The sequence below is a fragment of the Paenibacillus arenilitoris genome, assembly GCF_014705655.1.
GTDB classification, from domain to species: Bacteria; Bacillota; Bacilli; order Paenibacillales; family Paenibacillaceae; genus Pristimantibacillus; species Pristimantibacillus arenilitoris.
Genome location: NZ_JACXIY010000051.1, coordinates 1 through 40,833 on the forward strand (window position 1 = coordinate 1; position 40,833 = coordinate 40,833).

The window sequence follows — 40,833 nt, forward strand, 5'->3', positions numbered from 1 at the left end:
TATGTGTCAGCTATGCACTTCCGCCACCTCGCGGTGTACTGGAGACTTTCACTCCTTAGTCGATGCGCTGCCAAGCGCACCAAAAAGCGACTCATCCTTCGATGAGTCGCTGCATAGGCACGCCGATTCAGTTGTTGCGGAACCCTATAATTAATATTGCCGTGCCGAAACATTAATGAAGATGTAAAAATATCTCTCTCCGGTATGTTGACTGAGACAGAGGCAATTGATTGGGAAAAATCAGTCAAATAAATGAGAGGCGGCTTGGAAGAGCCGCCTATAGTAGAACTGAAACAACTGCTGTAAAGGTCGACAATATTCTTTTCATGTTATCTTTCCCTTCCTCGCTTATGGATTCGAGCATATAGACGACAAAAGTCATTAATAAACGACGAATTTCAGCAAAAAATAGGGCGGATTACTCGGCCCTTTCAAATCCGCAAATATTTGATGAATGCTTATTCCGCTATTGGTGCTCTATGCCTAACGAGTACGAATATATGTACCGATCTGCTTCATGATTTTCTCGATTCTTTGTGTCTACTTTATCGACAGAGGTACAAGTTGTCTATGTTTATTATTGTATTGAACGAAGCAGTGCTCTTGCCTTCTCTCGTGCTGCCTGATTAACTCGGGGAGAGTTTACGATCACCTTCAACGCTTCAACTTGGAGTCCATTCTCCGCTATCCTTCTGGCTGCCTGAATGCACATTTTGATTCCGTTCCATCTTTTCCAACTTGCCTCATTTGTTCCCGTACTGTTTGTTCAACGAACCCAGGTTTGTTCCAAAGCTCAAAATATGTTACATATACTCTCTTTCCGCACATTTTCAAGTCAAATTCCAGATCTGTTGCCATTTGTCCGACTCCTCTCATCCTTCTATTGTTGACAGCTTGCACTTACCACATTTCTTAAACTCATATTGTGGATAGTTATTTTGCGACCAAAACGATGCCTCCTCACGAGCGAGAAATCAAACCACCCGCCATCGCCTTTGATTTCTCTGATTCCTTTAAGACCTGTTTCTCCTTGAAGAACATGACCGCAAGTGGGTTTATGGGCTGTACCTTGTCAGAGATATGGACGTTTACCCAAATCAATGTTCTCCCCCCAGTGCAGATCATATTTTTAATCTATAAATCGCTTTGTTCTCCAAACCCCGAATAACCGGTGTCCATTGTTCACTTTCCGCGGTTGTTTGAAGCATGTCCTCTACCATCTGCAATTTAGCATCCATTGCATCGATATAATGAAGAGCTACAGCTTCTGGAAGTTGTGGCTGAACAGGACTTCCCCATTCACCCAGATTATGATGGGACAGAATCAAATGCTGTATTGCCATGATGACGTCCGACTCCAGATCGATACCCAGTTTGATTGCAGCTTCTGTAATCCAATTGGCAGCCATGCTGATATGTCCGATCAATTTTCCCTGATTACTGTAATCAAGCACCATACCGTACTCCGATATCATTTCCACCGGTTTGGCAATGTCGTGCATGATGATACCTGCCTTTATCAAATCTGAATTGAGAAAAGGGCGTTGATGACAAATAAATTCACCCAATTCAAGCATTCGAACAATGTGATAAGCCAAACCTCCGTAATAAGCATGGTGGTGAAATTTAGCCGCGGGAGAAGAATACATTTTATCTTTTACTTTCTCAAAACAAAATGTAACAATAGAACGAATTTCGTCATGAATTATGCTAATGATAGCTTTTTGAATGTCCTGGAGAAGGCCCTCTACTTCTACAGGAGCAGAACGGATAAAATCTGTAATGGACACTCCGTCCTGCTCTACTGTTTTTCGAATTCGGATCACTTTAGCTTGTAATTTTTCACGGTATACTTGAACCACACCCTGTACTTTGACAAGGCACATCGGAAAGAATGTTTCAATGTCAGTCTTGCTCGCGTCCCAATACTTTGCAGATATAGCTCCGCTCGAATCGGCAAGTACGAGGTCCAAATAATCTTTGGGTATTGAACTACTGGTCTGCTTTGCTTCTATTTCTTTGATTAAATAAAATCCGACGAATTCATCACCATCTCTTAAGTTTTTGATTAATGATGTCACGATTTCACCTCTACGTAATCTTCCTCCGAGTCCATCTCCACTTCCTCATCAAACTCAGCATCGTAATCATAATCGTCTTCGTTACCGGTTATGTATTTCGATAATGAGCTCAGTACACGCATCGTGTACGGAAAAATAGTGTGCTTATCATAAGTCAACCCTAAACGTCTTAGATGATCCGCCAGAAGAGCCAGTTCATCCGACTCGTTTTCATTCTCTGCTCCTAACGGAATGTATTCCACAGCTCGTTGTTGGAGCAATAATTTGGATGGCGATGAAAACTTGGTTGCATCGTTAGCGATTCCTTTCCATGCATTTGGTCTTCCGCCCACACCGTAATAAATACCTTCAAGGTCCTTAAAAACTCCTAATGCTTTAGTAAACCTGTTCATTTCATCATCGATAATGATCCGATATTGAGGAACGTCATCCGTTGCATTAATGCGAATGAACCTTAATCGTGGCTCATTGACCAAACGCTCATTAAGATAAGGAACGCGATCGCATTGTATTTTGGTATTACCAATAGCACCCAACCAGCCGTTTCTTAAGGTAGCGTTGATAAGCACAATGACTTGCCCCGAACTTCGTTCTAGTTCACTGTGAATCTCAGCTGTGATAAATGCTTTAAACACTTCGCTGCTTTTATTTTTTCTTCGAGGATTATCAAGAAATTTTGATTCATCCATTTTCAGTGCCGCTTCTGACAAAGTCATCCACCTATCATTACCTAACAGCTTAACACTGAGATCCGTGCCCTCTAATCTTGAAATGGCAGGCAAATATTTATTTCCCGCTTTTATGACAGATATAGATAACAACGTTCCAGACGCATTGACCTTATTGACGTTATCGCTAAATAGACCATAATCGTTGAAAAGGTCTAATACTGCATTCAGAATGCGGGATAAATCTCCTTTCTCATCACCTGTTAGTGGGTGAATAAATTGCGACAGGCGCCCTGTCCTCTTCAATCCTTCTCGGATAGCTTTTTTTGGATCGGCTCCATCTCTCCATTTACCCTTTTCTTCGATTTCTACAAGAGCTAATACCGAGTGGTTAGGTTGTTCAACTTTGGAAAGTTGCTTCACAATTTGATTAATGCGTTTTTCTTGGGCTATCGAGCCATCCTTATATCTATGAATCTCTAGCTCTGATGTTATGCTCTCTGGGTTACAATGGACAAGTTCAACAGTAACCTCTTTATCTGAATTTAGTCTGAAGTTGGAGTCAGATATCTCATTAAGAATAATTACGTTTTCAATTGACTTTTGCGCAGTAGATAGTTCCATCTTCACTGTATCAAACATTTCAGGAGAACTATAAATTTCGATAGTTAATCGCTCTTCCTTAGGAACAACGATTGGAAAGCGATTGTCATTCATACCTCTAAGAGAAATATCAGGAATAAGTTGAAGTTCTCTTGCACCATAATCCGTTAAGAACCCTTTGGCCAAGTTATACAAACCGCTTTTCTCAGGAAGACCGATTCCTGCTTTCACACTATTTCCAGCAAATAGATTGTTATTCACGACATAAGCCGTAATTTCTCCATCACCATCGGAATAGAACTTGGGATTCGCAAGCAACGAATCTGACTCAAAAGACTCCCCATTCAGCACATCCCAATACAATTCGTCTAATGCGCTCTCCCATGCCGTAAATGAAGAGTTGCGGGGACGTCTTTCAAATTTCAATTGTGAAAATGAACGATCTGGGTTCATTACATATGGATTTTGAACGGATACCAAAACCGAACAGGAATGCCCTGATCTCATATAACACTTGCCATCTTTGATTTGTACATCGCTCAAATACCTTCTTGTTCCCAAAGAAACCGTTAGAATGGCTCGATCCGCATTTCCCCCACGAGTCTTCAATGCAAAACGAATGACATAAGAAAATGGATCATGACGATGAGATTTTCGAATCGGATTAGAAATGCATTCGTGTTTATCATTAAAGATAACATGATAGAATTTCAGCTCTTCACGTAGCTCATTACCTAAATCAAGAAACTTTGATTCCTGGCAGAACTTGACTGCTGCCATGCCGGGAACCCACTGGTAGTTATCTATGAATTTGTGAACTTCACCAAACGTAGAAGAAACCCAAACAAGCTCCGAATCTTTTACGTCTTGTGGTAAATCAGGAATCGAATAATCCTTTAAATGCGCTAGCCATCCAAGCGTCAAATGTTTTATATACGATGAATGAATAGGTTTTGTGGAAACTAGCCAAGGCTGATCATCGAGCAACACCTTGTTGTTTGAACATACGCTTACGATTTCAGGAAAAATACTTTTAAGTTTCTTTCCTAGAGGTTCTACTTTAAATGCAAGCTTAAAGCGATCTGTACGCTCTCTATTAAAGAAGTTTCTCCAGCTCTCCGGCATTTTCATATAATAGATAGTTTCGTTATAAAACAGCGTTTCATCAATCTCCAATGCAAACAGTTCCATCTTCTTCATCGCTATATCCCTCCCGAATGATATTATTTATTCCGTCGATAAATGGTCCGTACAAACTCAAGAACAAAGGATCCCTTTTGTGCTTCTGCATAATCGCTGCCCAACTATCCAACATGGACATCCCTTCTGGTTTACCAGCAGGCTTTGCATTAAACTTTGAATCGCAGAAAAATACTCTGGCATTTTTACCGCCGCGCAGCAATCGTCCAATCATTTGCCAAATCGGGATAAACGTATACCACGCCATAACTTCTCTTTCAGAATCGTTAAGAATCGACCAGTAGTCAGGCTTTTTATACATCGCTTCGAACTTACCGCTGCTAATTTGGCGTAATTTAGAAACAGCTTTTTCATAATGAATCCCTTGTCCTGTTATTCGTTGTAAATATTGAGGCAAGTAGGAGTGGAGCGCTTGAACCAAGTAATTCATGTCATTCGGAATAGGATAAGGACGAACGAGGAAAAAGACCGATCCAAATAACGACTCTCCATTTTGATCCAAGATATTGTAACCTCTACCTACAGAGAGAAGCGGTACAATCAATACTTCAGCCCTTTCTTTGCGAAACGACTCAATCATTGTTCTAGGGAATTGATCTGGTTCATGACTCCTTTCCCTTGAAAGAACTTTATAACGTCCTTGCCAACTCTGATCACTACGAAACGCTCTGGCGACTGTGGCAACATCATCATACGAATTTACCACTAAGAGTGCCCTTCGCGGATTTCCTCTACTACTCCAAAATTTCAATTCATAAAGAATATCAGATTTAAGTTGTTGAACCATCTCATATAAATTGCTGCTTCTAACCTCTTCATCGCCTATCCCCGAAACTTCAAGAAATTTATCATGACGAGCGTCAAGAATGGGTTTGAATGTTATTTGAACTTCCGGAGATGTTCGATCTGCTTTGAGCAACCATTTGGATCCCGTGTTCAAATGATAATGCGCGGATTCGGGTGCATGGCTTGTGCCTGAAAGAAAGATAACTGCCGGCCCTTGTTTCTGATCAGAATCTTCATATACACAATGCCAGTCATGCAACAATAATCTGCCAACCCCTGTATATTCGACTAATTTAAATGTCCCTGTTGTTTCCCCATCCTTCAAATCGTATTTATATCCGATCATCGTGCCCGTCATGGCCTCTTTCATGAATGCTTGATAATCTTTCTGCATAGTGAATAACGGAGAAAAATCTGCTGTCATTCCTAGCTTGGCTTGAATCATAGTAAAGGAAGTCAGAATGAACTTGATACATTCTTCCGCTCGGCATAAATAAACAAAAAACTCCAATTGCGCATAAAATAAATCTCTGTTTATACGCGGACGAATTGTTCCTTTAAGCAGTTTTTCTGTAATCTGAGTCAGCATCTTCTGCTTTTCATCGTGAGTTTCCTTTTCTACTAACTCATCAACAATGCTAGATAACACGGAATCTTGATAAGGCTCATTTGCATAATCCAATAAGTGTTTACGAATTTTTTTTTGCGATTCCTCGTCGAAGGAGATCTTCTCGCTTAATGCATCGGCTAGCGCTGCCACCCTAATCAGATTGCGGCTGATATTCTTACGCAAGGTCAGAGAACGATCTAACTTGTTATAGATCCTCCAGATCATAAGATCCAATTGACGAAGCTTATCTTTCCACTCCGTCACTACGGGATCGCCTGCTAACTGATATTGTCCATTCGTTAATTGATTGGATTCGTTAAACAGCCGTTCAAAAATATCCTCTACGCTACCGAAAACATTATATTCCGATAAGAACGTCTCATCGAATTGCTTTTGGACTTCATCCGCTTCGTCCACGAATACGACATCCATAAGGTCGTACATCGCTTCATAAATAGTCCTCTCTAACGGATCAATCATCGCTGGAATTCTTGTTTTGAGTACACTTGCAGACGTAGCCACCCAAACATCGGCCTCTGAAAGTTGTGAGAAATCATGAAAAACCCCACATTGATCCGCCAATGGACATTTCACCGACTTATTGTCTTGCTTTAGCTGAGTACACGGATAACTACTATTACGTTCGTAATCGTCAGATAAAGCTTTAATGACACATACGTCCGACAAATGCTTTAGATCTTGAAATTCGTTGTTCCTCCAATCGCTAAGCTCGATGGTCTCACTTGCATTTGCAAATAAATAATTTTCCTGGTGGATCTTTCTTGATGACTTACCAATGATCGGAACAGCACGAATGCCTAACTCGCGAAGAATTTTGATACGCTCTATCACTTGGGAAACGCTGCCTTCAATAAAGCCGACTCTGGCACCTTTCTGCTTCACAAGACGATACGTCTCCATAAGCATGAAAGTAGATTTCCCTGCTCCCAATGCACCGCCTATATGCTGGTTTCCTTTGTAAACAAACTCTATATCCCAATCTATTGACTCGAGTACAACTGCAGTTGCTCTGTTCGCCCAAGATGAAGATTTGCCGGTTATTTCATCCATTTCTTTGCCCAACGAAAGCCCATCGAAGGGCAACTCTAGACTAAGTTTCTTCTTCTCACGATAAGAGGGTAATAAACGCTTTTCTTCTACAGCTAAAGCTTCCGGGATGTTGCCATGAAAGCTTTGAATAAATCCTCCTCTTACGATTCTGGAGTATTCGAATTTCCCCTGAGTCGCAAAAGGAGTTGTATTGATTTGTTTGGGAATTGGTTTTTTAAGTATCTGTTCGTAATCATTCATTCTATTTGTCAGAAATCTCGGAACATGCTGCTTAGGCTGCCCCTGATCATCGATATCAAACAAACGAAATTTCATATCAATAGCTCGATAGGCTTCAATCCGTCTAGCCAGTATTTTCTTACTCCTTAACTCAGGGAATAAAATTCTAAGTCGGACTACGATATCCTTATGTACGATGTACTTTAAAACCGGCTCATCATAACCGACCAATAACGACCAACCTTGATCAATATGAAGCATCGGGTCAATCAAATAACAGCCCGTCATAAATAGCTCCAGGCTTATTATTGTTGATATGTCGGCTTTGGGCAGTTCTAGCGAGAAAAAATCTTTGTTTATTTCTTCAGTTAAATCCCAATAGGTTTTCCTCACCAGAGCACCTTCTTCAACGTTTTTTCCAATTCATTCTCCATAATGATTTTTATGAGTTTCCGTCTGTCTTCTTTTAAAAGTGTTGATGCTCTCATACCGTAAGATGGATATAGATCATTTCGATATTTGGGAATAACAACGTACACCTGTTGACCATACTTCTCCAAATACGATAATGATTTTTGATTAAAGAAATTCGCCAGCGTTCTTGGATCCTTGAAATCTTTTACATCCAATAACATCTTACTTTCAATGTCATTATGTGAAATTGCAAGATCATACTCATCAATATGAGGATATAATTCTACTCCGTACCCTTTCCGTCTTAACCATTCGGCAATTTTTATTTCAGAAATCCCAGGTAACAGCACATACCTCTGTATACCGGGAAGCAACCGAAATACTCGTTCATCTTTATAGTTGAACAAATCAAAATTCTCGAAATCTGCTAACGAGTGACAGATATTTTCTTTGTTGCACCGCCATCGATCATGCTTGTATGTTAATGTCCATCCACAATGCGGGCATTTACGATAGTTATCCATCTGTAGAGTTACCTCTTCATAACACTGACGAACTAACGCGCTTAATTCGCGGTCACGAATGGACTCAGCAAATTGCGCGAGTTGAAGCGCAGACAATACTGCATTCTGAGGCATGGACAAAAATGTTCGTATCTGAGTATATTCTGCTTGCAAATTTCGGTTTTCATCTCTGCAGAATTGCAAAATAGCCAACATATTCTTCTGTTGCGCTTCTTCGGGGGATATATAAGTATTAATGAAATCCTCTGCATCAGGAGTTATCCCAATAAACTCTTCAATTAATGAGGATTCGTCAGGATAATATTTAACAAGCCCTTGAATCCCCCATTCAAAAGATGGTTTATGCAAAATATGAAGAAGCCGGTACAAATCCATTGGAATCTCAGCCCCTGACCTTGCTGCTTCTTGTATAAACATAAGCATTCCCTTGTGAAGCTCCTCCGGGATATGATCATAGTTTTTTGTCCATTGTTGTAATCCGGTGATAAGGTAATAAAGCATATCTTGTAATCTATTCAACGGAACACGCTCCTTGAAGGTACTTAACCATAATTATGACACAGCAAATTGACCACTACTTGTCACCGAATATTTGTTCCTATAAAAAACGAACCTCAAAATAATTGAAGTCCGCCATGGTGTACATTCTATTATAATATCCCGCGCTTCATACCACGCTTGAAATGATGAAATACCTCGTGAGGATACATGTTTAATGCACGCATGAGAACGGTGCAGAAGCCTACAAGAATAGCGGGGCCTTCACTGTTAAATTCAAACTCAATGCCCCTTTCTTGTAAATAAGTTATCAGCCTATCGAAATCGTCTTGATATTCCGGATATAGCGGATAAGCTCGTTCGTGGATATGCTGTATAAGATCCCATGCTCCTAGCTTGACAAACTTCGGCTGCCGCTCTTCAATATCAGACAGGTTGCCATACGCAGTTTCAAAAGCCAGATCAATAAACTTTTGGCTGTATCGAACTTTACTCCACTCCGGTTTCGCCAATGGGGCTCCAAAAACTTGCTCTATCTCATCTTGCAACTCATCTAAGAGCGGAAATCGCGATGCGTATCCAAGACTTTCAATTAGCCCAGTATAATACCATTCCTGGCTCTCACGTCCCCGTTTGAATCGCCTCCACGTCTCTTCGCCATATTGCTCCAAATCCCGTCTGATTGAGCGGATATTGTGCAGCTTATCTGCGCAAGACACCTGACGAATGGCCAGATTCGACGTTTTGAGAGCCTCCAGCATGTGCTGTTTTCTCTCCTCCCAAGTGGCTCCTTTGTCGGGTTCAGAGCACCCCAGGACAATTTCAAGAACAACGGAGCCAAACAGTTCAAGCAATTGTTCATCGGTCGTCTCGGTATCCTCAAGCGTATCATGCAGGATCCCGGCAGCTACGACTTCTTCCTTACAACCCGCTTTCAGCAAAATCATTCCTACCGCATATGGATGACTGATATATGGAATTTCTGTTCCTTTGCGCTTCTGATTTCGATGTGCATAGGCGGCAAATTCGATCGCTTTTTCAATGAGTGAATTACAACTCAATCCATGTTTATCTTCGACATCGGCCATCCTAACTGACTCCTCTCCGCTTCAAATCAGTGCCTCTACGGATTCGCTCATGATATTCGTTAACTTATTCGCTAATTCCTTATTCCATATGCCCGGCTTTAGTGTATATACCCCCATGCGATGCTTCTTCATATAGTCGTCTCCGAACAGAATCGAATTTTCCTTACCGTCTGCAGGCGTAATAATATAAACCTCTTCTACCGCCCTGCTGCCATCCGTTGATCGCACGATTCCGTCCCGATACTTATGCATTTCTCCTAGAGCCATTGGTAGATTACGATCGATGCGATACTTTGGATCAAAAATATACAATTTCCCTTCGGCTTCAAGAACGATATCCGGGATCATATCATGCGTATACGTGACGTAATCGCGCGTTGAGGGTTTGAACCTTCGTTGGTAAGCAAGCGTAGCTCCGCCAGCCAGTTTAATCCGGCTCTCCTTTTTCTCGGACAACTTCAAGACAAGACCATCCTGCTCAAGGGTAAAGAGATCGGAAGAATCGAGCAATGAGCCGTTTTCCCGCAGTATCATGACCAGTTGCATGAAGACCCATATTTCATAAAGATGATACGTGTCTTTCAAAGGAATCGAGTTTTGAAATCCGATCGAGTACTCATTAAATTGATAGAGCTGCTGAAACCAAGAAAACCAACTCCGATAGATCGGATGTTTGCGAAACACTTGTGATACGACGACCGGGCCAGCGTGAGGCTGTAGCTGCTGCAGAAAAGAAGAGCGAAGCCACCCGTTCACACGATCAAGATAGTAACCGGCTTTGGATCGTATCGCATCCATGGATACGCGCTGGTACTCACGCAGAAGATGCTGTAACTCGAGCAGTTGCCGAAGCAACACTCGGTTCTCATATACGCTGTACGTGTCCTCGCGCACACCAGACCATACGAGCTCAGGAACAGGAATTTCTCGACTCATTCCGTTGCCTGGATGTCGTTCCGACCAAGCAAGTAGCGCCGGCGTCACATGCTTCACGTTTTCTCTGCGAATCCATTGATCAGTCGTGGTCAGCCTGCGAAGCGGTCTGGCTTGAATGTCTCGAAACCATTGCTGCAGCCGATAAAAGGAACGATCGACATAATCCCACTGCGCCAATGAGGTTTTTCGAGCGAAACCTTTGTTATCAAACTTCAGATAAGCTCCGCAATGTTGAAAACAAGCCGCCGCTTCCGCTAGAATATCCGCTATCATTTGCGTGTAGTCTGCTTCGGTTATTTTCCGCTTGTCTGGAAACAAGTACGTCTCATGGGTTTTTCGTTCACCTTGATCGATTGTGAAAGTCAGCAAGCCGGATTGGAAAGGCGCCGTCCATTCGCCTTCCCAGCCTGAGTTCGTTCGTACCATCGGGATCGGCATGCCAAGCGCAGAAAATTGGAAAGGCTCGCGGTGCGAGGTTCTCCAGCGATATATTCGCGCTTCCTCAAATCGCATTTGATCAATCGGATTCCATACCCCGTGTCCGAGCAGTAGAATTCGGGATTATCTCCAGAACTGGGTAGCGCCATACCGATCCAGTTCTCCTTTCATGCGCAGCAAGTGATAGAGAGATTCCGATCCGTCGCCGAATAACGTGGCTGTCCAATCGATCAAGTCGGTGAGCAAAGCTTCAATTTGCTCATCCCCGCGAATCTTGGGCAGCACTTTCTCGGCAATCACGCGATCGACCGCTTCATTCTTCTCCATGCGAATATCCAAGTCAAGTTCCGCATTGGCGTACAGCTTGCGGAGCATCTCATTCATCGTCCGGTAGCCGAAATGAAGCTCATAGCGGCTTAACTTTTCATGAAGTTCCTGCAGCATTTTCCATTCTTCCTGCAAGGCAACCTTATACTTAGAATCCGCCGCGTTCCAGAACTTCTCCAGATCGACATCAGACAACGTCATCACGAAGGCTCTGTCGAGCACCTTATCCGAGATGCTGTGCGTCGTCTCGTCCACGTTGATCGTGCCAATCACATAGAGATTATGAGGGATTTGCAGTTCTTGCGGTACATCCGTAACTTGGCTCTCCGTATGCAGACGTATTGGCTGCCTCGATTCGATTGCGCTTAAGTAGTCGCTTAAGTAGTATTCGACACGTGCAAGGTTCATTTCATCGAGTACGACGAACATAGGCTTGCCTTCCTGGATCGCTTGCAGCACGGCGTTCAGGAATGGTGTCCGTACATACCTTTTCTCCAGAGCGCTGTAATAACCGAACAAGGAGGTCGAATCCGTCCAATCCGGTCGGACTGGAATTACTCTCAAATACGGATTGAGCGCATCATGCGCTTTGCCATATACGGCATTGGCATAGAGCAAACATAGACGCGTCTTGCCTGTTCCGGAAATGCCGTTCAAGATGACAAAGTGCTTGTCCTCTAAGCTTGTCAAATTAAGATGGAAATCACGAATGATAGCTGCGGAATAAGTGAAAGGACTCTCGTCCAAATTGGACAAGATCGTACTTAAATTAAAATCATGCTGGAATCCCTCATCATTAGGTGTATCGTTATCCTCTTCGAGATCATCTGGAGGCCCATTCTCGTTACCCACTTCTTGCTTCGGAAAGTTTACTTTCCCACTACAATCTGCCAACAACGCACCGGCAATGAATAGCCTCTTCTTCACTTCTTCAATAGGCTCGACAAAGCTGAGCTTTCCATTATCCCATGTTGCAACATAGAACGTAGAGCCATCAACCTGAAATCCATGCTCTTCTAAAGCGGCCATTGCCTGGGCCTGTAAGACCTTATTCACCTCTGAGGAATCATCTCTTCCACGTGAATAATAACTTTTCGTGATGCGCCACTCTACTTGGTCTAGGCCATGTAAGGCCCGAAGATTTGAATAGATTTGACCTGATCCATCTACTTTAATACCGATTACTTCATTCGGCTCTCTTAGGAAACTATAAAGTGCCAGTTTGGCAATCAACTGCCCTTTATCTAAAACACTATAGACCTGCCGACATTTATTTGATTTAACATCCTGTTGCTCATCAAATTTAACATCGTAGTTTTTTCCGTACAGAGTGATTGAAATGTCCTTTTGGTGCTGATTAAACAACTCCAATAATTGTAGCGATCGAGCATGGCTGGACGTTTCGCGTTCTAAATATTCCCGTATAGGGTGAAGCTCCAACCATGTATTCCAAATATGATTCACAAGTTCACCTGTGCTGGGAAGTTGATCAAAATCTATTACAGCGCCAAAGTAAAGCCACGGTTTTTTGTTATCCTTTACACTTTGTTTAACGTATGATAGCACCTCCTCTTTTGTAAGAGGCAAGCTGTCTTTATCACTGTTAAAGATCTGGACATGATCAGACAGGAGCCCTATCGCATCCGTCAATTCTTTCGCGTTGCCTTTCGTCCGCACCCCCTCCCAAAAAGGGTAAAAGTTACTAGCTAATATGGTTTTGAACTTTCTCTCCAATCCATTTAATTCTAAGGTAAGCACACCGAATTCGGATTGGAAGTATTTATTATCAATGAGTTCAACAAATGCTTTCTTCCCCATATCGGTTGTTCTCTTCTTTTCGGCATGCTTAGGATTTCTAGCATCGTGCATCGTTGTTCGGAGAGTAGATTCATACGTATGTACCTGATAGTCCAGTAATTCAGGTGCCTGCCCACCATATTTATTCTTGAAGTCATCCATTAGTCGACGTAGAACAGGCTGCACCTCATCAAGAACTCTTTGGCATCTAAGTGCAGTTTCGGGTATGGTTAACGCTTCTTCAATTAGTTGAATGTTCATGTTGGCCTCCGATTATTTATTCGTATGGATTTGATCTGAGGCTCATACCTGGATTGGTAAGAGAAAGCATATACTGATGCTCCTCAAAAGCATCTGATAACCTGGACATCAGCTCGCCATCCAATTCGATCGGTAACGCTTGCCCCTCTTCGAAAATACAAGCAGGAACCGCACCTTCTAAAATTGGAATAGCAGATTCCATTCGAATATATCCTTTATGTTGCCACATTGTCTCAACAACAGGATCCACATCTCGGCCAACCACGTCTTGAAAAAGTGGCGTTATAATCAAGGCAAAACCATTAACGATTTGGCGGTTATCTTCTAACAGCTTCTTCTGACAAATCCAAAGATAGAACGGCCCTTTTAAGAGTTTTTTGGAGTTCTGCTTAGAAAGCACTTGAATAGCTGATAAATACACACTTCGAATGTGCTCATTAATTGAATCTTCTGATTGATTAGTTAAAACAGACAGGTCAAACTGGTATGCCCACCCCCTAGATTTTAATACTTCCTCAGCCAATTCAATAGTTCTCAGTAAACTCATCCCCTCTCATGTGTTACTCCTCTCACATAGTATAAATCAATCGTTAGACACATCCATGTCACGAAACATATGTTCTTGTTAAATTAATTTATCGATTACTTTTCTTGGTTACATGAATTATTAGTACCACAAAGTGCATCATTTGAAATAGTTCTCACTTCCTACTCTCTTCGTCATTATCCAACAAAATCCTGCTTAGATATAAATAATAAAAAACCCACCAAAATTCGGTAGGTTTGAGGGCTTGAGTTCAATTTCTATACTCACTCTCATTAAATATGTCAGTGAAGATCTTATCACCAAGGCTCACTGAGTTTGTTTACAATATCACGACGAGATAAGACAGAAGCACATCGTTCCCATAAATGTGCCTCAGGATCTAAGGTTCCACGATACTTTACTGAAAAAGCATCCTGAGCCTTTTTTCTTTCATGCATGTATTCGTTCATTCGTTCCTTAAGCTCTTCTTCGTTCTCAATCCAATCATCATCGATTGTATCAGGGAGACTGCCAAATATGTCGTAGGTGTCGCGTAGACGTTCTGATAAGACGTTGTAGACCTTCTCATCCTGTGTTTCACTATAAACAAGATTGAGCATGTCAACAAACTTACGAGCCTGTCCGAACCTCTTGATTCTACCCAGTCGCTGTTCGAGTCGAGATGGATTCCACGGAAGATCGATGTTAATCAAGGTACCTAATGTTTGAAGGTTCAAACCCTCACATGCCGCATCGGTTGCTACTACCAGCCGGATCTCACGCGTTCTAACAGCAGCCTTAATGACTTCACGTTCTACATTGTTAAACTGCTCGCCTCGAAAAAGTCCGCTCTTTCCTACACCCGCATATACGGCTACAACTTCACCTTTGAAAGACTTGGCTAGCTCTTTGGCAATCCATTCCGCCGTATCGTAGTACTGGCTAAAAATAATACATCCATGTTCAAGCCATGTCTTTCCGTCTGTCCTAAATTCAGTTAAGAACCACTTCACGGTATTGAGTTTAGAATCTACTGCTTCCGCACGTGATAGCTGTGTTTCTATTGCTTTGAGACAGGCAACTTCTGCAGGTGTCATTTCAGTAAGAATGTGTTCTACCTCTTCAGTATGGTCCTCGTCCTCATTTGATATCGAATGCTTAAGCATTTTCTGTGCAGTTTTCAACCCAGACGCAAAGCTCGAACAAATACGCTGTAGCATCAAGGATTTCATAAAGCCGCCAGCTTTGGTCCTAGATTGAAGAAGCTTGCAAAACTCTTCGGCTTTTTCATATGCTACCTGAAAGGGTGTGTTTGTTGGAATTCCCAAGCCGACAAAGCGAGACTGATATTGTGCTAGGTTTCGAGTTACCGGATGCGTATTGACACCAACCTTTTCCAAAAGCCCATCGTCTTCAAGCTGTTTTCGCTTTCTTAGTACGGTATGACGCAATACAGGGTTATTTTCTTTAAAAAAACTGGGATCCAAACATTCAGAAAGCCAAATATTTTGGATCATGTAATCCAGGTCTTCGTAACGGTGGGCGCTAAAGAAAGACTGGGGATTGACCGCCAAATGATCGCGAATCTGCTGTACTATATGATGTTCATTAGATGGGGGCAGTGGATTGCTTAACCATTGCCAAGCCTCTCTCTCGGAAGCAACATGACTTTTCCCAGTTACTAATGGGATCGCTTGTTCATGGTCTAGCCAAGGGGATAATGAATCACCGAGAACAAACTCTGCTCCACTATTCAGTATCCCCAAGAGATCCCATAACTCCCGCACGTCTGTCTGGATGGGGGTTGCAGTACCGAGTATCAAATGCCGAGTACGCTTTCCAATTTGATGCATGAAAGCAAGAAGATTATTCGGTTCAGCTGCTTTATCGCCCAGCCCACCTCTTGCTCGTGCTTTGTGTGCTTCATCCAGAATGACTGTCCCGAATCGATTCTTAAGGAGCATTCCTGCTTCTTTGACAAACTCAGACCTCTCCCGCTGGTGCATGATTAATCCAGTTGATATGATAGCAATTTTATAAGGACATTTTTTTATAGAAGATGCATCTCCGCGGGGAGATAAAATCTGCCCTTCAGCACCAAGCCACACCTTTTTTTGGGAAGACCAGACAGCCGCGGGAACGCCCAGCTTATCCATCATCTCAATTTGCCATTGAATTGTTAACGTGGACGGAGCAAGAATGAGAACCGGACCATCTTCAAGAAGAGCACTCACCAGAGCACTGGTTGCCATGGAGAGTGTTTTACCAACCCCGACCTCGTCAGCTAGAAGAAAGCGGGCTTTACCGTACGTTTCCCGATGCTCCAAAAACATGGTTACAAAGGAGCGCTGCCAGGGCTGCAATTGTTCCCCGCCCCGATATATCGGAGCTTCAGCCATTGCGGCAGCCGGGACCTCAGACGGCTTCAATACTTCTACAGTGACCTCCCGACGATTAGCAACCCGATTGATTTCTGCCAGAATGGCTTCCGGCAGAGGAACACCGTCGTTCCACAAGGCCCAGAATTCCCTCTCTACCCAATCAGCGCTTTCCTCATCGTCATCCTGCCATACCAGTTCATAGTTATGCGCAAAGGCACTTTTCGACTCATTAACAGAACCAATGAACGACCTGCGACTACCATCAGGATAATGTATAGATCCTGCCTTTCCATGAAGGAATAGGCGCTCCCGCGGCACAACCCTTATTTCCACATTACCAGACTGCAATAGCTGATCGAGGATTTGATAGCGCTCCTTTTTCAGGATTGCCTCCGCTTCAACATCAACTTCGTTCCAATGCTCTTTAAGAGCCGTATTCCGCCTTGTTGCCATCTGAAAATCAGCCAGATCCAGTTCAGAATTACAAATAATCTTTACTTCAGGAATTTTAGAGATTTCCTCGCCAACCAACTCAAAAATTGAACTCCTAAAATAGCCCGCAATTCGGAAGTACTTAGATGCGCCTCTAAGAGGCTCGACCAAAAAATCTGTATCCAACCGTTCCGTTCGTGATGAAAACCGCTTTAACGTCATATCTTATAACCTCTGGTTTCTTATTGCTTCCGAAAGTATTCGTGCACAGCTCGCCTCAACATCGGGTTTGAAGGTTTTTGTGCCTTTCATACCTTCACGTTTTTCCGCCAAATAATCTGCCATTTTGGAGAGTAAGGTCTTGTTGGGTAAATAATTAGGACAATTGTCCATCAGGTGCAACAGAACGTCTTCTACTTCCACCTCTTTGGAGATTTCATAGAGAGCGTAAAGTAAGGCCCGTAACGGTGTTTGCGCAATTTCAGCGTCCCCGGACATCATCGCACTTTTGAACTCCGTCGACAGTTTTAAACGTGCAGAATTGGCTTTGGAGCTATCGCTCATCAACTGGTCAAAGTGATGGACTTTGAAGGCTTTGGAAAAGTTCTGGTAGTTATCCAGTGTATTTCCTCCCTGATGCTCCATCTCCACCATTTTAAGGTAGAAACGCTCTACAGCGTGCAACTTTTGCCATTCTCCTTTTTCAAAACCCACTGGGACAAGGAACTGGACGGCAGTCTGGACAGCAAAATCGATCAGTTCATCCACAAAGGTTTTCTTTCCTTTTTGGCGAGGCGCTTCAGCCTCGATCACCATGTCCTTGCCATCAATGCGGGAGTAAGCTGTCAAGACTTTCAAAGCAGCGGCATACCCCGCCATCTGTAAGTCAGCATCGGTATATAACCCTTCGGAACCTTGGGTCCGCACCTTTTTATCCAGTCCAATCAACGATTCTACCTGGTCTTTTACCGCTTCTTCAATCTCCCATCCCAGGTCATCACGGAAGGTTTCCAGTTCCTCATGACGCTTACGGAGAATAAGTATAATTGTACCTTTAACATTAGCACCTTGACGCAAGGCAGAATCTGTTTCCGTCACCACGTACCAGGCCGCTGTCACCTGTAAACCACTGGCCCATATTATATTCGCCATGTCTGCCCAGATAGCCCCACTTTGATGGGTAAACATTAATACCTGAATTCCATTATCAGGCATTTTCTGGGTCATATTACGGTAGGCCGACACCATGCCTTGGCGAAAGGCCTCATCCTCTCCTTTAATTGCTAGTGAACGGCGGCTGTCCCAGGTCCAGTGTGCAAATTCCTTAGGAGGATTCTTTCGCAGCCAGGCAATGAAAAATTCAGTGATCTCTTCATATTTGACAGCATCACCGTATGGAGGGTCTGTGATATATAGGTCGTTTTCCGTATTTATGTCTTGGGCAGGGTGGGAATTCACCAACGCTGGTTGTTCTATGGCATAGGCTTTATAATTTTGAAGTACGAATGAAAAGCAATATTCACTACCTCTACACCCATAATTATATAGAGTATTTAAAGCTTGATTGTCAAAAATGCCAGCTGTTAATCCGCCACCACCACCACCGTTATGCCATCTACTTCCACGACAATTATTATTTAAAACTTGAAATAAACCTAGTTTTGCATGAGTGTTCGCATATTTATTGAGAAGAAAACCTACCATTAACTGCCTAGGATTAAACAAATGATGCCAATGAGTCCAGCCACGAGTTCTGATCGGTTCGTCAGTTTTATCCCCAGCTTCAATTACCTTATCGGGGATGTAGCCCTTTTCTTGCCACTCTTTGAGATGAGTACCAACATATTCGATTACTTTTCTATCTCGATCCAGATCTTCATCAGTAACCGAGCGGAATTCATAGTCGTAACTAGATCTTGTTGCCTTCTTTTTTTTCATCCACTGGATGCAATAAAGTCGCTCTTGAAAAATATCGTCGGGACGAGGAACAAAATCTGTTTTTTCCCATAACCGCAGCCGATTCCTATTTTCTTTACCTTCTTTGTAATCTCCTCGGATCGTTTTGATGCTGACCCGGTAGCGGTTCATGCCATCCGGTGAATGAACAACATCGCCATCCTGTATGGTACCATCTTTTGAGGCCTCCACCTCTGCGTCACTTTCTACATAACGAACCGTAATATCATAGCGTTTTTCATCAGGAATTGGGTTCAGTTCAGCGATCACCCTATAGCCCTTGCTAATGATACGTGTCGGCAACAAAGGCACTTTCCAGCCCGACTCCGGGCAGGTTACTTCCACGCAATAAAGAAAAACTTTAGTTCGCCAGCCCTTACCATCTGTTTCGACACCTAGCATATCAATTTCCTGCTGCACCTTTTCAGCCAAAATCTTCTGATTCTTATCCATTTCAGCTCGGTTTTCTTTGTTGGCACCCACGATATGGAAGGCTCCCCAGGTGAGCATACAGGCAATGGGATTGAGATCAGAGGCATAAACATCACAGCCAAGGCGAGCTGCTTCAAAGGGAATCTGACCTGAGCCCGAAAATACATCAGCCACCTTTGGTCGTCGTCCGAACCGAGCAATTCCCATCTGTTCCACCAGTTCCGGGAAGGATTTGGCGGAGGTACCTAGATGCTGATTCACGTGGTACCAGATATGTGTATAAATGCGGTCATCCAGTTCTTCAGGGCGTTTCGCCGTATTTACTTGTTGGGAGTAAGGTAATACTAGAAAGTCTCCCACAGAATCACGTTTCGAAGTGGGGAGAGAAGCCTCAAGGCGCTTTTGCATCGTCTCCACATCCATACCCATTAACAATTCAAAAATCTCCAGATCTTTGAGGGGATCCTCCGTAGCTGGAAGTAATGACCCAAGAATACATGCCTTATTCAAAATAAGTGGCTTTCGTCCTTTCCAGTAACTACCTAGAGCCGTAAGCGTTTTACCATGTACCGCCATTTGTTCCTTATAGCTCTCAGCGGATATTTTCTGAACCGGGAACAGACGTTCAATTAGTGCCGGTTTGTCTTTCCATTCATATGGTGCTAGTGCCATTAGATATCTCCCTTTTCTATGAAATCAAAAAGAGTCAGGTTCTCCTCTTGTTCTGGTTTCTGTTTAATCTTTGGTTTCTTCTTGGGATCTAGCTTAATATTTGAACCGTCAGATAAGGCGCAGTAGAGTGCTTTACGCCAGCCTCGATCGGATTGATTGTCACGCCCTGCCTCCGAGGCAGTTTTGCTGTAGAGCCACCAACGTTCCTCAGGACGCAATGCCAGCCACTTTTGGCATATAACAAGGCACTCATCAGGTGAGGCATGCTCAGCTGCCCAGCCAAGGATGCATAGCTCTCTACCCAGAAAGCGGTCCAGCTTGACTTTCCCGATTGTCCAACTGCCGGTACTTTGCTTTTTGCTTTTTAAGCGCGCATTAAAGTCTCGTCTGGAATCGTCCCGAATTTTATTCCAGAGTTCTCGAGCAAGAACCAGTCTGCATTCGACCGTTTCGCGGCGAGCTTCATCGCCATCGAAGCCAAAGTCCTCATAAATACAGATAGCATCTCGAGGAGCCGCGGGAATGTCAACATAGAAATGGTGCATCCCAAATTCTGTTGGGGCTCCAAAATCAGTAGTGCCACTCATTTTTGTTCTACCTCTCCGTTGCCTATCTCAATACCTAGCTGCTTGGCAAATTGCTCTAAATCGTAACCAGTTGGCGTATAGGCCTTTTTAAATGTCATAATTACAGGGACATCAGGGTTAAGGAGGGTTTGAAGATGAGCCAGCTCCTTTTCAATAAACCCTGCACTAATCTTCATTTCACCAAGGGAAAGATGGATGACCTTAGGTGCAGAACCCACCATTAGCGTCACCTGTTCGAATTCAATGCTTTTCTCCTTGGCCATCTTCAGTCCCTCATAAGTTTTCGAGGAACTATCCAAGCGTTTTGGTGATGGACTCGACCAAATTGCAGGGGCCTCTTTCATAATGGGAACTTCCTTAGAGCCGGATTTGTAAAAGGTGAAGTTACGCTTTTCCTCAAGGCCTTCACACTCTGTAAAGACATAAACTGTCGTTTCTTCATCTCCCAATTGTATAGGCCCTGTATATTCCGTTCCATTTCGTGCCTCTGATCCATCTAGGGTGTACTTAATTAAGCCTCTCGGTGCAACAAACAGCTCTACTGTTCGAGAAGCTTCATTAAACCGATTGCGCAATGTCAAGCGATTCTTCCATGTTGTGGGAGCACCAGTTAGATTCTTCCCGGTGAGATCGACGGCTAGAAACTGTACGCGCAATGCTTTGGTTGCGAGTGAGTTGTCACTTAGTACGGGACTACTTTCGGAAACTTCGCTATCCTCTGCAAAATGGATTCGAGGACTATTGCCTGCATTCACCACATCGACCTTCAAACGCACCATACCGGAGTCATCCGGTGAAGTATCTTCACTAATAATGACCTCTGTCATTTTGGGTTTCGGCTTTTTCGTAATATAGCCATTTCCCAAGTCTTCCCATACACCACGCTGGCTAGCTTCAATGGTCAACTGGTCAAATCCACGACTTGGAAGCCACGGCATTTGAGTTTTCTGCTTCATTCTGTCGAGCAAATCAGTCTTCCGTGCTTCATCCTGAGAACCAAAAAGCAAAGACTCGGATCTAGCACGAAGAGCATCAAAGTTTTCGCTGATTTGGGTATATAATTTGATGGGGTCGGAGGTCAGTGTTTTTACAACCTGCCGTTCACCATTGTAGGATTCATTGGATGGATACGTACTATCTAGTACTTTGGGTCGAAGAACATCCTCCCCCCGATTATTTCCTGGAAAGAGAAGTTTATCGAAAACTGAAAGAACAGTAGTTTGGAAATCCTGCTCATACTGAGCCTGCTTCTCATCAAGCTCTTTTCGCTGCGGGTGCGAATCGGGAATTACTTTCTCCGCTTTTGTTACTGCATAGACATGGCGGGCCGCTTTATCAATACTTGCAATAGATGACTTATCCCCAGTCAAAACCAGCACATTGTTTTTATTAACCAAATCCTTAAAAAAGTTTGCAACAACACCTGGAGGGGTCTTTCCATCAGGACTAATAATTAAGAGTGCCCGTCCTGTCTTTAGTACAGCTGCTGCTTCGTCCATTTCAGGCAAAGGCAATACTTTTTCATAAGCTTCTTTGGTTTCCGGCTTATACATTTCTTCAAGACGATGGCGAATCAGTTCATCCACCTTGTTTTGCGGAGCTTTATCCGCATAGCCCTGCAGCTTTTTTGTTAAGTTTTCCTGATGACTGAAATAATTACGGCCTTCTTGGGTCTGGTGTAAATACCACGCTGATTTTTGAAGCTCACTAAAGGCAGTTAAGAACCCGCTACCTTGGTGGTTAGGGTCGATTAAGCATTCAAGCATTTCACTTTGAGTAAGACCCTTTACAGAATTGACTGCTGTTGAAAGACTCGCCGTCAGTAACAAAGTTCCAACTTGTTTTGCATAATGATTACCACTGTTAATGTCGATGATTTGCGCATGAGCGCTGTCTGTGGAATCCCAGAGGTCTCTTGCAATCACATCACGCATTTCCGAGATATCCGCAAGCTTCTCACGGACATCATGAATGGAAAGATCAAAATGCTGAGCCCCTATCAGATATACGTCTTCGTTGCTTTCCCAAACGGATTTCAAAAGACGTGAAACCAGTTCCATCAAACCACGCGTTTGTTTAAATTTCTCGTTTTCCTTAAACAGAGCAACAATACTCTTAAAGCTTGGATGGAAGGGATATGTCGACTCTATATCGTTGGCTAATGCTTCAGCACTTCTTTCAACGGTTTTTGCCCTTGCTGCTTCTGCCAACCTTGACGCATAAACCGAGGCAATTTCAGCTATTTCGCTTCTATCTGGCAACGTGAGAAAAAGACGTTTACGAAGAATTTGGTATATTTCATTGGATTCCAAGTTAACCGGAGTAATGGAAACCTCTGCGCGCCCCAGCTCTTGCGTAGCATCATCAAGGGCACGTTGGATTAACTTTCCACCAGTGTCGTAGGCGGCATCCAGGTCAGAGACGACAATACAGATATTTTTCTTTTTTTGAGCAGCCGTCAGCATATTGGAAAATGCTCTGGTAATCACATCGGCTATCGTTCCTTGCCCTAAGACCTGTGTGCTGTAATAATGAAAATAGGGAGGCATCTCATCCAATAGAATAAGAATGGGCTCTTCACCATCGAACAGTTTTATCCACGACTGCTCATCCGGAGCCTTTGCACCAGATTCCCAGTATTCCCTAAAGAGTCCCTCTTTACCTAGCTGACGAGCAATTTCTCCCCAGAAATAAGTATGAGGATTGTTACGTCCATTAAAGGCGGCTATCTTTGCCGAACCAAAATCGGACTGATATGGCATAGAGCCTATTTGTGCCCCCCGAAGCGTCGCATCTTTTGCTAAAAGTCCAAATCCAACCATTAGGTGTGTTTTACCACCACCCATGGCTTGTTTAAGATGAAACACAGTATCGTTCGACTTTCCGGCAAGACGTGCCATACCTTTGGATAGGAGAGTTTTCATTCCGTCTGTTATGAACGTTTTCTTAAAGTAATCCTGTCCATTGGTGTCATGAATGATCTGATCTAATTGCTCGATCTGATCACCAACATTTATTTCGAGGGCCTTGGGTTGTAATTGACATGCTGATTTGACTGTTTTCATTTATAAGCTCCTTTATTGGGGGGGATTATCATATCTTCCGCTTCTTATTTATACCATCATTTTACCTTTATGACGTGGTATTGCATAGCTCTTGTAGTTGCGGGATTTTTCTCGCAACCGCTTTTTTTTGATACTGTTGCTTTTCTCCCAGTACAAATATGTAATTACCCTCATATTCATGGATGTCTGTTAGTAGGTGGCGTACGGCGATTAACTCAACATCACAATTTTCTGTCACATACTGATAATTATGGGACCCATCTTCACCGCTGATAAAACGCAATACCAAGAATTCCCCTCTTATGGCAGTTCTTAAGACTCTTGCACATCTCGTGATTAGCTGGATTCAAGAAGTGTACTCAGCTTAACCTATTAATTTCTGAACAGTGAAAAGCTCTCAATCTTAAGAAGTCTCTGAATCTGCGTAAGCAGAAGGCAAATCTTGATTGGATCTTATAATTTGCGTTAAGAAAAATGACTTGTTTTAGGCATACTTCATCTACCTGATTAAGTTCCTTCATTAAGGCTTCGTATTCATATATTGAAAAGCAGGATACAGCTTTTGATAACTTCGATCCTTTTTGTAACCCGCGTTTAGATCATTTCCAAATATTATTTATGACTTCCAAACTTCACCTCATAGCTCTAAGGATGCTATTATAATTAGAAATACATGAATTTATCGAATTTAATATTCGTCGTCTAAACTAACTCCCCCTCATCCCTATAATTAGTATTTTAATTCTTACCGCGGCGAAAAACCCCCGCCAAAAACCTCACGCTTATGATAATGCTTAAACCTCCTGCATACTTCATTACTTAAAGTCGGCAGGCTGAAAGTCTGACAACGGCCTTTTATATAAAAATCACAGTTCCCGCACTTGCGATAATCATGATTCGTTCTATAGATCCCTTTAGATTTCTTCACATCTGTCGAATCATTACTTACCTTCTGCTGCCGTTTTGCCTTATGTTTTATTGGTTGTTGACCTGCTGACTTTTCCTTCGTTTTGGAAGCAACAATTGCTTTTACAGGCGAGCTTTTACCAGAATAACGATGTTTGCTATTGCTTTTTAATGCAAATGAATTTTCGAGCGGCAATACGAGACGTTCCCAACCTGAATCGTCAATATGATCGCCTTTCATAACATGATCCAATCTGCAACCGCTGCAGTAAAACAGGTTTGTTGGACGTTCAACTGGTGTCTGTTTGATCTGATAATACCAAGTCGCTTGTTTTCGTACGAGCTGAAGAGAAGAACCGCATACCAGACAACGTTTGTTTATGTCGCATAGTGCATACTTCTTCATTAATTCGCCTCCAGGCTCTGCATCCCATTTGTCAATTATTTTATATTAACGTTCAGACATCTCATTGTCAGGAAACGCCTGTTCTTGTCCGCTATTATTCATTCGAACAAACGTTCCATGACACCTACCTGTCTTTTCTCCCTGTTATCCTTAAGTCATCAACTGATAACCCTAAGGAGGGCATCACATGCAATACATCGTCTACGACCTGGAATTTACGGTGTTAAGGAATCGTCAATACATGGCTGATATCCTGGAAATCGGCGCCATTAAGCTCAGCGACGACAGCGGACAGCTTAACATGATTGATCTGTTCCATACTCATGTACGGCCGACAGCCTTTAGAGCAATCACACCTTTAACAACCGCGTTCACCGGCATTACGCAGGAGCAAGTTGATGCAGCCCCTTCCTTCAGCGAGGCTGTTGAGGCTTTTCGTCAATGGATAGACGATGAGCCGCATTACATGTGCTCCTGGGGGCCGGATGACAAGCAGCAGCTGATAAGACACTGTACGATGCATGAGATTGGCCTCGAATGGATTCAAAATCACAATGACATTCAATTATCCTTCACACGACTGCAAGGCAGCGAGTATCATCAGCGCTGGGGGCTTAAACGGGCGCTTGCTGCGAAGGAAATCCACTTTATCGGCAGTCACCACAACGCTTTGGATGATGCGTTCAACACCGCGAAGCTCTTTAAGCACATCTTCCCGCATATCACGCTTGAGCAAAACAACGCCGCTGCAGAACAACGCTTCACGACTTCACTCGTCTATACGACTGGTCACGAGAAGAACAATCCATTCGGACAATTAGCTGAATTATTCCGAGTTGCTACATAGCTGCATGATAGCTCCGGACTGCCCCACTAGGGACAGTCCGTTTGGCATTGTATAGCTCTACTTCAGTTGCTTGTAGGTTTACACCTCTAACCAGGCTTTATTTCAACGGCCAAAACTTTAAATGTCTGATTCTTTCCAGACCCAAGATTCAAGAATGGCTGCCAGTGTAACCGATAGTGACCTTGAATTTGAATGGCTCCTTCCCGTGAATGAGTGGTGCCTCCTGACGCCCCTTTCCAGGCAAGTCGTCCGTGGACTTCACGGTCGTTGTGAATACGGAAATCCTCGTCAACGGTACCGGTTCTGGCAGACTTTTCCCAGTAAGAATGATCATTTGTAATTAACAGGGCATAACCTTTAACGTCATGTCTGCTCTGAAGTGTATTCTCCAGCTTCTCGACATCTTTCCAATAATCATAACGAGAAATATCCTGAGCAGCTTGATTTTTCAAATGAACGGATTTTCCGTTATACAACGACTGAAGCAGCCCAGTTTTATAACGAACCTCTACGGCTAGCTGCTCCAGCCCCTTCTCTGCCCAAATATCGATTTTGCAGGAACCCAGAGAACGGTTGGTCTGTACGTTGTACCCCTGTTCGCTCAGCACTTGAGATAACTTGTGTTGCAGATCGAATTGCGACAAAGGAATGTCTTTGATCATTTGAATGTGATTCATGATACCATCTGAAGGTAAACCGCTATATTCCACTAGTTGGACCATACTATCCTTGACTTCCACAACGTCATCTTCTGTCCCCTGGGATCCTGCGTCTATATTTTCCACATCAAGCCCTTCAGCGTGAACACGAACGATTAAAGCTCTAATTCTTCCATGAGCCGAATCGTCAATCCTACTGTAATCCAACCAGCTCAGCTCATAATGCCCTTGGATTGCAATAGCGGCCTCACGGCCTTTCGTTGTTCCCGCGCCAGCAGTTTGCCCCCAAGATAACAATCCATGAACGAGCTTCCCTTCATGTATGCGAAACGCCTGATCGACCGTAGTTCTCGCCGCGTGCGGCACCGTATAATACGACGGATCGTTTGTCAGAAAAACCAGGAATCCTTCGTCGGCGAGGCCGTTCCCGACAATCCCTTCCAGCCTCTGCAAATCCTTCAAAATGTCGTACCTGCCAATATCGTGGGCTCCCTGGTTCAAGAGCGAGAACGTCTCATCCTTCACGGTACATTTGAATCCACGCATCTTGTACTTCAACTCAATGGCGATCTTCCGTCCCTCTTTCTCTGCCAGAATATCCAGATAGGTCCGCTGACCGTTGTTCAGATCGATTCTGCGTTCCAATCGAATGTCATACCGGCCAAGCTCCCGCAGTTCCCATGCCAGCGCATGCTGAAAATCCGCTTCATTGTGAAAAATCGGCCGTGTCTCAGCCAGAGAACTCAAAACCGTTTGAATGTCCATGCCAGCCTCCATTGATCCAGCTTGTTATCATAGCTTCACATACCGATCCGAATCCAAGAAATACAACCCCGCTTCCTTCACTTTGCAGCCGACCGTTCTCTCCCACTCGTCCACGTAAGCAAACACCTGCGGCTTATAAAGCTCTATCAGCTGCGCCTCCTGCTCAAGAGCATGATGATCGGTCTTGAAATCGACAATAACCCAACCTTCTTCTTCTTCGAATACGAGATCAATGACGCCGCGGAGCAATGAAGTCACTGCTGCAGTTGATCCTTCGTCCGAAAGGACGCGAGCAGTCATGAAGGAAAACTCATGATAACAGCGCTTTGCCTGTATACTCCGCTTCCACAGCCCTGACTCCGCAACCTGTAGAACCGTGTCCTGCGCCTGCTCCAGCCACTTTTCTTCGACGCCTTCTTCTTCTGCCGCCATGCGGCAGAACACGGCCAGATCGCTCAGCTCCATTCCTTCTCCAAGCGCCTGCAGAAGACGGTGAACCAGAGTGCCGTAAGCCATCCCTTTCCCTTCTGAAGATCGCTCTACAACAACTTCACTTTCCGACTTCGCCATTCTTGTTACGCTATCCGTTCGGTAAGTAGACTGAACGGATACTGCTAATGCACGCTCCCAATCGCCTAGCGCGCCGATCACATCCGGAGCTTGCTCCAGCACCTGGGGCGCCGCAGGCGTTAGCGGGATGAAGTCCAGCTCCAGCTGATGCTTCAGCGAATCTCCAAGCATGCTCCACGGATCAATCGCCGAACGACCAGCGTACTGACTCACGATCAGCAGCTGTTTGGCGCGAGTAGCTGCCACATACAGCAGACGTTCCGTCTCCGCATTCATGAACAGCCGTTCCGTTTCAGCCCTTTCCAGCCATCCAGGCGGCAGTGCGATCACCTCTGACGAGTAGCTGTCTTTAGGCTTCGTAATTGTAAAATAACCAAGCGGCGGATCTGCCAGACGATCCACATGCTCGCTCGCATCATGTTCGATATGGCCGCACGGACAAGCCATCAACACCACAGGCGCCTCTAACCCCTTGGCCTTGTGCAGATTCATAATGCGTACTGCAGCTCCGCTTCCTGTGAACAAGCTTGCGGCTTCCAAACCGTCCTTATCCATCAACTTAGACAGCCGATCCGTTAATGCCGTCCAATCGAAGGCAACAGCTGTGTCGCTCTGCAGTACATCCAGCAGCTTAAGCAAGGTGCCGCTGCGAATAGCGCCGGTTGCAGAGGAAGCGGCAGCAGGCACGAGTCCAATGTCATCAATGATGCGAATAAAGGCCGACAATGCAGGAAGCGACCGCACCCACTCGGCATATTGACGCAGCTTACGTATCGCCTGCGCGGCCGTGTTTCCCTTGGATGACGATACGACACAATCAACAGTCGAATACAGTTGAATATGACCGCCCTCCTGCCGGTAATGATACAGCTCGTCGTCGCTGACACCTAACAGCATACTGCGAAGCACCGCGAGCAAGGAAACCTGATCGCCCGGATCGTTCAAAGCCTGTGCCAATTGATGAATGGCTGTCAATTCTTCGATGACGTCCTGATTTCCGGATGTATCGGAGGAGATACCGTATCGCTCCAGCAACTGAGCGTACAAACCGATATATCTGCGAAACTTGAGCAATACGAGAAAATCGCCCGGAACCGCCGCCCGCTGAGCCAGCTCCCCGTCTCGGACCCTCTCCTGAATCGTCAGATTACCGGCGCATGCCCACGCAATAAATTCTGCCGTCCGTATGGCATCGTACATGGCGATATCGAGCTGTCGATCCCGTTCCTGCTTCGGAACGGTCATCGTGTAAACGCCGTGCAAAGCCGACTTCCCTCGTGGATTCGCCTGCTGAGTCATCATTCGAACATATGGCGCTTGATAATCCGAGGCCGTCCCGGACTGAGCAAATTTGCTCTCAAATGCATAATTGACGTAATCTCCAATTGCCTGCACGGAACGGAAATTTCTGTTTAGCTGAAGCACCTCGCCCGCCGCTTCAATTCGCTTCTTCACAAACAAATAGGTCGAAATGTCCGCTCTTCTGAATCGGTAGATCGATTGCTTCGGATCGCCCACAATGAACAAAGAGCCGGGACGAGGCAACTGCTTGCGCCAATCGGACTCAGAGCTGACCGCTCCCGTCAACAACAGCATCATCTCTGCCTGAATCGGGTCTGTATCTTGAAACTCATCAACGAATAGCCTTCTATAACGACCTGCAAAATATTGTCGAACCTCAGGTTGAGAACGCAGCACTTCCGCCGCTTTCATCAGCAAATCCTGAAAGTTAAGCCTGCCGGCCTCTATTCGTCTTTCTCTCGCATAGCGTACGGCCGGCAAGACGAAAGCGAGCAGCTTCGGGTGCAAGTATTCCCGCCATTGCTGTAAGAAAGGCTTTAAGACCGCAAGCTGCCATCCGGCAAATTGTTCCTTGAATTGTTTCGCCATACTGGCATCCGTCCAGCGATTGAGCGTAACCGACAGCACCCGGTCGAACAGCTTCGCCAGCACCAGCACGTTCATCTCATCGTTCATATCCTTAGTCTGCATATGCCGCCGCGCCGATCGAATCGTCTTCTGCAGCGCATCCCATTCCTTCTGGGGCTCCGTCGTCGGAATGTATGGAGCCGCTTGCTCCAGCATTGGAAACAGCGAGTTGCGAATCCGGTCGAAATTCGGATGTTCCGTTTGTTCCGTATAGATGTGTACATCCTCATACTCGCTCACCTTATTATAGACAGCTCGCAAATCCTCCACATGGACATGCAGCGATGCCAGTTCTTCCATGGCCTGCACCTCGCCCCTCACGCGAAGATCATGTACATACGCATCCCAGCTGCGCGCCCGCAGTTCATGATCCTCTTGCTCATCCATCTCGCAGAATGCCGGATCAAGCCCCGCTTCAATCGGACGCTCCCGCAGCAGCCTCCCGCAGAACGCATGGATCGTCCCGATAAAACATTCCGGCACCTGATGCAGCGCTGCTTCCAGCGTTTCTCGCTCAGAATCTGTCTTTGCTGCAGTATATTCCTGCTCCAGCTTGATCCGAAATCGCCCAAGCAGTTCGGCTGCTGCCTTGTTCGTGAAGGTAATCGCTGCAATATGCCGAGTTTCTGCCTTACGTTCCTTGATCAAGGCGATCATTCTGCCGATAATAGAGGCTGTTTTGCCCGAACCGGCTCCCGCTTCTACCAGAAAAGTCGTATCCAGATCGTTCGTTATCCGATAACGCGCATTCTCGTCCTGCGCAATGATCTGTTCATTAAGCAAAACGCTGCACCTCCAGCAACCGTTCAAGTTTTGCGGCATTCTCGGGAGCATCCCTCTTCGCTTTGAACTGCTCCGCTTGCGAGCCGCAAGCCTCTTTATAGTCACACCACGTGCAGTTCTTCGAATCACTAGTCGGAGGGAACAAGCCTTGCTTCATGCTGTCCGTCATTGCGCGAACAAGATCCTTCAGCTCCTCCCTCCGATACTGAGGTCGGCTAACCTCCTCGCCCATGCCCCTCTCGGTAGGAAACACATAGGCTGATTCGACGATCTGCGCTTCCCGATCATAGCCCGTTTCACGCATCCATTGTTCGACGGCAAGACCATATAGAGGCAATTGCAGCTGTGTACCGTCGGAGAAGCAATCATTTGGCCTGAATTTGCCTGGATTGCCCGTCTTGTAATCAAAAATTTTGTACCGATGGGGAGCAATCTCATCCACCCGATCGACGAAGCCTCTGATCGGAAGATTCCACTCTTCGCTGAGCCTGAGTGCAAGCGGTTCTCCATCCTTGTGCAGCTGCAGCTCCGTGAAGACGGGCAAGGTCATCCGCTGCCGCTCGTATGCGAAGAATACTGCCGCATCCCTGCGGATGCTTTCGGCTTCCTTCAAAAAGATGTGCTCGCTTGGCGACGGTACCCTCTCTGCATAAAGCATAATTATTTCATCAATGATCTCATGCAGCTTGTGCAATTGATGACTCGCATCCTTCAAACTGCCAATATACCGGTCAAAAATATCATGCAGCAGGCTCCCGCGCTGGCTTGCATCCAGCCAGACAGTGCGGTCATAGACCACGGTTTCCCTCGGCCGAATGCCAAGCGTGTACTGATAAAAAAATTGCAATGGACATCTGCCGTAACGCTCCAGCATGCTTGCACTGAATGCAGAGGTTACGCCTGCATCGCCCGGCACACGCATCGGATAACGATCCGTATTCACAATGCCGTCATACTCCGATACCGGCGCCTTCTGCTTGGCCTGCAAAGCTCTTGCCCCTCGCAGCAGCCAAGGATAGGCATGGAATAGAAGCCGTCTGGCTGAAGCCAGCTTGGACCCGCTGCCCAGCAAAGCGCGCATCCACACTTCCAAAGCATCAGCTGCAGCACCGGGAGCGCTTCGCACATAGCGTACACCGTCGCCCATCACATGCTTTAAGCGCTCATAGTCAGCGTCAGTCTGACGCGTTGTTCTTCTGAATTGCTGAAGCAGCTCATAAGCAGGCATCTGTTCCTTCTTCTCGGACAATTCATAGGAGCAATAGCTCAGCGTGCATTGACTGCGTATCATGCCCAATCTGCTGTTCCGTTGCCGCATTCGCTGCATGGCAGTCTCCGAGCTCACAGGAAGATCGACGCTGATTCTGATTCGCTCCTCATCAAGGAGAACGGGATCCTGGCGCATCGAAGGAGACCAGCTATCCTCCGACATGCCGATAATGAATGTATACCCACGTCCCGTTTGAGCGCCGCTGCCGAGTGAAGAGACATGAATATGTCCTGGCTTCGGGAGCGCTGCCGCCATTACCATTAAGCGATCGACCTCTTCACGAACGTATCGCAATGCCAGTTCCGGCTTCATCTTCAAGCCGCCGGCAATATGCATGGCCTGCTCCAGACTGCGGAGCATTTCGGCTGTCTCCTTGTCTCCCGCTGAATGCAGCACGCCGTGCTTCTCGATAAAGCGGCATAACTCTCGAATGAGCTTCTCAGGTGAGGATAACGCCATTTCATCAAGCGGTGACAACAAACTGTCGAACACTTCATTCAACCTAAAAAGAACAGATGCATCCTCTGCCGGTATGCCGTCAGATTGCGCCTGCTTTGCCAATAAGCCATATCGTTCTTTTCCCCAGCCGATCCCTGACTTCTCTAATGCTCGTATGATCTTGGCACTCGCAGCCGCTCCCTCACCGTCATCATGCAGCCGAATCTTGCCTTGCTTCGTAGCAGTTATGATCGGTTCCAGTTGAAAATCAGATTCTAGCCAGTCTATATACAGCTTCGCTGCTTTCCCTGCATTTGTAATTCCGTTTGGCAAACCTTCCGCGAAAGTGCATGGGACTGAGACTGACGCTGCGGCCGTGTAGATGGCCGCAGCGCCTCTGACATAGTCAGAAGTAATGATCTCGACTTGATCCAGCGGGATTTTCCGCTCCACAATCCGCCGCATCACCTCTCGAACTTCAGCGAGCGCACCGGTTGCATGAAAGTATTCCGCTGTTTCGAATGGAAATGAAGAATCGGATTGGGTCCAATCCGCAGGATTAGAAAGTATAGCGTAATTTCCAGCTGTAAGCTTATGGACAAGCATTCGGTTTAATCGCGATTGAAGCAAGGGCTCATCAATGACAATGATATCCGCTGTTTCGACAGATTGCCCAAGAATCTCATTCAAACCTGCCCAATCCACAAGACCGCTGCCTTTCAGCCAGCCTTCGTATCGATTCAGCAGCTCCTTGATGAACGCACCTTTGACAGCATGCTCGAACATCTCCGTCTCAAGGTTCGCTGCTTTGACGCAACTCTCGCGAAGATCCATAATCGCTTGATGAAATACATCTGTAAGCCCCGGTGTATGTACAATTCCACTCAGATAATCGCTGCCAGCGGCCGCTGATTCCTGAAGCAGTCTGCAAATGATCCATTTGGATTCCGTATTCGGAAGGTAACGGAGCCCTTTCTTTGCGAGCAGCAGCTTGGACCTGTCCAGTACCCAACCTTCCAGTGTTCGCACGTCAGTATTCAGCACAGAACCGAAATGCCTGCTCACTTGCTCTAGCCACTGATGCCCCTCGGCGTGATTACCGGCTATAACCAGCTTTCTTTCCATTCCATGTTGTTGTATGATGGCATACAACTGCTGTATTCTGGTACTGGGCATCATTCGCTCCCCTTCCGAGTTCAACTGTACAACTTAAACATCGTAAAGCGTCTTCCAACGAACTAACTTCTCACGCATGACCTCTCGGTAAGATTTAGGCTCCAAAATCTCCGCATCCGGACCGTATTGGCTGAGCCAATTAAGAAATTCACGATCATGATTTACCGTCACTTCGAAAAGAAGGCTTCCGTCTCTTTGCATCGTCATTGTCGGCTTCAAGAACATTTCTTCTTCCTTCACATATCGAGCTGCATCAGAGTGAAATCGCACCTTAAAGCGGATCAGTTCCCTGCCTCGTTCGATCGACCACGTATTTTTCATATATTGCTTCAGATTAAATTCGCCTTTATCAAACGTTTGTTCTAGCACCTCCACCGAGCGAAAACGGCTGATGCGAAACGTTCGAATATCGTTTGCCTTATGACAATAACCAATGACGTAAAACCGATAGTCCCGCGGGATCAGGAAATAAGGATCAATTTCCCGAGCAGACTCCCCATCACGATATTGCGAATAGTAGACCGCACGGATCGTTTTCTGTGACAGAGCGGCCTGGATAATGTCAAATAAATAGGAGCTGCTATCTTTCCTGTAAGCAGGTGTTCCCAATTGAATAATATCCGCTACATGCTGTACAATATCGACTCGTCTTGCTTTTTCTTTACGGTGTGTTCCCATGACTTTCTCATAGGCAGATTCAAACCCTTCAGGAATCAACGTTTTGATCGGCTCCAGAACGGATGGCAGCATCGAAAACGAAACCGCCTCTTCTTCTGTCCAATCCAGCGGATACATCGAGAAATTGCTGATAAAGGCATACCCTTTCCCGTGTCCTAAGTTCGATATCGGTATATTCATGGCAGAAAGCGCCTCTAAATCTCGATAAATCGTGCGTTCTGTCGTATCGCAGCGATCCGCAAGCTCTCTTGCGAGAATACCCGGTTTGGATTGTATCAAATTAATTAAGCGCATCAAACGAATCAAGCGTTCCGTCACAATGTCTCTCTCCTCTTATCGGGTCTATCGTCGGTTCAAGCAATATATAGTAATTTCGACCCAGGCCTAGGAGACTCCTTCTATCTTTTTCTTTTCATCTGGCGATACTTCTGCTCATGAAGTGATTTCCTGGTATGACTAGTGAACGAGAAATTCTCCAATTGATGGTAGAGTTGCTGCGCTTCTTCTCTAAGCTCCGCATCTTCCGATTGAATCGCAGCACAAAGCATCGTATCAGCTTGATGCTGCAGCAGCTTCAAACCCATTTGCTCATCACCACGGTCAAAAGCAACAATCGCGTCTTCAATGGCCAGTGCGGTCTCGGTGATTTTGATCTGTTTCTCCACGTACGGATCTACCTCTTGATGCATAAGAAGATAAATGTCGCTTGTGAAGTCTACTTCTATCGAATGTTGAATCGCGCACAACTGAACGCCTTCCGAGACATCAGCATATTCCCATTGAAGATCAAGTATTTTATGCTTACCTTCCAAATGCGAACCGAATGATAGCTCAATAAGAATAGATTTGGTTTCTCCTTCAAACACATCACCAAGTATAAGCTGCATCCCCTGTTCGGCGGGATCGGCTTGATAACCGTATATGCGTTCTATAGATACGTTCTCTGACGGCTTCATTGTCAGATGCAAATTTTGCACGATGACCGATAACAAGCCTTCAAGCTCTTTGGAGAAAATACCCGGAATCTCTTCGGGCTTGGCAATGAAATAGAAGTTCCCTCCCCCGTGCTCAGCAATGCCTTCCATAAGCTCCTCGTCAAACCCGTCCCCTGCTCCCATTGCGGTAATCCCAATTCCGAGCCTGACGAATTCTTTTGCAATGGAATGCAGCCTGGCAGCGTCCGTAATTCCTTCATTGGCATGACCGTCCGATAAAAGAATGACACGGTTCACGCTGCCCAGTTCTTTTCCTTGCTTCACATGCTGAATACCCTGAAGCAGCCCGCCGCTAAGATTCGTGCTTCCACCGGTCGAGATAGCTTCAATTTTCGTTTTCAATCCGTCCTTATTTACCACCTTCTGCGGCGGGATTATCGTCTGCACCTCGTTATCGAAGACGACCAGGCTGAGTAGATCATGATCCTTCAATTGCTCTGTTACAAATCGACAAGCCTTCTTGCTAAACGCCAACGGCGCTCCCTCCATCGATCCGCTTCGATCAAGAACAAGCGAAATGTTCATAGGTGACCTGCTTGCCATTCGTGCCGTTCCATTCCCGTTCAATTCAACCAGTAAAAACGCCTTCTCTGTCCCTTTCGTCGACCAGTAGCGTTTATTCAACCTTGTCGTCGTACAAATCCTCTCACTCATCTGCAGCATCCCTTCTCATCTGTTTAATTGATAAGAATGTAACATTTGAATCGGACGCTGTTCTGTCAGGGAATGTTTGTTCGATAGAAAAAAGCTATTACGTTCCGGTCCTTTTAGTTAACGACCAGGAACCTTTTTGTAAATGCCGCGTCTAATGATCATCACATTTGAAGGAGCGGAGAATAATGAGAATTACTTGCTACTGCGATCAATCAAGCAATATGGGCTACATCTATTTACAACCTCCAGCAGTTATTAGGAATGCTATTGAAACCGAAAACAAACTCAACAACTATTTGAATCCTAATCAAATCAGCATTCCATACATAACCGATATCTCCATTGCTCTATTTCTTGATCAAATGAGGGTTGCCGCGAATACTTTCGATGCTGATTATGGGGATATTTATGATACCGAGTATGGCAATGATATGGATGGAAATGGCTATATTATCGGAATCGAATTAAATCTCTATCCTGATCGATTTGTTGATCTTATCTATAACCAGGCATATAAGGTCATACAAACAGAGTGGAAAGACAGAGAATTCCATGTGGTCACTCTCGATCATGAAGACAATGTATTTAAGCCTGAGAATATCATTTACAAACTAACCGATCAGGAAGATGCTTTTATTGTTGTTCAGCTTGTAGAGCCGGAGCTGCTTGGATATCACTATACAAACATCGAAAACAGACACCCAATCGCATTTTTTAAGGCGTTGATTTCTGCAAGAAATGATATTTATCCATTGGAGTATTTGCTAAATCCGGACTTTGTGATGCACAAGGATTGACTATTTTATTGAAGCTCAACTTATCGGAGTAAGCGTCAAATAGCCCACACCCTGTCATCAAGGTATAGGCTATTTGACGCTTATATATTTTGCAAAGCATCGTACATGGTTTCGCCAGAATATAATTTGGGCAGCTTGAGAAAGACATACCTATTCAGCATACGATTGACTTGATTAATTTCAGGATCGCCAGTCTCAACAATATTACCTTCCATTTCATACTTTGCGACTACGATCATCTCATTGATTTGGCTAAGTATGCTTCTATCGCTTGTCGGGGTATAACTGACATTTTCACTATATTGTAAATATTTATCAATCCATGCTTCTTTCAATCCATCTGCAAGTAAATTATCTGAGATTTGCTTTTTTATCAATTCTCCAAACCGTTTACAATCCGCCTTTACCAATCCGAATATTACAAAATTGTACCTTGTTTCGTTATTCATAACCAATAGACACTTTCGGCGCTTAAATGAAAATAAATGAGCATGCCAACTGTAAAGCGGGTTAACATACTCCGGCTTCTCACTTAATAAATGGATATCAAGCTCGGTTGCCAGCTTTTTTGTGCACTGAATCGCAATCATCGAATGTTAATCTCTCCCCAGTCATTTAGATTTCGTTCTGCTCAACAACCAACTCCCCCACAAACCCAACATCGGCCTCCGCAAACGTATACTCCCCGAGCTCCTCCCTGCTCACCCACCGATACTCATCATGATCCATCAAAACAATCTCCCCGCTCACGTACTTCGCCCTATACGCGATCAAACGTATCTTCACCGTCCCATAATCATGCTCATTCACGCCAAAATACGCATAAGGATCGATCTCGATGCCCATCTCCTCCAGCAGTTCTCGCCGGAGGCAGTCCTCCGGCGATTCTCCCGGCTCGAGCTTCCCGCCCGGGAACTCCCAGAGGCCTGCCTGAGATTTCCCGGGTGCACGACGCGCGATCAGGATGCGCCCTGCCCCGTCCTCAATAATGGCCGCTGCCACTTCAATCATCGCTCTCACATCCTATACAATCACTTTATTCGCCGCCGGCACGAGCGCTGGAGGCATGTCCTCCTTCAGGTGCCATACGATGCTCATCGGCTTGCTTCCTTCATGCCGGACATATTCGGCCTCGCCCAGAAAAACAAACGGAGACGTATAGTTGTTCTCGTCTTTATACTCCCTTACGAACAACGCGATCCGGTTGCCTGTCTTCCTATGATTAATATACCGCTGAGCCGTGCTTGTTTGCTCCGAAATCCGGCTCTGCGTCTGCCAGTGGAAGAGGCGCTCGTTCATCGCGTAATCCTCATACAACGTCGACGGAGAGAAGTCCTTATCCGACTTGTTCAGCGTAATGAAGAAAATATCCGTCTTCTTGTCCTCGAAATATTTGACGCCCTCCCGGAAGCTCGGCGCCTTCTCTTCGTTCCAGTAACCGAACGCCGCCAGCACCTGATCGGTCGAATATTTGCAGTGCAGATCCAGCGGGCAAGCATACGGCAGCTCGTTCCTCTTGTCCACGAAGTCGATATGCGTGCTGTTATACCTCAGGATGTCCAATATTTCATCCTTGAAAGCCTGGCAAGCCACAACCGCTCGAATGCCATCCTCAATCCCCTCGAAGCCCTGACTTATAGGCGCTGAACGATAGAAGGTATAGTAGAACAGATTGAGCATCAATCGTTCTTCTTCCGTCTCCGCCTGTGCTTCCCCTTCCAAGAAGGCGATCATAAATTTCAGCAGCCTTCGCGAGTTCAGGCTTAACAAGGCCGGAAGCCGCTTCATGAGCTCATTTTCCCGCTCAAAAGCATAATCTTCCAGAAGCCCCGCTTCCACCATCAGCCTGCGAAATGTCCGATTCCCGGTACGCCCGCCATAGAACTCGGACAAGGACATGCCGTGATACTGAACGAAGCTTTCCAGCGTCAGCTTCAGACCCGTATCTTCCTCAAAATATTTCATCTTGTTCACCAATCGCTTCCGATTGGTCGTCGCCTGCTTCAGGTTGCTGAGAATATACTCCTTCGACTGCTTCTCCAGCTGAATGAAGCTGCCGCGCGGCAGGCTGGAGAAGCCATGCTCTACGTAATGCTGAACGGAATGCTTGGTTCTACCCAGCAGGGCACGGAACTTATCTTGGAAGTTGTAATCCTTATGAGCCTGTCCGATAAAATCCAATACCGTCAGGCATTCTTTCCCGTCAGCCAAGCGCAGTCCGCGACCGAGCTGCTGCAGGAAGACGGTTAAGCTGTCCGTAGGCCGAAGGAACAGAATCGTGTTGACCTCCGGAATATCCACACCTTCGTTGTAGAGATCGACGACAAATATCATTTTGAGCTCCCCGCTCACCAGCCTGCCCTTCACGAGCTGACGATCCTCGTCGCTCGAACCGCCATGCAAGGCGATCGCGGGAATACCCGCATCCTCGAACACCTTCGCCATATATTGCGCGTGGTCGACGCTGACGCAGAAGCCGAGACCTTTGACATCGTCCAGATCGGTCACGTACTTGCGCAAGCTGTTCATGATCTGGGTCGCGCGGATTTTGTTATGCGTATACAGGTTCTCCAGCTCTTGAAGATCGTAGCCTCGTCTGGACCATTTCACCTGAGACAAATCCACGCTATCCGTCACGCCAAAATATTGAAAAGGCGCCAGCAGCTTGCGATCGATCGCATCCGTCAGCCGAATCTCCGCGGCGATCGTATCGTCGAAGTAGCGCAAAATGTCCTTGCCATCCATCCGCTCCGGCGTAGCCGTCAGGCCAAGCAAGATCCGCGGCTCGTAATGCGCAAGCAGCTTCTGGTAGGACGGAGCCGCTGCATGATGGAACTCGTCCACGACGATGTAATCATAGAAGTCAGGCGTCGTCAGCTCCGCCAGCTTAAGCGAGTTAAAGCTCTGAATGCTAATAAACAGATGCTCGATCGACTCCGCCTGATTGCTCCCTACATGCAGCTCGCCGAAGTTCAGATCCTTCATGATGTAGCGGAACGTATCCAAGCTTTGCTTCAGAATTTCTTCCCGATGTGCAACGAAGAGCAACCGAGTCCTAGAATTACGCTGGGCAAACCGTCTGTAGTCGAAGGCGGAGATGACGGTTTTGCCGACGCCCGTCGCCGCAACGAGCAGATTTTTCATTCGGCCGTATAACGTCCGCTGCGCTTCCAGCTTCTCGAGAATCTCCTTCTGATAGTCATAGGGCGTAATGTCAAAATGAAACGTAAGATCGTTCCGTCCCTGTTCCTTTTTCTTCCCGAGCGCTTGCTTGAGCAGCTGTTCATGCGCCTCGTCGGAGGCGTTGAATGCCTTGAATTCGCGATCATTCCAGTAGCTCTCGAAGGTGGCTTCGATCTTCTTCAGCACATCGTAGGAATCCTTCTCGGTTACCTTCAGGTTCCACTCCAAGCCGCTCGTAAGCGCGGGATTGGACAGGTTCGACGAGCCGACATAGGCCGTCGTGAAGCCGGTATCTCTTTTGAACATATAAGCTTTGGCATGCAGCCGAGTACGCTCCGTATCGTAGGAGATCTTCACCTCCGTGTTCGACAGCTTGCTGAGCTCCATGATCGCCTTGTAATCGGTCGCTTCCATATACGTTGTCGTGATGACGCGCAGACGGCCGCCGCTCGCAGTGAACTGTTCAAGCTGCTCCATCAGAACGCGAAGCCCGCTCCACTTAATGAACGAAACGAGCAGATCGATCTGATCGGACGTTACGATCTCATGCTTCAACTCGCTCATCATATTCGGTTCCGAGTGCGCTCCGGTGAACAACGAGCTTTGCGACAGCGGAGTGGTAGGACGAAGCACCTTTTCCGCCCGAACGCCTCGAATATGGTTCAGCTTCGAATAGACGTAGGTGAGCACCTCGCCTTGCTCGTCCAGCTGCAGCTCCTTGTATTCCTCCTGCCCGAGGCTATCCTTCAGAGTCGCGATAATTTCATTGCAGGTCCGAACCTGCGCGAGGATTGCATCCTCGTCGTTGCTATTTTGCTCCCTTACCGCCTTGAGCGCCCTGCGGGTAACCATCGCCAAATAGTTCGAAAGCAGCTTCCGCGCTTCCTCCGCATCCAGCGCTTCCTTCCCGATCTCGTACAAAGCCGGGTCCAGCGCCGCGAGCTGCCTCATCGTCACGTTATTGATGATTTGTTCGTAGAGACCTTGTTTCATCGAATACCTCTGCTTCTATCGGGTAATCCATTAGCTGCTTTTAATAGGCTTGAATCCCGAATTTTAATAGCTTCTTTGGTAGAAGGTCGTCAAGGTTCTGGATATCGTTATCCACCAACTCAATTAACTTGAGTCTTGCAAAAATATTGCCGTCAAATCGTGTTACTTAAACTCAGAAGCTTAGAACCTTTGTCGGAGAGAGGAACAGAAGA

Annotated in this window: 25 protein-coding genes; 2 read left to right on the forward strand and 23 right to left on the reverse strand. The window is 45.6% G+C overall.

All coding sequences use genetic code 11. The features are described 5' to 3' along the window. Positions 1 to 684 precede the first annotated feature (684 nt). The 15 genes from IDH41_RS28535 to IDH41_RS28605 all read right to left on the reverse strand — a co-directional run bounded on the left by IDH41_RS28535 (position 685) and on the right by IDH41_RS28605 (position 24,884). Complete coding sequence (locus IDH41_RS28535) at positions 685 to 858, reverse strand: hypothetical protein (protein WP_190867313.1); 174 nt, start codon at positions 856 to 858, stop codon at positions 685 to 687. Positions 859 to 1,121: 263 nt separating this feature from the next. Further along, positions 1,122 to 2,081, reverse strand: a complete 960-nt coding sequence (locus IDH41_RS28540) for a 3'-5' exoribonuclease YhaM family protein (protein WP_190867315.1) — start codon at positions 2,079 to 2,081, stop codon at positions 1,122 to 1,124. After that, positions 2,078 to 4,552 carry a pPIWI_RE module domain-containing protein gene (locus IDH41_RS28545; RefSeq protein WP_190867317.1) on the reverse strand — a complete coding sequence of 825 codons (2,475 nt, stop codon included), beginning with the start codon at positions 4,550 to 4,552 and terminating at the stop codon, positions 2,078 to 2,080. The genes IDH41_RS28540 and IDH41_RS28545 overlap by 4 nt, the downstream gene beginning before the upstream one ends. Continuing rightward, on the reverse strand, positions 4,518 to 7,631 hold the full coding sequence (locus IDH41_RS28550) for a pPIWI_RE_Z domain-containing protein (protein ID WP_190867318.1): 3,114 nt from the start codon (positions 7,629 to 7,631) through the stop codon (positions 4,518 to 4,520). The genes IDH41_RS28545 and IDH41_RS28550 overlap by 35 nt, the downstream gene beginning before the upstream one ends. Continuing rightward, a complete protein-coding gene (locus IDH41_RS28555) occupies positions 7,628 to 8,695 on the reverse strand; it encodes a restriction endonuclease-related protein (RefSeq protein ID WP_190867321.1) in 1,068 nt (355 codons plus the stop codon). Before IDH41_RS28555 ends, IDH41_RS28550 begins: the two co-directional genes overlap by 4 nt. 131 nt (positions 8,696 to 8,826) lie before the next feature. After that, positions 8,827 to 9,762 carry an HD domain-containing protein gene (locus IDH41_RS32060; protein ID WP_190867323.1) on the reverse strand — a complete coding sequence of 312 codons (936 nt, stop codon included), beginning with the start codon at positions 9,760 to 9,762 and terminating at the stop codon, positions 8,827 to 8,829. A 21-nt stretch (positions 9,763 to 9,783) separates the two neighbouring features. Beyond that, on the reverse strand, positions 9,784 to 11,124 hold the full coding sequence (locus tag IDH41_RS28565; protein WP_190867325.1) for a DUF2357 domain-containing protein: 1,341 nt from the start codon (positions 11,122 to 11,124) through the stop codon (positions 9,784 to 9,786). Between the two features lie 135 nt (positions 11,125 to 11,259). Beyond that, positions 11,260 to 13,521, reverse strand: coding sequence for an McrB family protein (locus IDH41_RS28570; protein WP_190867327.1), 2,262 nt, complete (start codon positions 13,519 to 13,521; stop codon positions 11,260 to 11,262). A gap of 16 nt (positions 13,522 to 13,537) precedes the next feature. Then, the gene (locus tag IDH41_RS28575; protein WP_190867329.1) at positions 13,538 to 14,068 is read right to left on the reverse strand and encodes a hypothetical protein; all 531 of its coding nucleotides are present in this window, start codon (positions 14,066 to 14,068) and stop codon (positions 13,538 to 13,540) included. 296 nt (positions 14,069 to 14,364) lie between these two features. Continuing rightward, on the reverse strand, positions 14,365 to 17,082 hold the full coding sequence (locus tag IDH41_RS28580) for a phospholipase D-like domain-containing anti-phage protein (protein ID WP_190867330.1): 2,718 nt from the start codon (positions 17,080 to 17,082) through the stop codon (positions 14,365 to 14,367). 3 nt (positions 17,083 to 17,085) lie between these two features. Continuing rightward, positions 17,086 to 19,920, reverse strand: a complete 2,835-nt coding sequence (locus IDH41_RS28585) for an anti-phage-associated DUF1156 domain-containing protein (protein ID WP_190867332.1) — start codon at positions 19,918 to 19,920, stop codon at positions 17,086 to 17,088. After that, entirely contained in the window at positions 19,920 to 20,507 is a 588-nt protein-coding gene (locus IDH41_RS28590) for an anti-phage-associated DUF3780 domain-containing protein (RefSeq protein WP_190867334.1), read from the reverse strand. The genes IDH41_RS28585 and IDH41_RS28590 overlap by 1 nt, the downstream gene beginning before the upstream one ends. Then, complete coding sequence (locus tag IDH41_RS28595) at positions 20,504 to 23,572, reverse strand: anti-phage-associated DUF499 domain-containing protein (protein WP_190867336.1); 3,069 nt, start codon at positions 23,570 to 23,572, stop codon at positions 20,504 to 20,506. The genes IDH41_RS28590 and IDH41_RS28595 overlap by 4 nt, the downstream gene beginning before the upstream one ends. 67 nt (positions 23,573 to 23,639) lie before the next feature. After that, the gene (locus IDH41_RS28600; RefSeq protein ID WP_190867338.1) at positions 23,640 to 23,861 is read right to left on the reverse strand and encodes a hypothetical protein; all 222 of its coding nucleotides are present in this window, start codon (positions 23,859 to 23,861) and stop codon (positions 23,640 to 23,642) included. Positions 23,862 to 24,317: 456 nt separating this feature from the next. After that, the gene (locus IDH41_RS28605) at positions 24,318 to 24,884 is read right to left on the reverse strand and encodes a hypothetical protein (RefSeq protein WP_190867340.1); all 567 of its coding nucleotides are present in this window, start codon (positions 24,882 to 24,884) and stop codon (positions 24,318 to 24,320) included. Positions 24,885 to 25,071: 187 nt separating this feature from the next. Here IDH41_RS28605 and IDH41_RS28610 point away from each other — a divergent pair, with 187 nt between their 5' ends. Continuing rightward, positions 25,072 to 25,731, forward strand: a complete 660-nt coding sequence (locus IDH41_RS28610) for a 3'-5' exonuclease (protein ID WP_190867342.1) — start codon at positions 25,072 to 25,074, stop codon at positions 25,729 to 25,731. An 86-nt stretch (positions 25,732 to 25,817) separates the two neighbouring features. On the opposite strand, the gene IDH41_RS28615 is transcribed toward IDH41_RS28610, so the two are convergent. The 5 genes from IDH41_RS28615 to IDH41_RS28635 form a co-directional block, all read right to left on the reverse strand. Next, the gene (locus tag IDH41_RS28615) at positions 25,818 to 27,155 is read right to left on the reverse strand and encodes a hypothetical protein (protein WP_190867344.1); all 1,338 of its coding nucleotides are present in this window, start codon (positions 27,153 to 27,155) and stop codon (positions 25,818 to 25,820) included. Between the two features lie 27 nt (positions 27,156 to 27,182). Next, positions 27,183 to 30,437 carry a UvrD-helicase domain-containing protein gene (locus IDH41_RS28620; RefSeq protein ID WP_190867347.1) on the reverse strand — a complete coding sequence of 1,085 codons (3,255 nt, stop codon included), beginning with the start codon at positions 30,435 to 30,437 and terminating at the stop codon, positions 27,183 to 27,185. After that, complete coding sequence (locus tag IDH41_RS28625; RefSeq protein WP_190867349.1) at positions 30,430 to 33,321, reverse strand: PD-(D/E)XK nuclease family protein; 2,892 nt, start codon at positions 33,319 to 33,321, stop codon at positions 30,430 to 30,432. Before IDH41_RS28625 ends, IDH41_RS28620 begins: the two co-directional genes overlap by 8 nt. A gap of 33 nt (positions 33,322 to 33,354) precedes the next feature. Continuing rightward, entirely contained in the window at positions 33,355 to 34,317 is a 963-nt protein-coding gene (locus tag IDH41_RS28630; RefSeq protein WP_190867350.1) for a helix-turn-helix transcriptional regulator, read from the reverse strand. An 80-nt stretch (positions 34,318 to 34,397) separates the two neighbouring features. Next, positions 34,398 to 35,648, reverse strand: coding sequence for a vWA domain-containing protein (locus IDH41_RS28635; protein WP_190867351.1), 1,251 nt, complete (start codon positions 35,646 to 35,648; stop codon positions 34,398 to 34,400). A 185-nt stretch (positions 35,649 to 35,833) separates the two neighbouring features. On the opposite strand from IDH41_RS28635, the gene IDH41_RS28640 reads away from it, so the two are divergent. Next, entirely contained in the window at positions 35,834 to 36,445 is a 612-nt protein-coding gene (locus IDH41_RS28640) for a hypothetical protein (RefSeq protein WP_190867352.1), read from the forward strand. A gap of 80 nt (positions 36,446 to 36,525) precedes the next feature. Here IDH41_RS28640 and IDH41_RS28645 read toward each other — a convergent pair whose 3' ends face one another. Genes IDH41_RS28645 through IDH41_RS28655 form a run of 3 tightly spaced genes read right to left on the reverse strand, consistent with a single transcriptional unit; the run spans position 36,526 to position 40,621 of the window. Next, a complete protein-coding gene (locus IDH41_RS28645) occupies positions 36,526 to 37,035 on the reverse strand; it encodes a DUF6933 domain-containing protein (protein ID WP_223830148.1) in 510 nt (169 codons plus the stop codon). A 25-nt stretch (positions 37,036 to 37,060) separates the two neighbouring features. Continuing rightward, positions 37,061 to 37,456, reverse strand: a complete 396-nt coding sequence (gene mutT, locus IDH41_RS28650; protein WP_190867354.1) for an 8-oxo-dGTP diphosphatase MutT — start codon at positions 37,454 to 37,456, stop codon at positions 37,061 to 37,063. 12 nt (positions 37,457 to 37,468) lie between these two features. After that, entirely contained in the window at positions 37,469 to 40,621 is a 3,153-nt protein-coding gene (locus IDH41_RS28655; protein ID WP_190867356.1) for a DUF3427 domain-containing protein, read from the reverse strand. Positions 40,622 to 40,833 lie beyond the last annotated feature (212 nt).

Coding starts and splice junctions, on each gene's coding strand:
- IDH41_RS28535 (WP_190867313.1), bottom strand. CDS start 858: ATGGCAACAGATCTGGAATTTGACTTGAAAATGTGCGGAAAGAGAGTA.
- IDH41_RS28545 (WP_190867317.1), bottom strand. CDS start 4,552: ATGAAGAAGATGGAACTGTTTGCATTGGAGATTGATGAAACGCTGTTT.
- IDH41_RS32060 (WP_190867323.1), bottom strand. CDS start 9,762: ATGGCCGATGTCGAAGATAAACATGGATTGAGTTGTAATTCACTCATT.
- IDH41_RS28565 (WP_190867325.1), bottom strand. CDS start 11,124: ATGGTACGAACGAACTCAGGCTGGGAAGGCGAATGGACGGCGCCTTTC.
- IDH41_RS28570 (WP_190867327.1), bottom strand. CDS start 13,521: ATGAACATTCAACTAATTGAAGAAGCGTTAACCATACCCGAAACTGCA.
- IDH41_RS28575 (WP_190867329.1), bottom strand. CDS start 14,068: ATGAGTTTACTGAGAACTATTGAATTGGCTGAGGAAGTATTAAAATCT.
- IDH41_RS28580 (WP_190867330.1), bottom strand. CDS start 17,082: ATGACGTTAAAGCGGTTTTCATCACGAACGGAACGGTTGGATACAGAT.
- IDH41_RS28585 (WP_190867332.1), bottom strand. CDS start 19,920: ATGGCACTAGCACCATATGAATGGAAAGACAAACCGGCACTAATTGAA.
- IDH41_RS28590 (WP_190867334.1), bottom strand. CDS start 20,507: ATGAGTGGCACTACTGATTTTGGAGCCCCAACAGAATTTGGGATGCAC.
- IDH41_RS28595 (WP_190867336.1), bottom strand. CDS start 23,572: ATGAAAACAGTCAAATCAGCATGTCAATTACAACCCAAGGCCCTCGAA.
- IDH41_RS28605 (WP_190867340.1), bottom strand. CDS start 24,884: ATGAAGAAGTATGCACTATGCGACATAAACAAACGTTGTCTGGTATGC.
- IDH41_RS28610 (WP_190867342.1), top strand. CDS start 25,072: ATGCAATACATCGTCTACGACCTGGAATTTACGGTGTTAAGGAATCGT.
- IDH41_RS28615 (WP_190867344.1), bottom strand. CDS start 27,155: ATGGACATTCAAACGGTTTTGAGTTCTCTGGCTGAGACACGGCCGATT.
- IDH41_RS28625 (WP_190867349.1), bottom strand. CDS start 33,321: ATGCCCAGTACCAGAATACAGCAGTTGTATGCCATCATACAACAACAT.
- IDH41_RS28635 (WP_190867351.1), bottom strand. CDS start 35,648: ATGAGTGAGAGGATTTGTACGACGACAAGGTTGAATAAACGCTACTGG.
- IDH41_RS28640 (WP_190867352.1), top strand. CDS start 35,834: ATGAGAATTACTTGCTACTGCGATCAATCAAGCAATATGGGCTACATC.
- IDH41_RS28645 (WP_223830148.1), bottom strand. CDS start 37,035: ATGATTGCGATTCAGTGCACAAAAAAGCTGGCAACCGAGCTTGATATC.
- mutT (WP_190867354.1), bottom strand. CDS start 37,456: ATGATTGAAGTGGCAGCGGCCATTATTGAGGACGGGGCAGGGCGCATC.
- IDH41_RS28655 (WP_190867356.1), bottom strand. CDS start 40,621: ATGAAACAAGGTCTCTACGAACAAATCATCAATAACGTGACGATGAGG.